This is a genomic window from Arthrobacter mobilis (assembly GCF_012395835.1).
GTDB classification, from domain to species: domain Bacteria; phylum Actinomycetota; class Actinomycetes; order Actinomycetales; family Micrococcaceae; genus Crystallibacter; species Crystallibacter mobilis.
The window spans coordinates 58,827-101,172 of sequence record NZ_JAAZSQ010000015.1 but is presented as its reverse complement, the minus strand read 5'-3'; the positions used below and the strand labels follow the sequence as shown (position 1 = coordinate 101,172).

38 protein-coding genes (1 of these 38 running past the window's edge) are annotated in these 42,346 nt (G+C 69.9%); 17 read left to right on the top strand and 21 right to left on the bottom strand.

What is annotated here, in order from left to right; translation table 11 throughout:
* Positions 1-54: 54 nt before the first annotated feature.
* The 6 genes from HGG74_RS14780 to HGG74_RS14755 form a co-directional block, all read right to left on the bottom strand.
* Positions 55-1,080 carry an ATP-dependent 6-phosphofructokinase gene (locus HGG74_RS14780; protein WP_168487521.1) on the bottom strand — a complete coding sequence of 342 codons (1,026 nt, stop codon included), beginning with the start codon at positions 1,078-1,080 and terminating at the stop codon, positions 55-57.
* Between the two features lie 18 nt (positions 1,081-1,098).
* Positions 1,099-2,241: an ABC transporter ATP-binding protein gene (locus HGG74_RS14775; protein WP_168487519.1), complete on the bottom strand. Its 1,143-nt coding sequence runs from the start codon at positions 2,239-2,241 to the stop codon at positions 1,099-1,101.
* A 90-nt stretch (positions 2,242-2,331) separates the two neighbouring features.
* On the bottom strand, positions 2,332-3,981 hold the full coding sequence (locus HGG74_RS14770) for a glycoside hydrolase family 13 protein (protein WP_168487517.1): 1,650 nt from the start codon (positions 3,979-3,981) through the stop codon (positions 2,332-2,334).
* Between the two features lie 46 nt (positions 3,982-4,027).
* Positions 4,028-4,849: a carbohydrate ABC transporter permease gene (locus tag HGG74_RS14765; RefSeq protein WP_168487515.1), complete on the bottom strand. Its 822-nt coding sequence runs from the start codon at positions 4,847-4,849 to the stop codon at positions 4,028-4,030.
* A gap of 1 nt (position 4,850) precedes the next feature.
* Positions 4,851-5,798 (bottom strand): carbohydrate ABC transporter permease, encoded by a 948-nt coding sequence (locus HGG74_RS14760; RefSeq protein WP_312856863.1) that lies wholly within the window; start codon positions 5,796-5,798, stop codon positions 4,851-4,853.
* A 20-nt stretch (positions 5,799-5,818) separates the two neighbouring features.
* Positions 5,819-7,183: an ABC transporter substrate-binding protein gene (locus HGG74_RS14755; RefSeq protein ID WP_205761973.1), complete on the bottom strand. Its 1,365-nt coding sequence runs from the start codon at positions 7,181-7,183 to the stop codon at positions 5,819-5,821.
* Positions 7,184-7,415: 232 nt separating this feature from the next.
* Here HGG74_RS14755 and HGG74_RS14750 point away from each other — a divergent pair, with 232 nt between their 5' ends.
* Positions 7,416-8,435, top strand: coding sequence for a LacI family DNA-binding transcriptional regulator (locus tag HGG74_RS14750; RefSeq protein ID WP_312856862.1), 1,020 nt, complete (start codon positions 7,416-7,418; stop codon positions 8,433-8,435).
* A 33-nt stretch (positions 8,436-8,468) separates the two neighbouring features.
* Here the strand turns inward: HGG74_RS14750 and HGG74_RS14745 are convergent, their stop codons facing one another.
* Genes HGG74_RS14745 through HGG74_RS14735 form a run of 3 tightly spaced genes read right to left on the bottom strand, consistent with a single transcriptional unit; the run spans position 8,469 to position 10,095 of the window.
* Positions 8,469-9,443 carry an NAD(P)-dependent alcohol dehydrogenase gene (locus HGG74_RS14745; RefSeq protein WP_168487512.1) on the bottom strand — a complete coding sequence of 325 codons (975 nt, stop codon included), beginning with the start codon at positions 9,441-9,443 and terminating at the stop codon, positions 8,469-8,471.
* The gene (locus tag HGG74_RS14740) at positions 9,440-9,673 is read right to left on the bottom strand and encodes a helix-turn-helix transcriptional regulator (RefSeq protein WP_168487510.1); all 234 of its coding nucleotides are present in this window, start codon (positions 9,671-9,673) and stop codon (positions 9,440-9,442) included. The genes HGG74_RS14745 and HGG74_RS14740 overlap by 4 nt, the downstream gene beginning before the upstream one ends.
* The gene (locus HGG74_RS14735) at positions 9,667-10,095 is read right to left on the bottom strand and encodes a hypothetical protein (RefSeq protein ID WP_168487508.1); all 429 of its coding nucleotides are present in this window, start codon (positions 10,093-10,095) and stop codon (positions 9,667-9,669) included. The genes HGG74_RS14740 and HGG74_RS14735 overlap by 7 nt, the downstream gene beginning before the upstream one ends.
* Positions 10,096-10,347: 252 nt before the next feature.
* On the opposite strand from HGG74_RS14735, the gene HGG74_RS14730 reads away from it, so the two are divergent.
* The 4 genes from HGG74_RS14730 to surE all read left to right on the top strand — a co-directional run bounded on the left by HGG74_RS14730 (position 10,348) and on the right by surE (position 14,440).
* Positions 10,348-11,976, top strand: a complete 1,629-nt coding sequence (locus HGG74_RS14730; protein ID WP_168487507.1) for a serine hydrolase — start codon at positions 10,348-10,350, stop codon at positions 11,974-11,976.
* A 125-nt stretch (positions 11,977-12,101) separates the two neighbouring features.
* Positions 12,102-12,344 (top strand): hypothetical protein, encoded by a 243-nt coding sequence (locus HGG74_RS14725; RefSeq protein ID WP_246262920.1) that lies wholly within the window; start codon positions 12,102-12,104, stop codon positions 12,342-12,344.
* Positions 12,345-12,656: 312 nt separating this feature from the next.
* Entirely contained in the window at positions 12,657-13,640 is a 984-nt protein-coding gene (locus HGG74_RS14720; protein ID WP_168487506.1) for a PfkB family carbohydrate kinase, read from the top strand.
* 11 nt (positions 13,641-13,651) lie between these two features.
* Positions 13,652-14,440, top strand: a complete 789-nt coding sequence (surE, locus tag HGG74_RS14715; RefSeq protein WP_246262919.1) for a 5'/3'-nucleotidase SurE — start codon at positions 13,652-13,654, stop codon at positions 14,438-14,440.
* 84 nt (positions 14,441-14,524) lie between these two features.
* On the opposite strand, the gene HGG74_RS14710 is transcribed toward surE, so the two are convergent.
* A complete protein-coding gene (locus HGG74_RS14710; RefSeq protein WP_168487503.1) occupies positions 14,525-15,067 on the bottom strand; it encodes a YceI family protein in 543 nt (180 codons plus the stop codon).
* Between the two features lie 172 nt (positions 15,068-15,239).
* Between HGG74_RS14710 and HGG74_RS14705 the strand changes: the two genes are divergently transcribed.
* Positions 15,240-15,875 (top strand): DUF7255 family protein, encoded by a 636-nt coding sequence (locus HGG74_RS14705; protein WP_205761971.1) that lies wholly within the window; start codon positions 15,240-15,242, stop codon positions 15,873-15,875.
* 392 nt (positions 15,876-16,267) lie between these two features.
* Here the strand turns inward: HGG74_RS14705 and HGG74_RS14700 are convergent, their stop codons facing one another.
* The 5 genes from HGG74_RS14700 to HGG74_RS14680 form a co-directional block, all read right to left on the bottom strand.
* On the bottom strand, positions 16,268-17,632 hold the full coding sequence (locus HGG74_RS14700) for an MFS transporter (RefSeq protein WP_168487502.1): 1,365 nt from the start codon (positions 17,630-17,632) through the stop codon (positions 16,268-16,270).
* A gap of 172 nt (positions 17,633-17,804) precedes the next feature.
* A complete protein-coding gene (locus HGG74_RS14695; RefSeq protein ID WP_168487501.1) occupies positions 17,805-18,368 on the bottom strand; it encodes a hypothetical protein in 564 nt (187 codons plus the stop codon).
* Positions 18,365-19,471 carry a serine/threonine-protein kinase gene (locus tag HGG74_RS14690; RefSeq protein WP_168487500.1) on the bottom strand — a complete coding sequence of 369 codons (1,107 nt, stop codon included), beginning with the start codon at positions 19,469-19,471 and terminating at the stop codon, positions 18,365-18,367. Before HGG74_RS14690 ends, HGG74_RS14695 begins: the two co-directional genes overlap by 4 nt.
* A 131-nt stretch (positions 19,472-19,602) precedes the next feature.
* The gene (locus HGG74_RS14685; RefSeq protein ID WP_205761969.1) at positions 19,603-22,029 is read right to left on the bottom strand and encodes a hypothetical protein; all 2,427 of its coding nucleotides are present in this window, start codon (positions 22,027-22,029) and stop codon (positions 19,603-19,605) included.
* A gap of 7 nt (positions 22,030-22,036) precedes the next feature.
* Positions 22,037-22,741, bottom strand: coding sequence for a peptidoglycan-binding protein (locus tag HGG74_RS14680; protein ID WP_312856861.1), 705 nt, complete (start codon positions 22,739-22,741; stop codon positions 22,037-22,039).
* Positions 22,742-23,013: 272 nt separating this feature from the next.
* On the opposite strand from HGG74_RS14680, the gene HGG74_RS14675 reads away from it, so the two are divergent.
* Together HGG74_RS14675 and trhA are read left to right on the top strand one after the other, a co-directional pair.
* The gene (locus HGG74_RS14675; RefSeq protein ID WP_168487498.1) at positions 23,014-23,820 is read left to right on the top strand and encodes an SRPBCC family protein; all 807 of its coding nucleotides are present in this window, start codon (positions 23,014-23,016) and stop codon (positions 23,818-23,820) included.
* A gap of 254 nt (positions 23,821-24,074) precedes the next feature.
* The gene (trhA, locus tag HGG74_RS14670; RefSeq protein WP_168487497.1) at positions 24,075-24,779 is read left to right on the top strand and encodes a PAQR family membrane homeostasis protein TrhA; all 705 of its coding nucleotides are present in this window, start codon (positions 24,075-24,077) and stop codon (positions 24,777-24,779) included.
* Between the two features lie 13 nt (positions 24,780-24,792).
* Here the strand turns inward: trhA and HGG74_RS14665 are convergent, their stop codons facing one another.
* The 5 genes from HGG74_RS14665 to HGG74_RS14645 form a co-directional block, all read right to left on the bottom strand.
* Positions 24,793-25,644, bottom strand: coding sequence for a pyruvate, water dikinase regulatory protein (locus tag HGG74_RS14665; RefSeq protein WP_312856860.1), 852 nt, complete (start codon positions 25,642-25,644; stop codon positions 24,793-24,795).
* Positions 25,645-28,053 carry a phosphoenolpyruvate synthase gene (gene ppsA / locus HGG74_RS14660; protein WP_168487495.1) on the bottom strand — a complete coding sequence of 803 codons (2,409 nt, stop codon included), beginning with the start codon at positions 28,051-28,053 and terminating at the stop codon, positions 25,645-25,647.
* Positions 28,054-28,661: 608 nt separating this feature from the next.
* Positions 28,662-29,939, bottom strand: coding sequence for an MFS transporter (locus HGG74_RS14655; RefSeq protein WP_312856859.1), 1,278 nt, complete (start codon positions 29,937-29,939; stop codon positions 28,662-28,664).
* A 6-nt stretch (positions 29,940-29,945) separates the two neighbouring features.
* Positions 29,946-30,872 carry an MBL fold metallo-hydrolase gene (locus HGG74_RS14650; RefSeq protein WP_312856858.1) on the bottom strand — a complete coding sequence of 309 codons (927 nt, stop codon included), beginning with the start codon at positions 30,870-30,872 and terminating at the stop codon, positions 29,946-29,948.
* Between the two features lie 30 nt (positions 30,873-30,902).
* A complete protein-coding gene (locus tag HGG74_RS14645; protein ID WP_168487493.1) occupies positions 30,903-32,282 on the bottom strand; it encodes an aldehyde dehydrogenase family protein in 1,380 nt (459 codons plus the stop codon).
* Between the two features lie 158 nt (positions 32,283-32,440).
* On the opposite strand from HGG74_RS14645, the gene HGG74_RS14640 reads away from it, so the two are divergent.
* From HGG74_RS14640 to HGG74_RS14620, 5 genes are all read left to right on the top strand, one after another.
* On the top strand, positions 32,441-33,241 hold the full coding sequence (locus HGG74_RS14640) for an SDR family oxidoreductase (protein WP_168487491.1): 801 nt from the start codon (positions 32,441-32,443) through the stop codon (positions 33,239-33,241).
* A 170-nt stretch (positions 33,242-33,411) separates the two neighbouring features.
* The gene (locus tag HGG74_RS14635) at positions 33,412-34,245 is read left to right on the top strand and encodes an IclR family transcriptional regulator (RefSeq protein WP_168487489.1); all 834 of its coding nucleotides are present in this window, start codon (positions 33,412-33,414) and stop codon (positions 34,243-34,245) included.
* Positions 34,246-34,366: 121 nt separating this feature from the next.
* Positions 34,367-35,734, top strand: coding sequence for an MFS transporter (locus HGG74_RS14630; RefSeq protein WP_168487487.1), 1,368 nt, complete (start codon positions 34,367-34,369; stop codon positions 35,732-35,734).
* A gap of 37 nt (positions 35,735-35,771) precedes the next feature.
* A complete protein-coding gene (locus tag HGG74_RS14625; protein ID WP_168487485.1) occupies positions 35,772-36,758 on the top strand; it encodes a PDR/VanB family oxidoreductase in 987 nt (328 codons plus the stop codon).
* 35 nt (positions 36,759-36,793) lie between these two features.
* Positions 36,794-37,993 (top strand): cytochrome P450, encoded by a 1,200-nt coding sequence (locus tag HGG74_RS14620; protein WP_168487483.1) that lies wholly within the window; start codon positions 36,794-36,796, stop codon positions 37,991-37,993.
* On the opposite strand, the gene HGG74_RS14615 is transcribed toward HGG74_RS14620, so the two are convergent.
* Positions 37,980-38,906, bottom strand: a complete 927-nt coding sequence (locus HGG74_RS14615; protein WP_168487481.1) for a LysR family transcriptional regulator — start codon at positions 38,904-38,906, stop codon at positions 37,980-37,982. The two genes, HGG74_RS14620 and HGG74_RS14615, sit on opposite strands and share 14 nt — an antisense overlap.
* Positions 38,907-39,008: 102 nt before the next feature.
* Here HGG74_RS14615 and HGG74_RS14610 point away from each other — a divergent pair, with 102 nt between their 5' ends.
* The 4 genes from HGG74_RS14610 to HGG74_RS14595 all read left to right on the top strand — a co-directional run.
* Complete coding sequence (locus HGG74_RS14610) at positions 39,009-40,058, top strand: MBL fold metallo-hydrolase (protein WP_168487479.1); 1,050 nt, start codon at positions 39,009-39,011, stop codon at positions 40,056-40,058.
* 17 nt (positions 40,059-40,075) lie between these two features.
* Positions 40,076-41,488: an MFS transporter gene (locus tag HGG74_RS14605; RefSeq protein WP_168487477.1), complete on the top strand. Its 1,413-nt coding sequence runs from the start codon at positions 40,076-40,078 to the stop codon at positions 41,486-41,488.
* 126 nt (positions 41,489-41,614) lie between these two features.
* Entirely contained in the window at positions 41,615-42,061 is a 447-nt protein-coding gene (locus HGG74_RS14600) for a hypothetical protein (RefSeq protein WP_168487475.1), read from the top strand.
* A gap of 98 nt (positions 42,062-42,159) precedes the next feature.
* Positions 42,160-42,346 carry the start of a YybH family protein gene (locus HGG74_RS14595; RefSeq protein ID WP_168487473.1) on the top strand. The gene runs 236 nt beyond the window's last position, so the window shows 187 of its 423 coding nt (coding positions 1-187); the start codon lies at positions 42,160-42,162; its stop codon lies off the right edge, out of view.

Sequence of the window (42,346 nt, the reverse complement as noted above, 5' to 3'; positions counted from 1 at the left end):
ACCGCCGGCCCGAACGTCGCCACAATCTTCGCACGCCTCATGGTTCCTCCAGTCCTATCCGAAAAGGGTCAGTGCTTCGTCGTAGCGGTGCTGGGGAACGGTCTTGAGCCTGCCCAGCGCGCGTTGGAAGTCCACGTGGACAACGTCGGTGCCCCGAAGCGAGACCATGGTCCCCCAGCTCCCGGCAGCCACGGAGTCGGCAGCGGCCATCCCAAGGCGTGTTGCCAGCACCCGGTCGAACGCGGAGGGGACACCGCCGCGCTGGATGTGGCCCAGGACTGTGGCGCGGGTTTCAAAACCGGTTCTGGCTTCCAGCTCCGGGGCCAACTGTTCGGCGATGCCGCCCAGGCGGGGTCGTCCGAAGGCATCGAGGCCGAGCGCGGAATGCGGCGCGTCCTGACCTTCGGGAATGAACCCTTCGGCGACCACCACCAGGGGCGCGCGGCCGCGCTTGTGCGCATCGGTGACCCACTCGGTGACCTGGTCCAGGGAGACCTGCTGTTCCGGGATCAGGATGGCATGGGCGCCGGCGGCCATGCCCGCATGCAGGGCGATCCAGCCGGCGTGGCGGCCCATGACCTCGGCGACCATCACCCGGTGGTGGGACTCCCCGGTAGTGCGCAGCCGGTCGATGGCCTCGGTGGCGATCTGGACCGCGGTATCGAAGCCGAAGGTGTAGTCGGTGGCGTCCAGGTCGTTGTCCACGGTCTTGGGCACGCCCACGATCTTCAGCCCGGCCCCGCTCAGCCGGTGGGCGGCGGCGAGGGTTCCTTCGCCGCCGATCGCGATGATCCCGTCGATGCCCCGGCGTTCCAGCTGGCTCCGGATGGCCTCCGCCCCGCCGTTGCCCCCGAAGGGGTTGGTCCGGGAGGTGCCCAGGATGGTGCCGCCCTGCTTGGAGATGCCGCGGACGCTGGTGCGGGGAAGGTCGACGACGTCGCCTTCAACCACCCCGCGCCAGCCGTCGCGGAAGCCGGCGAACTCCAGCCCGTGGACCGTGATCCCTTTCAGCACCGCCCCGCGGATCACCGCGTTCAGCCCGGGGCAGTCGCCCCCGCTGGTCAAAATACCGATCCTCATAATGTCGTTCTTTCGTTGCTAGTCAGCCGCAGCGACCAAAACCGGCTGTTCGCCGGGGACACGACTGGAGCCGGATGCGCCGGGACCGAGCCGCCTGCCGGTGGCGGTATCGAAGAGGTGGACGTGGCCGGGGACGGGGCGGACGTGGATCGTGTCGCCCTTCAGCGGCGGGCGCCGGCCGTCAACGCGGGCCACGATCTCGTGGTTCCTGCCGTTCAGGGCGGTGTGCCCGTAGACATAGGCGTCGGCACCGAGTTCCTCGACGACGTCCACCGCCACGACCAGGCCCTGGCCTGCGGGGGCGGGTTCGAGGTCCTCCGGCCGCACGCCCAGGGTGACGGTGGCCCCGCGGGCTTCGGCCAGCACCTCGCGCGGCACCGGGTGGACGGTGCTGCCGAACCGGACGCCGCCGTCGGCTGCGGGCAGTTCGAGCAGGTTCATGGCCGGGGAGCCGATGAATCCGGCGACGAACACGTTCGCGGGGCGGTCATAGAGGTTCCGGGGGGTGTCGACCTGCTGCAGGATCCCGTCCCTGAGCACCGCGACCCGGTCGCCCATGGTCATGGCCTCGACCTGGTCGTGGGTCACGTACACGGTGGTGACCCCGAGCCGGCGGGTCAGGGAGGCGATCTGGGTGCGGGTCTGCACGCGCAGCTTCGCGTCCAGGTTCGACAGCGGCTCGTCCATCAAAAAGACCTGCGGGCTGCGCACGATGGCCCGGCCCATGGCCACGCGCTGGCGCTGGCCGCCGGAGAGGGCCTTGGGCTTGCGGTCCAGGTACTGTTCCAGGTCCAGCAGCTTCGCGGCCTCCCGGACACGGCGGATGCGCTCCTCCTTCGGCACACCGGCGATTTTCAGCGCAAAGCCCATGTTGTCGGCCACCGTCATGTGCGGGTAGAGGGCGTAGTTCTGGAACACCATCGCGATGTCGCGGTCCTTGGGCGCCACGTCGGTGACGTCCCGGTCACCGATCAGGATCCTCCCCCCGGTGACCTCCTCCAGCCCGGCGAGCATGCGCAGGGTGGTGGACTTCCCGCACCCGGAGGGCCCGACCAGGACCAGGAACTCACCGTCGGCGATCTCCAGGTCCAGGCCGTCCACCGACGGCTTCCCGGTGCCCGGGTACAGGCGGGTGGTCTGGTCAAAGGTAACCGTTGCCATGATTCTTTTTCCCTTCACGGGCAGGTACGTGCCCGACGATCCGTAGTGGCTGCGGAGGTTTTAGGTGCCTGCCAGGCGGTGGCCGCCGGCCTACTCGAGGACCCAGGCCGTGGTGTCCGCGGGCAGGGTCCCGTCGCCGGCGGGTCCGCTGGCCAGGACCAGGTTTCCCGGGGGCAGCTGGACGGGGCCGGTGCTGAAGTTGGTGATGCTGTGCCAGCCGCCTGGGCGGGCGAAGTGCAGCACCGAGGGATCCGGATGGTCGATCCACTCCAGTTTTTCCCCGGTCTGCAGTTCGCGGCGCAGCCGCAGGGCGGCCCGGTACAGTTCGAGCGTGGACGCGGGGTCCCCGTGCTGCCGGTCGGCCGCATGGTCGGCGAACCATTCGGGCTGGGGCAGGTGGGGGACGGCGTCGCCGAAGCCGAAGAACGGCAGGCCGGCGTTCCAAGGAAGCGGCACGCGGCAGCCGTCCCTGCCCTTTTCGCGGTTTCCGGTGCGTCTCCAGATGGGGTCCTGGAGTACGCCGGAGGGCAGGTCGGCGACTTCGAACAAGCCGAGTTCCTCGCCCTGGTACAGGTAGGCGGACCCGGGCAGGGCGAGCATGAGCAGGGCTGCAGCCCGGGCGCGGCCCTGCCCGGTGGCGCGGTCCTCGACGGGGTCCTGTCCGCCGGTCAGCAGCCACTCCCGCAGGTCCCGGCCCTGCGGGAGGCCGTACCGGGAGGCGTGGCGGACGACGTCGTGGTTGGACAGGACCCAGGTCGAGGAGGCCCCGGACAGCTCGGCCTCGGCCAGGTTGGCGCCGATGACGGCGCGGAACGCGGCCGCGTCCCAGCCGGCTTCAAGCAAGTCGAAGTTGAAGGCCTGCCCGAGTTCGGTCGGGCGGGCGTACAGGGCTCGCCGCGCCACCGTCGGTGCCCAGGCCTCCGCCACTGCAGCACGCGGCGGGTTGTATTCATTGAGCACGGCCCGCCACTGGCTGAAGATCTCGTGCACTTCGTCGCGGTCGAAGAGCGGGTCGTTGCCATCGTGCTGGGTCAGCGGCACCGAGGTGGTGGGTTTGCTGCGCAGGGGCTCGCTCAGGTCCTTGGCCAGGCCGTGGGCGACGTCGACGCGGAAACCGTCCACGCCGCGGTCGGACCAGAACCGCAGGGTCCGCAGGAAGTCCTCGCGCACCTCGGGATTGTCCCAGTTGAAATCAGGCTGTTCGCGGGCGAAGAGGTGCAGATACCACTGGCCGTCCGGCACCCGGGTCCAGGCAGCACCGCCGAAATGGGAAACCCAGTCGGAGGGCGGCAGGGACCCGCCGGGCCCGGTGCCGTCCCTGAAGATGTAGCGGTCCCGTTCCGGCGAGCCCGGTGCTGCGGCCAGCGCCTCGCGGAACCAGGCGTGCCGGTCCGAGGAGTGGTTGGGCACGATGTCCACGATGAGCCGGATGCCGGCGGCATGCAGTCCGGCAACCATCTCATCGAAGTCGTCCAGCGTGCCCAGCCGGGGATCGACGGCGCGGTAGTCGTCCACGTCGTAGCCGCCGTCCGCCAGGGCCGAAGGGTAGAAGGGGCTGAGCCAGACGGCGTCGATGCCCAGGGACGCCAGGTAGGGGATGCGCGAGGTGACGCCTTTGAGGTCCCCCAGGCCGTCATTGTCCGCGTCGGCGAAGCTGCGCGGGTAGACCTGGTAGACGGAGGCCTGGCGCCACCAGTCGGGATCGCAGGCGAGGGCGGACTGGGTGGGGGTCTTGTTCATGGGGAGTGGATCCTTCACATTGGGGATGGCTAAAGCGGCCGGGTGTTCAGCCCTTGACGGAGCCGGCGAGCAGGGCCTTGATGAAGTGGCGCTGGAGGATGAGGAAGACGATGACGGTCGGGGCCATGATCAGCAGCGCCCCGGCGTTGAGCAGGACCAGGTCCGAGCCGTGTTCGCCCACGAAGTTCTGCAGGGCGCCGGCCATGGTGCGTTTGTCCGGGTCCTGGATGAGGATGATGGCCAGCAGGAACTGGTTCCAGGTGGAGAGGAACATCAGCAGCGCCAGGGACGCGATGGCGGGAACGGCCAGCGGAAGGTGGATCCTGCGGAACGACGTCCAGCTGCCGGCCCCGTCCATGCTGGCCGCTTCGGAGAGTTCGGCCGGGACGGAGCTGAAGTGTGCGCGCATCCAGAAGATGGCGAACGGCATGTTCAGGCCGATCAGCGGCAGGATCAGGCCCGGCTGGGTGTTGAGCAGCCCCATGTCCCGGATCTGGTAGTAGAGCGGAATGATCGTCACCTCAAAGGGCAGCGTCAGCCCGACCAGCAGCAGGACGTAGAAGATCTTGCCGCCGGGGAGGTGCAGCTGGGCCAGGGCGTAGGCGGCCATGGTGGAAATCAGCACGGAGACCGGCACGACGCCGAGCACCAGGACGGCGCTCGAGCGCAGGAGCACGGAAATGTTCGCAACGTTCCAGGCGTCGGCGAAGTTGCCCCATTGCGGATTGCTCGGCCAGCTGATGCCCATCGGCACCGTTCCCTGCGGCTGCAGGGCGGCGGAGAGCATGCTCAGGATCGGAAGGATGCAGAAGAGCATCACCAGTACCAGCATGGCGGTGCCGGCATAGTTCCGGGTTGCGGTGCGCATCTTATTTCTCCTTGAACAGCCGCTGGAGCGGGCCGACGACGAGCAGGACCAGCAGGACCAGCACGATGGCCATGGCCGAGGCCAGCCCGATGTTGTTTTCCACGAAGGCGAGCCGGTAGATGGCGACTCCGGGAACCATGGTGGAGTGACCCGGCCCGCCCTGGGTGGACATAAAGACTGCATCGAAGCTGGCCAGGGCGGCGATGGTCGTGATCGTGATGCACACGCCGATTTCCGACCGCAGCCCGGGCAGCGTGACGGCGCGGAATTCCTGGAACCAGCCCGCCCCGTCCAGGCGCGCCGCCTCGTAGAGGGAACTGTCGATTTTCCCGATCCCGGCGATCAGCAGGATCGTGCACAGGCCGATGCCGAGCCAGGTCCCGATGATCCCCACGGCCGGAAGCGCCCAGTCGAAGTCGCCGAGCCAGGCCCGCGCCATCCCGCCGAGGCCTGCGCCGCGCAGCAGCTGGTTGACCACGCCGTCGGAGGAATACATCCACACCCAGGCCACGGCGGCGGCCGCCGCGGGGATGATCTGCGGAATGAACAGCAGGATCCGGGCCGCGGTGCCGAAGGCCTTGGATTTCAGGTCCTTGATGATCGAGGCGATCACCAGCCCGCCGCAGACGGGAATGATGCTGAAGAAGATGATGAAGATGAACGCGTGGAGGATCGGTTCCACCAGCCGGGGATCGGTCAGGACCTGGACGTAGTTCGCCAGGCCGACCCATTTGGCGGCGGTGATGCCGTCCCAGTCATACAGCGAGTACTGCAGGCTTGAGCACAGCGGGAGGAGGACGAAGACCCCGTACATCACCAGGGCCGGCAGCGCGAACAGCCAGCCGGTCCAGGCCCTGGCCTTCCGGCGCCGCCGGGTGCGGGGCGTGTCCTGCCCCCGGCGGCCGGCGGCCGGCGCCGCGGCTTGGGCGGCCATGTTCCCGGCGGGCACTCGCAGATCCGTCCCGGCGGTCACTTGCCCAGTTCCGATTCGTAGACGCGCTGGACGGCGGTGACGAATTCCTGCGGGGACGCCTGGCCGCCGAACAGGCGCTGGCTCTCGGGGTTCCAGGCATTGACCTGGATTCCCGCCGTGGCGTTCTGGACGAAGTCGACCAGGCCGTTGTCCGCGGACAACTGCCGGAAGCCCTGCTGGACGGCCTCCTCGACGGTGCCGGCCTTGACCGGCGGCAGTTCCTGGTCGGCGGTGCCGACCGGGGCCAGGCCGTTGTCGACGGCGATCCGGCGGGCCTCGTCGCTGCGGAGCCAGTCCAGGAAGGCCGCCGCGGCATCGGGGTGCTCCGATTGCGCGGAAATGGCGAACGGCGAGGCGGGCCCCGACATGGCGGCCACGGGGCCTCCTTCTTCGACCGGCGGGAAGAGGGCGAAGCCCAGGTTGTCCTTCATGCCGGGCGCGAGGATCGGTACCGCCCAGTTCCCCTGGAACATGAACAAGGCTTCCCCGTCGGCAAAACGGCTGTAGGACGCGTCCTGGGACGTGCCGTTGGCATCGTCGTTGAAGTAGCCGGCGTCCACCCACTTCTTCAGCGTCTGCGCGGCACGGACCCCGTCCGCATTGTCGATGGTGGAGCCCGGGACGCGGTAGATCCATTCGTTGACCTTCTGCGGTCCCAGTTCGTTGTTCAGCAGGTCCTGGTACGCAGTGGTCCCGAGACCGAGCTGGCCTGCGGTCATGATGGGGGTGATGCCGGCGTCCTTCGCCTTGGCGAGCAATGCCTCGAGTTCGGCCACGCTCGCCGGCGGCTTGTCCATCCCGAGCTTCGCGGCCAGCTGCTTGTTGTAGAACATGCCGGTGAGTGTGAAGCCGTCCGGCATGGCGTACAGCGATCCCTGTCCCTGGATGCCCTCGGCGGACACCCTCGCCGAGGCCAGCTGGGAGGAGGGTAGTGCGTCCCAGCCGTAGGCCTCGGCATACGGCTCCAGGTTCACCAGCAGGCCCTTCCTGACGTTGTCCACCACCGCGCCGGTGGACAGCGCGAGGTCGGGGGAGTCCGGCGAGGACAGCAGCCGCGGCAGGTTCTGGCTGACCACATTGTCCGGATCGTACCGAGCGGTGATGTCGATGTTCGGGTGTTCGGCTTCGAAACCCTTGATCAGGGCTTCGGTCTTGGCCTTGCTGCCCTGCGAGTTGTACAGGGAGAGCTCGATCTGTTCGGTCCCGATCTCCGTGCTCACCGCCGCCCGGGGGGTGGCGGCCGGCGCCGATCCGCCCGGGGCGCAGGCAGTGAGCGCCAGTCCGGCAGCGGTAGCGAGCACCGCTGCAGCCGTCCTGGTTTTCCTTCCGCCGGCGGCAGCGCGGGCACCACTTCGTGACATGTTTTCTCCAGAAGCTCGAGGGTCTGCGACCGCCGCAGCATGTGTCCGCTGCGGCTCCGTCCCCATTAGGCAGCATGTGTGGCCTGTGTTTTGGAAACGTTTCCAACAAGTATTGGGGCATGATGTGACGCAGGTCAAGCTTTTTCCATGGATTGCCGTGAAACCGCGGAATTTACGGGTGTTCCGGGCTCTTTCCGTTCCAGAAACGTTTCCAACGTGCTACGTTTCTGGTGTGACTGGAACCGCGTCGAAGGTCAATATGGCCGATGTTGCCCGCCTTGCCGGCGTGGGCATGGGTACGGTGTCCCGGGCCCTGAACAACTCCCCGGGAGTGGCCGAGGCCACCAGGAAGCGTGTGCTGGAGGTCGCCGAGCAGCTGGCCTACGTGGTCTCTCCCGAAGCGTCCAAGCTCCGCCCGGGCACCACCGGGCGGGTGGCGGTGGTGGTTCCCCACATTGCCCGCTGGTTTTTCGCCGAAATGCTCGAGGGGGTCGAAGCCGCCCTGCGCGAAGCGGGCCTCGATGTCCTGCTCTACCATGTGGGCGGAGCCGAGGACCGGCGTGAATTCTTCCAGCGGCTGCCGGCGCGCCGGAAGGTGGACGCGGTGGTGGCCGTCGCCTTTCCGGTTACCGCGGCCGAGCAGCAGCGCCTGGAGCTCATGGGCGTGCACATCGTCGCCTCCGGAGGCCAGATGGCCTCCTACCCTTATGTGTGCATCGACGACGCCGAGGCAGCCCGCAAGGCCGTCGGCCATCTCATCTTCCTCGGCCACCGCCGTATCGGCATGATCGCCGCCGTTGATCCCGATGAACCCGGATGGCCGGCCACGCTGGGCCGTTCCGAAGGCTACTATCAGGCGCTGGCATCGGCCGGCCTGGTCCCCGAGCCCGAGCTGGTCCGGACGGTCAACTGGGGCGGAAACGAAGGCGCTGAGGCAATGTCCCAGCTCCTGGCCCTGCCCGCGCCCCCGACCGCCGTCTATGCGCATTCGGACGAGGTCGCCCTGGGGGCCATCAGGACCATCCGCAGGGCCGGCCTGCGCGTGCCCGAAGATATCTCCGTGATCGGAATCGACGACCATCCGCTGGCGGAGCTGACGGACCTGACGACCGTCCACCAGTCGGTGCGCGACCAGGGGCTCAGGGCGGGCCGCATGGTGGTGGCGCTCATTAACGGCCGGGAGGCGGAGTTGTCCTTCACCGCCCCCACCGAGCTGGTCATCCGCAGGACCACAGCTCCTCCCTCGAGGTAGCGCCGGCAGGAGCGGGGCCCGGTTGTCCTGCTGTTACAGCGTGACGACGAGCTTTCCCCGGGCCTGCCCGGCGTGCAGGCGCCGGATGGCCTCGGGCGCCTCGACGAGCGGATAGGCTTGGTCGACCACCGGGGTGAGCTTGCCGGCTTCGATCAGTTCCCGCAGGTCGCGGAGGTCTTCGGGGCGCTCGGCGGACATGAGCCCGAGCATTCTCTGCCGGGTGAACATCGACAGCAGGGACGCGCGCAGCTGGCGGTCCACGCCGCCGAGGATGCGGCCGCCGCCTTCGCCGCCGGCGATGACGAGGGTTCCTTCCGGAGCCAGGGCCCGCCGCAGGCGCTTGAGCGGGTTGTTGCCGGCGATGTCGAGGATCAGGTCGTAGCGGTGCCCGCCGTGGGCGAAGTCCTCGCGGGTGTAGTCGATGACGTGGTCCGCGCCGGTCGAGCGCACCAGCTCCGCCTTCGCGGTGCTGCACACCCCGGTGACGATTGCCCCGAACGCCTTCGCCAGCTGGACGGCGAAGGTGCCGACCCCGCCGCCGGCGCCGATGATGAGCACGTGCTGGCCCTGCCGCAGCCGGCCGGCGTCGCGCAGGCCGTGCAGGGCCGCGCACGCGGATACCGGCACGGCCGCGGCCTGCCCGAAGGTCAGGTTCGCCGGCTTGGGCTCGAGCCGGTCCTCACCGGTGCGGGTGTACTCGGCGTAGCTGCCCTCGAGGGAGGTGCCGAACACCTCGTCGCCGGGCCGGAACCGGGTGACGTTGCGGCCGACGGCGGCGACGGTGCCGGCGAGGTCCCGTCCCCGGATGCGCACCTTGGGTGCGCGCAGGCCGAACCCGAACAGGCGCAGCAGGTAGGGCTTGCCGGCCATCAGGTGCCAGACGCCGGCGTCGACCCCCGCAGCCTGCACCCGGACCAGCACGTCGTCGTCGCGCACCTCCGGCTTGTCGACGTCGTCCAGGCGCAGCGCGTCGGGGGATCCGTAGGTGTCCTGCAGGATGGCTTTCATTCGGTTTCTCCTTCTCCGGCCGGGTAGTGGAAGACCTCGTCCAGCGGCACGCCGAACACCCGGGCTATCTGGAAGGCCATTTCGAGCGAGGGCGAGTAGCGGCCCTGCTCGATGGCTATGACGGTCTGGCGGGTCACGCCGAGGCGCTCCGCCAGTTCGGCCTGGGTCATCTCGCCGTGCTCGAACCGCAGCCGCCGGATCCGGTTGGTGACCCTGGTCGGCTTCACCATGCCGGCAGGCCCCGGCGGTAGGCGGTGAGCTTGGCGATGGAGGCCAGTACTGCGGAGAGGACGAACGCCAAATAAACCGCGTTGGCGATCCAGAAATGCGGCAGTTCGGCCATCGCCATGACCAGCGCCGCGACGCCGCCCAGGACCAGGAAGGACTGGCCGGCATACTCGCCGAACCGGTAGATCTCCCGGTCCCGCTGGTCCTTCCGGCCGGCCCCGTCGCGCAGGGCGACGGCGGCCAGGATGTTCAGCACGATCGAGGCCGCGATGGCCCCGCCGATCGAGAACAGCATGGCCGGCACGTAGGGCACCTCGGCGAGCGGGAGGCCGCCCGCCTGCCCGAGCACGGCCACGAGGTAGGCCGCATAGGCGCCGACCGTGGCCAGCAGCATGATCCAGGCGCTTCGTTCCTCCGGGGCCATCTGATTCCTCCAAGGCGGGTTGGCGGGACGTGATGTAAACAATATTGGACACAAGGTCAAAAAACAATGACTTCTTGCCAGAGGCTTCCGCAGCTGCCCAGGACGGCGATTGCCGCGGTGATGTGCCCCGCCGCGCGGAACTCATTGTCGGCGCCGGCCGCAGGGTCCACCATGGAGGAAAGGCTTCAGCCTGGTGGTCCTGGGGCAGCGCGGACCGGAGCATCATCATTGTCCATGCTGAAGGGGATTCCCATGGCCGGAACCAGCTTCCCGGACCGCCGGACCTTGCTCAAAACCATCGGGGCCGGGGCGGCGGGGATCACCGTCCTGCCGCCCGCGGCCGCCCACGCCGCCGTAAAAACCGACGCCGGCACGGCGCCGCCGCTGCTTCCCGCGCCGCCGCCGCAGGTTCCGCCGCTGCTGGACCGCCGCAAGGTGGACCACGCCCTGTCCCGGCTGGACGGCTCGGTCCACCACGCCATGGCGGAGACCGGCGTGCCCGGCATCGCCGCGGCCGTGGTCTACCGGGACCAGGTGCTGTACGCGCAGGGCTTCGGGGTGCGGGAGGCCGGCAAGCCGGCCCGGGTGGATGGCCACACAGTGTTCCAGCTCGCCTCGGTCTCCAAGCCGCTGGCCTCCACCGTGGTGGCCGGAGTGGTTGGCCGCGGGAAGGCCGACTGGACCGACCCGGTGGTCCGGCACAATCCGGACTTCGCGCTCAAGGATCCGTACGTGACCGGCCACGCCACGTTCGTGGACCTGCTCTCCCACCGGAGCGGCCTGCACACCGGGGCCGGAGACCTGCTCGAGGACCTCGGCTTCGACCGGGAGTACATCCTCGCCCACCTGGACCAGCAGCCGCTGGACCCGTTCCGGGCCACGTACAACTACAGCAACTTCGGCTTCACCGAGGCCGGCCAGGCGGCCGCCGTCGCGATGGGCATGCCGTGGGAGGACCTGGCCGAGGAAGTCCTGTTCCGGCCCCTGGGCATGGCCTCCACGAGCTATCGCCACGCGCATTACGAGCAGACTGCCAACAAGGCCCTGATCCACGTGCCGGTGGGCAACCGGAAGTGGGAAGCCAGGTACGTCCGCGACGCCGATGCGGAGGCGCCGGCCGGCGGGGCCAGTTCCTCGGTGCGCGACCTGGCCGCATGGATCCGCCTGCAACTGGCCAACGGCCGCTACGCGGGCCGGCAGATCATCGACGAGCAGGCTCTTCTGGTGACCCGCGAGCCGCACTCGATCAGCGGGCCGCCGGCCACCCCGGCGGCCCGCGCGCATTTCTACGGCCTGGGTTGGAACGTCAGCTATGACGACCAGGCCCGGCTGCAGCTGGGACACTCCGGGGCCTTCAACCTCGGCGCCGCGACCTCCGTGCTGATGCTGCCGGGGGAACAGTTGGGCATTGTGGTGCTGACCAACGGGCGGCCGCAGGGCATCCCCGAGGCGATCGGCGCGGAGTTCTTCGATATAGCCCAGCACGGGGAGCCGACCGTGGACTGGCTGGCGTTCACCGCCGAGGTGTTCCGGCACATTGATGAGGCGGACAAGCCGGAGACCGACTATTCCAAGCGTCCCGCCCGCCCCGTGCAGCCGCGGGCGAACAGCTTCTACACGGGCACCTACGCCAATTCCTACTACGGGCCGCTGACCGTCGCCGAGGACGACGGCGGGCTGGCCATGACCATGGGGCCGGCGGAACGGCCCACCACGTTCCGGCTGAGCCATTTCGACGGCGACACCTTCAGCTTCGAGACCATTGGAGAGAACGCCAACGGCCTGGCCGGGGCAATCTTCGCCCCCGGCGGAGGCCGGGCCGACAGCGTGAGGCTGGACTACTACGACCGGACCGGGCTGGGCAGCTTCACCCGAGCCTGAGGCCCCGTGAAGCCGCCGCGTTTTGTGAAGGAGCACCCGATGCAGACGCTGGACCACGATGAGCTGCGCATTCACGTCGATGCGGCGCCCGAGACTGTCTATGCGGTCGTTGCGATGTGACCCGGATGCCCGAGTACAGCCCGGAGGTGCAGTGGCGCTACCGCTTCGAGCCGGAGGACGGCGGCACCCGCGTGACCAAGTCCTACCTGATGGTGCGTCCGATCACCCGGCCAGGATGGATCATTGTCAGCGGCTTCGGCAAGGACCGGAACCGCGCCAAGACCCTGCACGAGGGCATGGAGCAGAGCCTGCAGCGGCTGCGGGCCGTAGCGGAGGCGGAACATGCAGGCCGGTCCCGCAGCCGGTAGAGGTCTGCGGGGATGATCCGGAGCGATGTTACGCACTAAGCGGCAGTTCGTGCGTAACCGGCGAGCGGCACAAGAGGGTTCGCGGCCTACGGCTGCGGCGCTCAACCTTGAGCAACCCACCCGGCCGGATGCCGCCGTCGCACCCGGGCCGGACGCCGGGACCCGTAGACAGCGCCGCCGCCGGATGGAAACATCGTCGGCAGCGGATGCCTTGGCATCCGGGCGGGCACGGCAACAACCGCACGAAAAGGAGGCGGCCATGGCCGACATTCCTGAACAAGAGACCGCCGGCCGGGAGGAGGCGGGCCCCTCATGGGCACAGTAGTGATTTTCGCGCCGTCCCCGGTGCTGACCGTGACGGTGGAGGATATCGACGGGACCGCCGACATCCATGTGCATGCCGGCGGCCAGGGGGTGTGGCAGGCCCGGATGCTCCTGGCGCTGGGCACCTCCGTCACCATGTGCGGGGTGTTCTCCGGTGAAACCGGGCGCGTGGCGCGCCACCTGATCTCCGACGAAGGGGTGCGGGTGCTCTCCGTGGAGGGCCAGGGCAACAGCGGGGCCTATATCCACGACCGCCGGGGCGGCGAGCGCCGGGTTGTGGCCGAGTCGCCGGGGGACCAGCTGACCCGCCACGAGCTGGACCAACTCTACGGGCTGACGCTGCAGGCGGGCATGGACGCCGGCACCGTGATCCTCAGCGGCGCCGTCCGCGAAGACGCCGTGCCGGTCGATGTCTACCGCCGGCTGGCGGCTGACCTGGGCACCGCCGGGTGCACGGTGGTCACCGACCTGGCCGGGGAACGGCTGGCCGCGGCGCTGGCCGGGGGACTGGCCGTGGTCAAGATTGCCGACAACGAGCTCGTGGACAGCGGCCGCGCCGCCGGCCCGGAGCCGCACCAGCTGGTCGAGGCCATGCGGACCCTGGCCGACGAAGGTGCGCGCTCGGTGATAGTCACCCGCGCCCACCATCCCTCCCTGCTGCTGGACGAAGGCGAGGTCAGCGAGGTCCACATGCCGGAGCTGCAAAGCGTGGATCCCCACGGAGCCGGCGACTCGCTCACCGCCGGGGTGGCGGCCGTGCTGGCCGACGGCGGTTCGCTGCACGAGGCGGTGGTGCTGGGCACCGCGGCCGGGGCCCAGAACGTCACCCGCCACGGACTGGGAAGCGGGGAGGCCGAAGCCATCCGCCGGCTGGCCGGCCTGGTGCGGATCGTTCCCTTGGAAGCCGGCGAAGCCGAACCGGCACAGCAGCTGAGCCCGGACGAACTGGCACGGAAGATACGCGAACAATGAACCAGCCCAGAATGGTGTTGATTACCAACGACGACGGCATTGCCTCCCCGGGGCTGCACACCCTGGCCGCAGGGGTCGTGGCGGCCGGCCTCAAGGTCACCGTGGCCGCCCCCGTGACCGAGGCCAGCGGCAGCAGCGCGTCGATTACCGCCGTCGAGAACGAGGGCCGGATCCGCATCGAGCAGCGCGAACTGGAAGGCCTGGACGGGGTGGAGGCGTACGCCGTGCACGGGGCGCCGGGCTTCATCTCGATGATCGCCACCCACGGAGCCTTCGGGGACCCGCCGGACCTGGTGCTCTCCGGGATCAACCGCGGGGCCAACGTCGGCCAGGCCATCCTGCACTCGGGCACGGTGGGGGCGGCCCTGACCGCCGGGGTGAACGGCGGCCGCGGGATGGCGGTGTCCCTGGACACCGGCATGGACCCGGCGCATTTCCACTGGGACATGGCTGCCCGGCTGGCCACCGGGCTGATTCCCTTCCTGATGGAGCAGGCCCCCGGCACCGTGCTGAACCTGAACGTGCCCAACACCGGCGGGCCGGCCCTGCCCGAATACCGGCCGGCCACGCTGGCCCGGTTCGGCATCGTGCAGACCACGCTGGCCGAACGCGGCCAGCAGCACGTACGCCTGTCCATCGCGGACACCAAGGAGACACCGGACCCGGACAGCGATTTCGCGCTGCTGGCGGCAGGCTTCGCGCCGGTCACCGCCCTGCAGGCGGTCACCGGGGCACCGCTGCCGGCCCTGCACCACTCGCTGCCGCAGCCGCCCGGAGTGCCCGAGGCGCCCGGGGTCTGACCGGTCCCGCACGCAGAAAGGACGACGTCGGCACCCGGGCAGGTGCCGACGTCGTCCTTCTGCGGGGAAAGGGAGACGGAACGATCAGCTGGCCGGCAGGACGAAGGCTGCGTCCACGGCGATGGTGACCTTGTCCCCGACCAGCACGCCACCGGCCTCGAGGGCGGCGTTCCAGGTGATGCCGAAGGCCTTGCGGGAGATCTGGGTGGTGGCGGAGAACCCGGCGCGGGTGGTGCCGAACGGATCCACGGCCACGCCGCCGAACTCGACGTCGAAGACCACCGGCAGGGTGGTGTCCTTGATGGTCAGGTCGCCGGCGAGCTCGAACTGCTCCGGGCTGCCCTGGACGCCGGTGGCCTTGAAGGTCATGTGCGGGAACTGCTCGACGTCGAAGAAGTCGGCACCCTTGACGTGGGCGTCGCGGTTGGCGTCCTTGGAGTCGAAGGAGGCGGTCTTGACGCTGGCCTGCACGGAGGAGTCCGCCAGGGATTCGCCGACCACCAGGGTGGCGTCGGCCTCGGTGAACTGGCCGCGGACCTTGCTGATGCCGGCGTGGCGGACGCTGAAGCCGATTTCGCTGTGCGAGGTGTCCAGCTGCCAGGTGCCGGGGGTGAGTTCGAGGGCCATGGGATTCTCCTTTGCTGGGCGGGCGGGGAGCCCGGTTAGATGCTTATGCATCTAATATGGACCATCTTTGTTGAAGTGTCAACATTTTGGTTTCCGGCTGTTCCGGGAGACTGCCCTGGATTTGCGGGGCCGGGGCTTTAGCTGTTTTTGGCGGCGCGGCTAGGGTGTACCCATGGCGAGCGATGCGGAGGGATTGCAGCGGATACTCGGGCCCGGACTGACGGAGCCCGAACCCGGGCGGCTGAGGGCGGGCACGGAGCAGCTTCCGGCCAACATCCGGCGCTCCCTCGAGGCCGTCTACATGGGCTTCGGCGGCCGGCACCCCGGGAAGCAGCTCACGGCAGGCCCGTGGGACTTTGTGCTCGACGGGCAGCTGTATCTCCAGCTGGACGGCCCGCTGCACTTCAACCGGTACCGGGCCGTCACGCTGGAAACCGAGTGGGCCAGGCAGCTGCCGTGGGCGGCGGCCTACCGCGACTACTGCCGGCAGCATGAGGACGGCTGCCTGGAGAACGGCGGCGGGGAGGGCGGGCAGTGGACCTCGCCCGAGGCCGAGGCGATGTTCGGCCCGCCGGGCGAGCCGGGCACCCTGACCGGGCGCGGCTCGCCCTGCTGGAAGCAGCGGGCGCTGTACGATGCGGTCCGCGATGCCTGCGGACTGCATGCCGACGGCGTCCGGCTGGCGCGGATTTCGATCTACGACACGGTCGCCGGGGTCAGTCTGGCTGATGCGCTCTCCGGCAACTCGGAACTGGACCGGGACGGCCTGCTGGACTTTATTGAACGGCGCGCGGTGGGGCGGTCCTGAGATCCCTGCGGCGGAGCCTGGGGTATTTGCCGGCATCGTCCCGGCCGCGTGCCTGCCGTCCGAGCCGATGTCCGGAGGACATCAAGGGATGCGAAATCGGGCTTGGACGCACGGGCAGGCCGGGCCCTAGCCTCGAAACAGGACATCCGTGCCACCGGGCGGCGCCCGGGACCACTCTGCGTACCTTACGGGGGAGAAAACCATGACCGACCAGCTTGATTATGACCTTGCGCTCCAGCGGCAGGACGCCCAGACCGGGGCCGACTGCGGGCCCCTGTGCCCCTTCTGCGCCGGCCCGGAAACCGACTGAGGGCCGCTCCTGCCAACAGCACAAAGGGCCTGGAACCGGATATCCGGTTCCAGGCCCTTTGTGCTGTGGGTACTAAATTGCCCTAGGCGTGGCTCTCCCGGAGGACGCCGGCCGGAGCCTTGGCCTCGGCGTCGGCCGCGGTGCCCGCCGCAGTGCCGGAACGGCGCTCGCGGAGGAAGTAGACCAGTACGGCGGCGAGGACCGAGACCGCTGCCAGCGCGAACAGGCCCGGGATCACGCTGCCGGTCTGCTCCTTGATGATGCCGAAGCCGAACGGGGCGACGAAGCCGCCGAGGTTGCCGATGGAGTTGATGATCGCGATCGCCGGCGCCAGCACCAGCGGGTGCAGCCCGGACTGCGGAATCGTCCAGAAGAGCGGGGAGGCGCTCTTGAAGCCCATGGCGGCGATGGCCAGGAACACCAGGGCCAGCACCGGGGAGGCGATGGCGGCCGAATAGGTGCCGGCCGCGGCGACGAGCAGGGCCACCACCAGCAGCGGCCGCTTGGACCGGGCCTTGTCCTGCAGCTTCCCGGCGAAGTACATGGCGACCACGGCGCAGATCCACGGAATGGAGGAGAGGAAACCAACAGTCAGGTCCGTCGTGCCGGGGATCTGCTTGACGATCGACGGCAGCCAGAAGGTGTTGGCGTAAATGGAGAGCTGGATCGAGAAGTAGATCAGGCACAGCAGCAGGATCTGCGGGTTGAGCAGCATCTTCCAGCGGTTGAGCTTGCTGCCGTCCGCGGCCTTGGTGTGGGCGGCGTCCTCGGCCTCGATGGTGGCGCTCAGGGCGGTCTTTTCCGCGGCGGTGAGCCAGCGCGCGTCCTGGATCCTGGCATCCAGCAGGAAGTACACGATAATGCCGACGACGACGGAGAGCAGGCCCTCGACGCCGAACAGCCACTGCCAGCCGTGCAGGCCGAGGGTGTCATCCAGCGTCAGCAGGCCGCCGGCGATCGGGCCGGAGAGCGCGGCGGCGATGGAGGACCCGGCGATGAACAGCGCCGTCGCCCGGCCGCGCTGGCCGGCGGGCACCCAGCGGGCGAAGTAGAAGATGACCGCCGGGAAGAACCCGGCCTCCGCGGCGCCGAGCAGGAAGCGCAGCACGTAGAACATGGTTTCGTTCTGGACGAAGGCCATGAGGAAGGCCACGATGCCCCAGCTGACCATGATCCGCGCCAGCCAGACCTTGGCTCCGAACTTCTCCATCATCACGTTGCTGGGCAGTTCGAACAGCGCGTACGCGATGAAGAACAGCCCGGCGCCGAAGCCGTAGGCGGCGGCGCCGATGCCCACGTCGGCCTGCAGGTGGTCCTGGGCGTAGCCGATGTTCGAGCGGTTCAGCTGGTTGCAGACCAGCATGACCAGCATGATGGGCAGGACTCTGGAGAAGAACTTCTTGGTGGCCGAGGCCACGTCCGTGACGCCAAGGTCTACAGACTGCATGAGCGTTGATCCTTCGGATAGATGAAGCAGGTGAACTGCGGCACGCACTCCTGTGCCTGGCGCCACAGCACACCCGAAACATTATCCGGCCTGATTGATGCTCGTCCAAGATACTTTGGGCATCGATTGATACCCTCCGGTCACCCGGGGGTGCTCGGCTGCCGTCTGCTGCTCACTTGTTCGGTGGCCCGCCGTTGCCCTTGCCGCCCTCGGGCTTGCGCGCGTTCCCGTTGCCTGCCCCGCCTTTGTTGCCGTTGGCCTTGCCCCTTTCCGGCTCGTCGGCTGCGGGAACGTCCACGGCGGGGGCAGGGGCGGGAACGGCCGGCTCGTCCGGCACGACGGCTGACTGCCGGTCCTGGTCCGCCGGGGCGCTCGAGGCGGAAGGTTTGGGGCTGGCGGAGGACGGTGCAGGGCGTGGTGCCGCTGCCTTCAGCCGCGCATTCAGGTCCGCGCGCAGCTGGCTGACGGCGGCCTCGATGCTTTGGTAGCGCGGGAAGGAAACGTCCCCCTGCCCGGCGGCGCGCTTGAGTTCTTCGGTGAGCCCGGCCAGGGCCTTGAGCGCATCCTGGTACTCGCCGTCAGCAGCGGCCGCCCGGACGACGGCGGCGCGGGACTGCAGTTTCTCCGCGGCGGCGTCGCTCAGCTGGGGCTGCGGCTGCGAACAGGCCGCACCGGTGCTCAGCACGAGCACGGCCACGGCAGCAGAAATGCGGTGCCGGCGGGTCCTCCTGCTCATGGGGTGAGGGTCCGTTCGAGCTCGCGCATGTGCTCTTCCAGGTTCCCGGTCAGCGCCGGTGACGGTTCGGGTACGGGAGGGCCGGGCTGCCCGGCGTCCGCGATGACCGAGGGGGCGAGCACCGCTGCGGCGGCGAGCAGCAGCGCCGCGGGCACCAGCCACGCGGCATGCCTGCGCAGCCGGCGCGGGTGGCGGGCCGGTGCCGCGGAGAGGGCCGCGGTGTGCCGGTGCTCGCCCGGCGCTGCCGCGGCGGCCGGCAGGACTGTCTCCGCCAGGCCGGCCAAGGCCTCGGCCGCCTGACCGGCGCCGGGCCGGCCGGCCGGATCCATGGCGGTCATGGCGCGGAGCAGTTTTACCCATCCCGGCCCGAGTTCCGCCGGGACCTGCGGGCGCCGCTGCAGCCGGGCCACGGCCGACTCGACGGCGCTGCCGGGGTACTCGACCTTCCCGGTCAGGCATTCCAGGAGCACCAGGCCGAGGGAGTAGATATCGCTGGCCGTCCCCAGGGCTTCACCCTTGGCCTGCTCCGGGCTGAGGTAGTTAGCGGTCCCGACGGTTTTGCCCGTGGCGGTCAGCCGGGTTCCTTCGATGGCCCGGGCGATACCGAAGTCCATCAGCTTGGCCCGCGGCTCGCCGTCGCCGGCCGACAGGGCGATGTTCCCGGGCTTGATGTCGCGGTGGATCACCCCGCGGCGGTGGACGTACTCGAGGGCCTGGCCCAGCTGCGCTCCGATCCGCGCCACATCGGCGGGCGGGAGCGCTCCCATCCGCAGCTGGCGGCGCAGGTCCGTGCCCCCGGCCAGTTCCATCACCACGAAGGTGCGGGATTCACCCGCCGGGGAGGTATCCGTTCCGGCGTCGTAGACGGTGACCAGGCCCGGGTGATTGAAGGTGGCCAGCAGTTCGATCTCGCCCTGCTGCCGCCGCAGCTCGTCGGCGTCGGTGACCTGCGGATGGAAGATCTTGACGGCGACGTCCCGGCCCAGGACGTCATCCTGTCCCTTGTAGACGGCAGCCGAACTGCCGCGGCCAATCAGCTCCTGGAGCTTGTAGCGGCCCCCGATGACGCCGGGCAGCGTCTGCCCGGCAAAGCCCTCTCCCACAGTTGTCCTGTTTCCTTCCTCGGAAGGAGCGAGTCCTTCGGCCGTCGCGGCATAAATCAGCACCCTTACGGATAGATATACAGCAGTTCCACCGCTGCCTTGCCCTCCTTCGTGATTTCGAGTCCGGTTCGTTAGCTTGATTGTGTCGTGGCTGCCGGGGTCCCGGCCGGAGCCGTGGGCGGCGGCACGGCCGGGGCGGGAGCCGGTTCCGCAGTCTCCGGGGCCGGTTCCCCGGGCGCCGTGCCGGGGGCCGGCGCGGCGGGCTGCGGTGCGGGTTCTTCCGTCACACCCTGCGTGGTTGCGGGTTCCTCGGGCGGTTCCGGTGCCGGGCCGGTTTCCCGGGTGGCTGTCTCCTCCGGGCCGGGCGCCGTGGTGGGTTCCGGGCTTGTCCCGAAGCCGGTGCTGCCGCCGGTGTCGCGCTCGATGATGTCCAGGATCTGCGCCTTGAACCCTTCGAGCCGTGCCTGGATGTCCGAGAGCGGATAGTCGCGCAGGGACCGCCCGAATTCCGCGATCTGCTCCCAGAGGGCGGCCAGTTCGGCTGCGCCGGCCTCGCTCAGGGGTCCGTCCACCGTGGTGACGAGCTGGCTGGCCAGGGCGTAGCTGAGGCAGTCAAGGCAGTTGTAGTTCACCGCCGCCGAGAGGTTCCCGGGCACGACGACGTCGGCCTGTCCGAGGACCAGCACCACCTGGAAGCCGACGGCGACGGCCGTGCAGCCGGTGCAGCTGGCGAAGGCATAGGCCTCGTTGGTGGCATCAACCGGCCCGTCCCCGGCCCAGACCAGGGCGAAGGCGACGGTGTAGACCACCGAGCCGTCCCCGGTGTTGACCGCCAGGGCCTGGTTCCCGTCCCCGTCCGGGGCCGGGGGCTGGTCAAAGGGGAAGACCCAGGCGGGAGCCGGTGCCGCGGCGGATGGGCCTGTGGCCGGTCCGCCGCCGGCGGCGGTTCCGGCCGGCTCGGGTACCAGGACCATGGCCAGCTGGGGATCATCCCTGGTGGGCAGTTCGGAACCCTTGGGCCAGAGCGTGGCCAGTTCGCCGGTCCGGCCCTCGGCAAGGCCCTCCGCAGGACCGGCGGCGGTGGCAGGTGCGAAGGCTGCGGCGGCGTCGGGCAGGGTGCCGCGCTCGTAACGCTGGACCGGCCGGTAGTTGTCCCCGCCGGGCCACCACGCCCAGGCCAGGCCGGCGGCCACCGCGGCCGCGGCGGCTACGGCGGTGGCGCGCCGGAGCGGCCTGCCCCTGGTCTTCTTCCACAGACCGGCGGCGGAGCGGCGGACGAGGCGGACCAGGAGGTAGATGATGCCGGCGACCGGCAGGACGACGGCGAGCAGGGCCAGCACGCGCACGGCGGCACCGGGGACGTCCCCGGCGGACAGGGCGGCAGCGAGCATGGCCTGCTGGTCGAGGACGCTGTGCCAGGCGGTGCCCAGCAGCCTGGGCAGGGCGATGACCAGCATGGCCAGGCTGAACAGCAGCAGCGGAACCGTGACCAGGACCCAGATGCTGACCAGTGCCCGGGCCCAGGGCTTGAGAACCTTGGACTCCGGGTCGTTCCAGTGCCACGGAAGCAGGCCCAGCAGCGTGGGCCTGATCCGCTGGAACAGGTCGGGCACGCCGGCGGCGTCGGCCAGGATGTGGTAACCGTCGAAGCGGAGCAAGGGCAGCAGCTGGCGGACCATCTGCAACAGCTGGGTCACCACCACCAGCAGCAGCGCGTCGTAGCGTGTGAGCCACCAGAGGCCCATGACACCCACGGCCACGATGGCATTGAAATAGAGCCCGCCCAGGTCCGTCCGGAGCCGCCCGCCGCGCCCGAGCCGGTAGGAGTCGGTGACGTCGGTGTAGAAAGCGGGCCAGACCAGGTACAGGCCCACGCCCATCGCCCCGGGGGTGGCACCGCCGCGCCGGGCAGCGGCGGCGTGGCCGAACTCGTGGAACCCGGCCGACAGTACCGTTACCGCAAAGACCAGCAGCAGCAGTCCGGGGTTGGCGAACGCATCATGGGTGGCCGACGCCAGGCCCTTGACCATCAGCACCCACCAGGACGCGGCCAGGAAGACCGCGGTGACGGCCAGGACGATCAGCGGGTTGAACAGCACGGCGAACGGGGCGGTGATCCTGCGGGTACGTTCCGGCTCGGTGACCGTGTAGCGCAGGCGCATCCCCAGCAGCGGGTCGGCCTTCTTCACTGCCGGCTGCGAACCGTCGGCCAGCCGGAGCAGGCCCAGCGGCAGCAGGTGCGAGGCGATCAGGGTGCGCACGTTCTCCGGGGTGACCAGGCGTCCGGTGCCGTTGCTGGCCTGTGCCGCAACCTGCTCCACCGTGCGGCGGCCGTCAATGGCCCCCAGCACCGCGTACAGCAGGCCGGTCAGCTGCAGCATCTGCCCGTCGCCGCGCCGCACCAGCGCAGGCGGTTCCCGGTACCCGGAACCCCGGGACGGGCCGATCAGCTCGATGCCATCGGCCGGAACCGGAATGTCGGGCAGGGCCGGCGTGGCAAAGCCGGCCGGCCCTGCCGGGCCCCGGACCGGGGACGGCCCACCGGAGATGTCGCTCATCCAGGCGTTACTGTTCGAGGTCGGACTGCTGGTCGGCGGAGGCGGACGCTTCGCCGTCGATCTGCTGGTTGATGATCGCATCCTGCTGCGCGACTGCGGTCGCATCGCTGGCGATGGAGCCGATGTTCGCGGCGACGGCGGCGTCGATGGGCGCTGCGACGTTGGCATTGGCCGCGACCGCACCGTTGATCGGGGCCGCCAGATCTGCATCGGCCGCGACATCCACGTCGACGTTGAGCAGGTCGCCGTCAAGGGTCGAGCCGGGATCACCGGCAACGGTGCCGGTGTCCGGCAGTGTGCCGTCGGGCAGCAGTGCAGGATCGGCGGAGCCCCCGGTGCCGGTGCCGGCCTCCGGAGCGGTTTCGGTACCGCCGACGGCGTCGTCGGCCTGGTCAATGGTGCTGTCCTGGGCCGACTCGGCAGTGGCGTCCGCGGTGATGCCCTGGTTGATGATGACGCCCTGGTCGGCCAGCGCCTGCGCGCTGGAGCCGGCCGACAGGACGTTCGCCGAGGCTGCCGCGTCAATCGGCGCGGCAACGTTCGCATTGGCTGCGACCGCGAGATCGATCGGGGCGGCCGCGTCAATGGCCAGGTCCAGGTCCGCATTCAGATCCAGGATGGAGGCAACCTCTTTGTCGGGCAGTGCGGTTCCGCCCTGTGCTGCCAGCTCGTCATCGCCCAGCGGCGCCAGGTTCCGGTCTTCGCTCATCATCAGTCTCCCCTCCGCAACAAACGTTTAACAGGTGCGGCTCAATAGTAAGCATGATGATTGTTTTTCTTCGTCCCCGGGCGCCGGCTTCGGGCCCTCCACGGGACGTTTTGGCCCGGAAATCCGGCGGTTTGGCGCCTGGTCCGGCAGCCGGGGGTCTGGGAAAACCGCAGTGTGCCGGCGGTCCGGGCTCTGGCCGGGTGCGGGGGCCGCGGGTATCGTGGGCAGCCCACGGGTCCTTTCGCCCGTCCTCCATTCCAATCGAAGGAGACGTCATGAGCACGAAGGTCGAAAAGCAGATCATGGTGAACGTGCCGGTGAGCACCGCCTACAACCAGTGGACCCAGTTCGAGGACTTCCCGCAGTTCATGGGCGGCATCAAGAGCGTGAAGCAGCTCGGCGATGACCGGCTCGAGTGGGTGGCCGAGATCGCCGGTGTCCGCCGGCGGTGGGAAGCGCGGATCCTCGAGCAGGTGCCGGACCGCAAGGTGGCCTGGGCGGCGACCGAGGGCGCGACGAACGCCGGCGCGGTGACGTTCGAGGACGTCGGCGGCGGCCAGACGTCCGTGCGCCTGTCCCTCGAGTACGAGCCCGAAGGCCTGGTGGAGAAGGTCGGGGACAAGCTCAACGTAGTGGAGAAGCAGGCCGAGGCCGACCTGAAAAGGTTCAAGGAGTTCATCGAGTCCGAGGGCTATGCCACCGGTGCCTGGCGCGGATCGATCAATGAAGGCGCTGCGGGGACGCCCGGCGTCGAGGATGCCGCCGCTTCGCGCGGGGACAGCGGCAAGGCCGGCGTCTCCGGCACGGTGGCTGCCGCCGGCGTAGCCGCGGCAGCGGCCGCTACGGCCGCCGGCGTGGCTGCGGCCGGCAGGAAGGACTCCGGCGACGAGGCAACGCAGGTTGCCCCGGTGGAAGCCGTGCCTGTGGTGGAGACGGCACCGGTGGTGGAAACACCTCCGGCCGGCATGACCGAAGAGGTCTTCCCGCCGGACGATGCTGTCGTTCGCGAAGACCTGCTGCCGGAGGACCTGCCCGGCGAGGACCTGCCCGGTGAGGACCGGCCGCGGGGGACCGGAATCTAGGACCGGCACGCGGAAGCGCCGGGCCCCTGACCGGACCGGGGACCCGGCGCTCCGCCATGTCCGGAAAACCCGGACCCCCAACCCGTTCCCGTGAAGCGGACTGCATTGGATAAGATGCAGTTCAGTTTGCAGGGACAGTGGTTATCTCGGGGAGGCGTCCGGCATGACCGCCAGCATCACCACGTCCGTGTCCGTCGCCGGCGGCAACGGACACGCCGGATCCGGCGCCTGTTCCGAAGGCCCGGTGCCGCCACGTGACTGAAGAGCCTCCGGACCCGAACATACCGATCCTTGAGGATTCGATCGCCTTTTCGGGACCGGCGACGCCGACCTGGCGGGGCTGGATCCACGCCGGCACCTTTCCGGTGGCGACCGTCCTCGGGGCAGTGCTGGTCGCCGCCGCCGACGGATCCGCGGCCAAGGCCAGCACCGCCGTCTTCTTCGCGACCTCGCTGCTGCTGTTCGGCACGAGCGCCCTCTACCACCGCATCGGCTGGAGTCCGCGGCTCAAGGCGGTCTTCCGGCGCATCGACCACGCGAACATTTTCCTGCTGATCGCCGGAACGTACACGCCCCTGGCGGTCCTGTGCCTGGCGCCCGCGCAGGCGGCCTGGCTGCTCTCGTTCGCCTGGGGCGGAGCCCTGCTGGGGATCGGCTTCCGGGTGTTCTGGCTTGGTGCGCCGCGCTGGTTGTACGTGCCGCTCTACCTGCTGCTCGGCTGGGCCGCCGTCATGTACCTCGGCGAGTTCTTCGCAGCCAACAGCGCCGCCATGGCGCTGATCGTGGCCGGCGGGCTCTGCTACACCGCGGGGGCGCTCTGCTACGCGCTGAAGCGGCCCAACCCCTTCCCCGGAGTCTTCGGCTTCCACGAGGTCTTCCACCTGCTGACGCTGCTGGCCTTCCTCTGCCACTGGACGGGCATCCTGCTGGTGGCCGCGGATCCGCCTGCAGGCCTCTGAGGCTGCTGTCCGGTCAGTGGTGCAGCTGCATGCGCTGGAGGATGGTGGCGGAGATTTCCTCGACCGACATGGAAGCCGAATTCACGTACGGCACCTGGTTGGACTCGTACATCTCCTCGGCGTTGCGCAGTTCGTAGCTGCACTGGGCCAGCGAGGCGTAGGTGGTGTCCGGCCGGCGCTCCTGGCGGATCTGGCTGAGCCGGACCGGCAGGGAGGTGAGTCCGAAGCACTTGTGGATGAAGGGCCGCAGGGGATCCGGCAGGGAGCGGCGGGCAAAGTCCTCCTCGATCAGGGGGAAGTTGGCGGCCAGGATGCCGTGCTGCAGGGCCAGGTACATCGCCGTCGGGGTCTTGCCGCAGCGCGAGGGGGCGATGAGGATCAGTTCCGCGCGCTCGAGCGCGCGGATCGACTGGCCGTCGTCGTGCTCGATGGCGTATTCGACGGCGGTCATGCGCAGCTGGTAGCGGATGGCGTCGCCGACGCCATGGGCCTTGCCCGGCTCCCCGCTGGCCGGTGCCTGCAGGGCATCCTCGAGCTCGGCGATGTGGGCGCCGAACAGGTCCATGAAGTGCCCGCTGCTCTGCGAGAGGATCGCGCGGATATCCCGGTTGACGGCGGTGGAGAAGACGATCGGCCGCGGGCCTGCCGCGGCGACGGCGTCGATGGCCTGCACGACCCGGGCCGCTTCCTCCACCGTGGTGATGAAGGGGATGGTGCGGCGTTCGAACCGGTGGCCGGGAAACTGGGTCAGCAGGGTGTTGCCCAGGGTCTCGGCGGTGATGCCGGTGCTGTCCGAGAGGAAGAACACCACGGGGGCGGGCCGCTGCCCGGCCCCCGCGGTGTCCTTCTGCTGTGTGTCGGCCACTCAGACCGCGGAGCGGTTGCCGGTCTTGGCCAGGCGCAGCCAGGTGTCGGTCACGGCGTCGGGGTTGAGCGAGATCGAGCTGATGCCCTGTTCCAGCAGCCATTCGGCGAAGTCCGCGTGGTCGCTGGGGCCCTGGCCGCAGATCCCCACGTACTTGCCGCGGGCGCGGCAGGCGGTGATGGCCATTTCCAGCAGCTTCTTGACCGCCGGGTTGCGCTCGTCGAACGAGCCGGCCACCAGCGCCGAATCCCGGTCCAGGCCCAGGGTGAGCTGGGTCAGGTCGTTGGAGCCGATGGAGAAGCCGTCGAAGTACTCCAGGAACTCATCGGCCAGCAGGGCGTTGGCCGGCAGTTCGCACATCATCACGATCTCCAGGCCGTCCTCGCCGCGGCGCAGACCGTTGGCGGCGAGCAGTTCGGTCACCCCGCGGGCTTCGTCCACGGTGCGCACGAACGGGACCATCAGCTTGATGTTGGACAGGCCCATCTCGTTGCGCACGAACTTCAGCGCCTCGCACTCGAGCTCGAAGGCCTGGCGGAAGGCGTCCGAGAGGTACCGGGAGGCGCCGCGGTAGCCGATCATCGGGTTCTCTTCGGCCGGCTCGAAGGCCGGGCCGCCGAGCAGGTTGGCGTACTCGTTGGACTTGAAGTCCGAGAGCCGGATGATCACCGGTTCCGGCGCGAAGGCTGCGGCGATGGTGGCGATGCCCTCGGCCAGCCGGCGGACGTAGTAGTCCCGCGGCCCGTCGTAGGCGGCGATCCTGTCCTGGATCTGCTGCACCGTGTAGTCCGAGAGCGCGGCCGGGCGCTCGACGGTACCTTCCAGGGCCAGCAGGGCGTTGGGGTGGATGCCGATCTGGCGGTTGATGATGAACTCCAGGCGGGCCAACCCGACGCCGTGGTGCGGCAGGCGGGCGAAGCTGAAGGCCTGCTCGGGGGTGCCGACGTTCATCATGATCTTCACCGGTGCGGCCGGCATGGTGTCCAGGGCGGTCTCGTGCAGGCTGTAGTCCAGCAGCCCCTCGTAGACGAACCCGGCCTCGCCCTCGGCGCAGGAGACGGTCACCGGGGCGCCGTCGGCGAGCACCTTCGAGGCGTTCCCGGTGCCGACCACCGCGGGGATGCCCAGTTCGCGGGCAATGATGGCCGCGTGGCAGGTGCGCCCGCCGCGGTCGGTAACGATGGCGGCGGCCTTCTTCATGATCGGTTCCCAGTCCGGGTCGGTCATGTTCGCCACCAGGACATCGCCTTCCTGGAACGAGGCCATCTGGTCGATGGAGGCCAGCACACGCACCTGGCCGGCGCCGATGCGCTGGCCGATGGCCCGGCCCTCGGCCAGGACGGCGGAACGTTCGTTGAGCGTGTAGCGGGAGATGGTGCCGCTGGCCTTGCGGGACTCGACGGTCTCCGGGCGGGCCTGCAGGATGTAGAGTTCCCCGTCCACCCCGTCCTTGCCCCATTCGATGTCCATCGGGCGGCCGTAGTGGGCCTCGATGGCCACCGCGTGCCGGGCCAGCTGCTCGACCTCGGCGTCGGAGAGGCTGAACCGGCGGCGCTGCTCGCCCGGAACGGGCACGAAGTCCACGGTCCGGCCGACCTCGCGGGAGTCGGTGTAGGTCATCTGCACGGCCTTTTCGCCCAGGCCACGCTTGAGGATGGCCGGCCGGTTCGCGGCCAGGGCGGGCTTGTGCACGTAGAACTCGTCCGGGTTCACCGCTCCCTGGACCACTGCCTCGCCGAGGCCGTAGGAGGAGGTGATAAAGACGGCGTCGGTGAAGCCGGATTCGGTGTCCATCGTGAACATCACCCCGGACGCGCCGATGTCGGAGCGGACCATGCGCTGGATGCCGGCCGAGAGGGCGACCTCGGAGTGGGTGAAGCCGTGGTGGACGCGGTAGGCAATGGCCCGGTCGTTGTAGAGCGAGGCAAAGACGTCCTTGATGGCCCGCAGGATGTTCTCGATGCCGCGGATGTTCAGGAAGGTTTCCTGCTGGCCGGCGAAGGAGGCGTCCGGCAGGTCCTCGGCAGTGGCGCTGGAGCGGACCGCCCAGGAGACCTCGGTGTCCCCGCCGTGGCTCTCGGCCAGCGTGGCGTAGGCGGCGCGGATTTCCTCCTCGAAGCCGGCCGGGAACGGGGTCTGGCGGATCAGGTCCCGGATCTGCGTGCCGGCCGCGGCCAGGGCGGTGACGTCATCGCTGTCCAGGTCCTCCAGGATCGCATTGATCCGCGCATCCAGGCCGGACTCGGACAGGAAGCGCCGGTAGGCGTCCGCCGTCGTGGCAAAGCCGTCCGGGACCCTGACCCCGGCCTTGGTCAGGCTGCGGATCATTTCCCCGAGAGAGGCGTTCTTGCCACCGACCCGGTCAAGGTCGGCCAGGCCAAGTTCGGAAAACCAAAGAACGTCGGTCATATGATGGTGCTCCTTTTGGGGCACGCGCACAAAAGCGCTGTGGACAAAATGTGCTGATGCCCAAGGCTGGCTGGTCGGACCTCACGGAGGCAAGCAATTGTGATGCACGCAACATTCACCGAAGGTCATTGAAGGTCACCGAAGGTCATCGGACGGAGGGCACGCCGGACCCGGTGCCGGGACCCTTCCAGGTCCCGGCACCGGGTCCGGCGTGCGGACTCAGGAGGCCGCTACGACTCGTCCTCCCTGTCGTCGTTCAAGCCGTGCCACCAGCCCCACCAGCCTTCCTGGCCGTCATGCCGGTTGCTGCAGGAACCGGGCGGGGGGCTGCCCTGCCGGCCGCGGGAGCGGCGGCTGTTCTGCCCCGGGCTGCGGACCTGCGCCGGGGATGCGGCGGCCGGTCCGCCAGCTGCCGGCAGTGGTTCGGCCCGAAGCGGCGTTGTCCTGTGCATTGCAGACCTCTTCATGGGGTTCATGGGGGGCAGCGGGTGCTCCGGGCGGTGGGGGCCCGGCAGCAGAGCTAGTCAAAGGTTTCAGTAACCAATCCGGACAGCGGCCGCCGTCCGGATGTGTGCATACCTCGAGGCTGGCAGGCGGTCCGGGATGGGTCAACCCTCCGGTGCGGTTTCGCGGCGCGCAGGGGCGGATCCGTCCGCGCGCCGCACCCGCCGCAGCGCGGACAGGAGCAGCAGGCCCACCGCGCTGAGGCCGCAGGTCATCCACCACGTGGTGCTCCAGCCGCCGGAAGCGGCGGCCAAGGCGGCGACAGCCATCGGTCCGGCGAAATTGCCGACATTGAAGATGTGCTGGGACAGGCCGAGCACCGCGGGGACGGACCCGCCGGGCGGGGCAATGCCGACCGAATACCGCGTCAGGGCGGCCGGGACCAGGCCGGCCACCGCGGAGAACAGCGCGATGAGCAGGAGCTGAAGGAGGAATCCGTCCGCCTGGCCTGTCCAGTCGATGGCAAAGGTCGCCCACGAGGTCGCCGCCATGGCCAGGAACGCGCAGCAAACGATCCGCCGCTCGGAAATTCCGCGCTGCAGCAGCGGGCCGGCCGCCAGCGCGCCGACGGCATTGACCCCGCCGATGGCAGCGCCCAGCAGTCCGGCCCAGAGGCCGGCCAGGCCGAGGGACTGGTAGATCGAGGGCAGGAAGCCCAGCAGGGCCATCCACTGGGCGGTGCAGCAGGCGAAGACAAGTCCGGTGATCCAGGGGCGCGCCGTCGACACCGTGCGCCGGACCTTGGCGGCGGAGTCGCGCCAGGCGGCGGCGCGGGCAGGGGCGTCCGGCGGCACGCGGGCCAGGATGAACGGGACCGGCAGCAGCGTCACCACGGCCATGGCCAGCCACCACGGGCGCCAGCCGGCTGCCTCCAGGAAGAGCGCGCCGGCGGAGAGGCCGATCAGCGAGGCCAGGCCGTGGAAGGTGGCCCAGCCGGCCAGGGCCAGGTCGAGACGCCGGGGCGGGGCCACCCGCTGGATCAGGGCGGGCGCCCCCACGACGGCCAGGAGGAACCCGACGCCTTCGAGGATCCGCGAGGCCATGAGCAGTCCGGCGCCGGGAGAGGCGGCACCGGCCAGCGAGCCGGCACTGAGCAGCAGCAGGCCCGCCACCAGCATGCGGCGCAGTCCGATGACCTCCCCGCCGAGGGCAACCGGCAGGCCGCCGGCGATGCTGGCGGCCTGGATGATGCCCACGAGCAGTCCCGCCTGGACGAGGCTCAGCGACAGCTCGCCCTGCACCTCCGCCAGGGCGCCGGGAAGCTTCCAGATATGCATCGCGGCGGCGATGCCGGCTGCCAGCACGGCCAGCCAGGCGCCGTCACCTCGCCAGGTCGCTGTGCTCTCGTTCCCCGCTGCCCGGGCGGCGGCCGGCGCGTCCACGCTCGGTCAGACGGCGGAGGCCACGGGTGCGCCCACGGCAAAGCGCTGCCCGCTGGCTGCCACGTCGACCGGGCCGTCGAAGAAGGCGGCGGCGCGGCTGCTCCACCATTCCGGTTCGGCACGGCCGGCCAGGTGGGAGAGCACCAGGCGTCCGACGCCGGCGGCGGCGGCCACCCGGCCGGCGCCTTCGGGCGTCGTGTGGGAAAGCCGCTGGTGGTTCAGGAAGGCGGGGGCGAAGCCCTTGTCCGCATAGAAGTCCAGGTTCACCGCCTCGTGCACCAGCACGTCCGCGCCTTGGGCCAGCACCGCCAGGCCGGCGCACTCGGCAGTGTCGCCGGAGAACACCACGGAGCCGGCGTCGGTATCGAAGCGGAAGGCCAGGGCCGGGCGCACCGGCGGGTGCTCCACCAGGATGCCGGTGACCTTGACCCGGCTGTCCTCATACACCTCGAACGGGCGGGCGGCCTCGGCCGAGCCGTGCGCCGGGGTGGCCAGGTCCACGGTGCGCAGCAGCGCGGCCAGGTCCGGGCGGGCCTCGTCGTGGACCCGGATGTCAATGTCATACGAGTACGCCCTGAGCGCGTGCGCGACCAGGTCGCGGGTGCCGGCCAAGGTCCCGCCGGCCGGGTGGGTTTCGTCGCGGCCCGGACCGAGGACCGACACGGGCCCGGTGAAGCCCTCCACCGGGTCGCCCCAGTTCCACAGCAGGAAGCCGGGCAGCTCCACCACGTGGTCCGAGTGCAGGTGGGTGACGAAACCGGCGGCGAAGTCCTTGCCGCGCAGTCCGGCCTCGTGCGCGGCCCGGGTGCAGCCCAGTCCGAAGTCCACCATATAGAAGGCATCGCCGACCACCAGCGCGCTGGAAATGCCGTTCTCCGGGCCGCGGATGGCCGGGCCGGCGGCGGTGCCGAGGGTGATCAGGTCGACGCTCACGTAGTGTCCTTCGGAAAGAGTGCGGGTGGGTCAGGCGTGCGGGCGGGCGTTGATGACGCGGGTCTCGAGGTACTCCTCCAAGCCCCAGCGGCCGCGCTCGCGGCCGATGCCGGAGGCCTTCCAGCCGCCGAACGGGGCGTCGGGTTCGACCAGGGTGTGCTGGTTGACCCAGACGGTGCCGGCCTCCAGTTGCGAGGCGACGCCGTAGGCGCGTTCCGGGTCGGGGCTCCAGACCGAGGCCCCGAGCCCGAACTCGCCCGCATTGAGCCCGGCGATGGTGGCATCGAGGTCGTCGTAGGCGACGATCGGCAGAGCCGCGCCGAACTGCTCCTGTTCGACCAGGTCCATGCCGGGCTCGGCGTCGATGACCACGGTGGGGGAGAGGAAGTAGCCGGGGAGGTCGCAGCCCGGACCGCCGCCGGTAATGACGCGGGCGCCGCCGCCGACGGCGGAGTCGACCAGGCCGCGGACCAGCTGCAGCTGGGAGGCGGTGTGCATCGGGCCCATCGTGGTGCCGGCGGCGATGCCGTGGCCGACCACGTGCCGGGCGGCTTCGGCGGCGATCGCCTCGGCCAGCTCGTTGCGGCGGCTGCGCGGCACGTACACGCGCTTGACCGCCATGCACACCTGGCCGGCGTTGCGGAAGGCGCTGCCGACGATGCCGCGGGCGGTGACCTCCATGTCGGCGTCGTCGAGCACGACCGCCGGGTCGTTGCCGCCCAGTTCCAAGGTGACGCGCTTGACCGTGGGCGCTGCCTGCTGGGCGATCGAGATGCCGACCTCGGTGGAGCCGGTGAAGGAGATCTTCCGGACCCCCGGCAGCGTGCTCAGCGCGACGTTGACGGTGCGCCGGGAGCTGGTGCGCACCTGCAGCACGCCGGCCGGCAACACCTCGTTGAGCAGCTCCACCAGCGCGATGGTGGACAGCGGCGTCGACGGAGAGGGCTTGGACACCACGGTGCAGCCGGATACCAGGGCGGGGGCCAGTTTGACGCACAGCAGCGAAATCGGGAAGTTCCACGGGGTGATGGTGCCGACGACGCCGACCGGGCGGTAGTGCACCTCCAGGCTGCGGTCGGCGCGCGGGGCCAGCGGCTCGACCTCGTCCCAGGCCAGATCCGCGTAGTACTCGAAGAGCCCGGCGGCCACGGAGAACTCGCCGGCGGCGTCGGCCTTCGGCTTGCCCTGCTCGCGGGAGAGCAGATCGGCCAGCCGGTCCAGATCGCGCCGGATCAGTGCCGCGCAGGCACGCAGGGCGCCGCGGCGGCCCTCACGGTCCGCGGCCCAAGCGCCGGCGGCGGCACAGGCGGCGGCGACGGCTTCGGCAACGTCCTGTTCGGTGTTCTCGGGGGCCTGGCCCACGACCTGGAGGGTCGCCGGGTCCAGCACGTCGTAGCGGGCTGCCGTCATGGGAAGGTCCTTTCGGCACGGGGAAGGATTCCCTCCAGTGTTCATGCTCCCGGGCACCGGATGCACGGAGCTTTCCGTCCAATGGAAACCCGGCGGCCGCGTGTCCCGCAGGCTTGCCACGATGGGTGAAGCAAGCATGCAGATCCAAAGGAGTGCCCATGACCACCGACCAGCTTCCCATCGTTGTCACCGGGGTCTCCTCCGGCATCGGCGCCCGCACCGCCGAGGTCCTGGCCGGACGCGGCGTGCCGCTGATCGGCATCGACCGCAACGCCCCGGAATCCTTCGACGGCACCTTCGTGCAGGCCGACCTCTCCACCGCCGCGGGCGTCGCAGCGGCCGCGGCCGTCGTCGCCGCGGCCGCCCCGCAGGGGATTGCCGGGCTGGCCAACATCGCCGGCGTGCCCGGTACCGCCCCGTGGCGCACCGTGCTGTCCGTGAACGTCTTCGGCGTGCGCGGGCTGGTCCGCGCCCTCGCTCCGCTCATGGCCGAGGGGGCCGCCGTCGTCAACCTGGCGTCCAATGTCGCCGTCCAGTGGCGCGCGGCCAAGGACCGCTGCGCCCAATTCGCGCTCGCCGAGGACCAGGACGCGGCCCTCGACGCCGTGGCCGGCGACGCGGAGATCACCGCCGAGTCCTACCTGTTCTCCAAGCAGTGCGTCCGCTTCCTCACCGAGCACCTGGCCGCCGAGCTGCTGCCGCGCCGGATCCGCGTCAACAGCGTGAGCCCGGGCCCCGTGGCCACGCCGATCCTGGAGGACTTCAAGCAGGACCACGGCCGCGACAAGGTTGAGGGCGCCGGCAAGCTGCTGGGCCGCTTCGGCGAGCCCGAGGACATTGCCCGGGTGGTCGACTTCCTGCTGCGCCCGGAGGCGGCCTGGGTCAACGGCTCGGACATCCGCGTCGACGGCGGCCTGGCCGCCTACCGCGGCTCGGTCTTCGCGGCCCAGCCGGCCTGACCCGCGCACAGAGCACCCCGCGCCAGCGGCGTGCCGGGCACGGCGCCGGAACTGCCCCCAGCACGGGGGACAGGTCCGGCGCCACGCATTTAACGCGCCTCTAAACTGGAGGAAAGCGGTCCGGTCCGGGTCCCGGGCCCGGGCGCCCGGTGCGGAAAGGACGGTGCGGCATGGCAAACGCTGCCCCACGCGGCCGCGCTGGACGCGGGCCGGCTCCGGCCCGTCAGGCCGCCGGCGCCGTTGAGCCCGCCGCTGTGCAGCCGGCCGCCAGCGTGACCTCCCGGGCGCTGGCCCTGCTGGGCACCTTCGACGCCCAGCACTCCGCCCAGACCTTGAGCGAAATGGCCCGCCGCGCCGGGTTGCCGGTGGCCACCGCGCACCGGCTGGCCGGGGAACTCGTGGCCTGGGGCGGGCTGGAGAAGCGCCGGGGCGAGTACCGGGTCGGCCAGCGGATCTGGCGCCTGGGCCTGCTGGCCCCGGCGCAGCAGAACATCGCCGAGGTGGCCGCGCCGTTCATGCAGGACGTCCTCTTCGTGACACAGAACGTGGTCAACCTCTTCATCCTGGACGGGGACGAGGTGCTGCTGGTCGAACGGATGTCCGGCACCGGCGCCGGCGCCCCGTTCAAGCGCGTGGGCGCGCGGCTGTCGCTGCACGGCAGCGCGGCCGGCAAGATCATGCTGGCCTTCGGCCCCGAGGGCCTGTTCGAGGCCGCCGCTGCCAAGCTCGAGCCGCATACGCCGCGCACCATCACCAGTCCGCAGGCGCTCGCCGCGGAAGTGGAGCGGGTGCGGGCGCAGGGGTATGCGACCACCGAGGAGGAGGCAGGGCCGGGCAACTACGGCCTCGCGGTGCCGGTGTTCCTGCCGCAGCAGCAGTTGGCCGCGGCGCTCGGCGTCGTCACCCGGGGCCGGCCGGCCTCCCTGGGGGCGGTGGTCCCGGTGCTCAAGATCGCCGCCCGCGGCATCGCCCGGCGGCTGGGCACCGAGCACTGGCCGCAGTGAACCAAGATCCTTTCCATTGGATGAAAAGCGGTACGGGGGCTGTGGAGTGCGCCACCTAGCATCGAACAAACGTATTTCACGTCACACCCGGCGGTTACCGCCGCGTCAGACAGGATTTCCCATGGCTCTCCATACTCCCCACCGTGCCCCGGAAGCCGTTGCCGACCCCGCCAACCCGGCAGCCTGGGATGCCAGGCGCCGTTCCCGGCGCGGCTGGACCATCACCGTCTTCCTGCTGGTCCTGATGATGATCAGCTGGGCGGACAAGGCCATCCTCGGCATTGTCGCCGTGCCGATCATGCGGGACCTGGGCATTACGCCCCAGCAGTTCGGCCTGCTCGGCAGCGCCGTCTTCATCCTCTTCGGCGTCGCCCAGTTGGCCGCCGCACCCATCGCCAACAAGGTCAGCTCCAAGTGGATCCTGCTGGTGCTGTGCCTGGTCTGGTCCGTGGCGCAGGTGCCGATCTTTGTCTTCGCCTCGCTGCCGGCCCTCTGGTTCAGCCGGCTGCTGCTGGGTGCCGGCGAGGGTCCGCTGGCGCCGATCACCATGCATGCGGTGTACAAGTGGTTCCCCAGTCGGAAGCAGGCGACCCCGGCCGCCCTGGCCTCCTCCGGCGTGACCCTGGGCATCGTCGTCTTCGCCCCGGTGCTGGCCTGGATCACCGCCGAGTTCGGCTGGAAGTCCACCTTCATCTTCCTGGCGCTCATCGGCGTCGTCTGGGCCGCGTTCTGGGTCTTCGTTGGCAAGGAGGGCCCGTACACCTCCATGCGTGCCGAGCGCGAGATCGAAGGCACCGCCGCCGCTGCCGACGTTGACGAGCAGGCCCTGGCCGCCGCGGACCAGCAGGTTTCCTACTGGCGTTCCTTCGCCACCCCCAGCTGGCTGCTGTCCGTGCTCGCCGCGTTCCTGGCCTACTGGACCTTCACGGTCGCGATGACCTGGCTGCCTGCCTACTTCGAGAAGGTCATGGGCATGAGCACCCAGCAGGCCGGCTCGCTGATTGCCCTGCCGGCGATCTGGGGAGCGCTGGCCACCGTCGGGCTGAGCTGGCTGACCGAACTGCTCGCCGCCCGCGGCATCCGCTCCCGCTACTCGCGGGGCCTGGTGCTCGGGGGCACGGCGCTCTTCTCCGGCGTGATGGTCCTTGCCGGCACCATGGCCGACCAGCCGTGGCTGGCGATCGTGTGCTTCATGTTCGGCTTCGGCACCGCCCCGTCGATCTTCGCCCTGACCTACCTGGTGGTGGCCGAAACCACCTCCATCGGCCAGCGCGGCGCCATCCTGCAGATCAGCAATGCGATCCTCACCAGCGGCGGCCTGCTGGCCCCGGCCATCGTCGGCTTCCTGGTCGGCGCCGCCGCCAGCCCCGCGGCCGGCTATGAAAGCGCGTTCCTGCTGACCGGCGCGATGATGCTTGGCATCGGCGTGCTGTCCGTCCTCTTCATCAACCAGCAGCGCGACCGCAAGCGCCTGGGCCTGGACGTCTGAGCACGGAAACGCGGAAGTTTTGAGGAAGGAAGAACTAATGACCGAAACGGCAACGGAGACCGTCGCCACGGCAGCGGCCACCATCGACGTCGTCATTGACCGCGTGGAGACCGCCGCGGACCAGGTCGTCTCCCTGGTCCTGCGGCGCCTGGACGGCGAGCCGTTCCAGCCGTGGCAACCCGGGGCGCACATCGACGTCCACCTCGGCGAGGGCCTGGTCCGGCAGTACTCGCTGTGCTCCCCGCTGGAGGAACTGGACCACCTGCGGATCGGCGTCCTGCGCGTGCCCGACTCCCGGGGCGGATCCCGGGCCGTGCACGAACTGGAAGCCGGGAGCCCGCTGACCATTTCGGAACCGCGCAACAACTTCCCGATGCTCGACTCCCGCCGCTACCTGTTCGTCGCCGGCGGCATCGGCATCACGCCGCTGATCCCCATGATCGAGGCCGCCGAGAAGGCCGGCAAGGACTGGCAGCTGGTCTACGGCGGGCGCAGCCGGGGCACCATGGCCTTCGCGGACCGGCTCCTGGAGCGCTATGGGCCGGACCGGATCCAGATCATCGCCGAGGACGAGGCCGGGCGCATGGACCTCGACGCCATCCTGGGACTGCCCCGCGCCCACATGCTCGTCTACGCCTGCGGACCTTCCGGGCTGCTCGGCGCCATCGAGGAGCGCTGCATGGGCTGGCCTCCCGGCGCCCTGCACACCGAGCGTTTCGTCGCCTCGGCCCTGGGGGCCGGCGCGGCCAGCGAACCGTTCGAGGTCGAACTCGCCCGCACCGGCACCACCGTGACGGTCCCGACGGACAAGAGCATCCTCGACGCCGTCGAGGAAGTCGGCGTGCGCGTGCTCTCCTCCTGCCGGGGCGGACTGTGCGGCACCTGCGAAACGCAGATTATCTCCGGCGAGCCCGAGCACCGCGATGCGGTCCTGAGCGAGGAGGACCGCGAGGCCGGCGAGGTCATGCTGGTCTGCGTCTCCCGGGCCGCCGCCGGGTGTCCGCGGCTTGTCCTCGACCTCTAGCCGCCTATTCCCTTCCCTTGCGTTTCAGGAGCACCATGACTGCCATGACCCACGAACCAGCCGTTCTGGCCGACGATCCCTTCGATACGGCGAACATCCTGGACCCGTATCCCTTCCTCGCCCGGCTGCGCGATGCCGGCCCGGTCTCCTACCTTGAGAGCACCGGCAGCTACGCTGTGGCCGGCTACCAGGAGGTCTACGAGGTCCTGACCGACTTCGAGACCTACATCTCCTCCGGCGGTCTCGGCCCGCGGGACATCCGCAAGGATTCGGGCTGGCGCCCGCCCAGCATCCTGGAATCGGACCCGCCCATCCACACCGTGATGCGCCGGGCCCTGACCGGCGTGATCAACCCGGGCACGGTCCGGGCACTCCGGGGCCCCTTCACGCCGCCCGCCGTCGAGCTGACGGAGGAGCTGGCCCGCCGGGACCGCTTCGACGCCGTCACCGACCTGGCGGAGAAGTACCCGCTGCGGGTTTTCCCGGACGCCGTCGGGATCCCCGACGAAGGCCGCGAGCACCTGCTGCCCTACGGCAACATGGTCTTCAATGCCTTCGGGCCGGAAAACTACATCTTCCAGCAGGCCTTCGCGCACGGCGACGAACACGCGGCGGCCGTGATGCGCAACTGCGAACGGGAGAACCTCAGCGACACCGGCTTCGGCGCCCGCATCTGGGACCGGGTCCAGGAGGGCCTGATCACCGGGCAGCAGGCCACCCTGCTGGTCCGCGCGCTGCTCTCGGCCGGGGTGGACACCACGGTCTTCGGCATCGGCAACACACTTTCGGTGCTGGCCCGCTACCCCGAGGCCTGGGCGCGACTGCGGGCGAACCCGAAGATGGCCCGGTTCGCCGTCGACGAGGCCCTGCGCGTGGAATCCCCGTTCCAGAAATTCCACCGCACGGTTGCGGTGGACACCGAGCTGGGCGGGGTGAAGATCCCCGCCGGCGCCAAGGTGCTGGTCTTCATTGGCGCCGCCAACCGCGACCCGCGCAGGTGGGGTGACAGCGCCGACGAATTCGACCTCGACCGCAGCGCCTCCGGGCACGTGGCCTTCGGCATGGGCCTGCACCAGTGCGTGGGCCAGCCGATCGCGCGGCTGGAGATGGAGATCGTGCTGCAGCAGCTGCTCGAGCGCGTGGCAACCATCGAGCCCGACGGGGAGCCGGTGCCGATCCTGCACAATGTGCTCCGCGGCTTCGAATCACTGCCGGTGCGCATTACGGCCGCGTAGCCGGGAGACCGCCGCCCGGACTTCCGTCCCAAAAGGCCCGCAGCGCCGCCAGGGCTTCCTCGACCAGGGTACTGCGGGCCACCCCGGCGGGCAGGGCGGCCATCACCGAGTTCCGCGGAACGTCGCCGGCCAGCGGCCTGAACACCAGCGGCCGGCCCTCCGGACTGCAGGGAACCGGCTGCATCAGCAGCGAGTAGGCCAGATTCCGGCCCACCACATTCTGGATGGCCTGCACGCTCGCCGAGCGCCAGCGCACCGTGGGCTCCACGCCGGCGCGGGCGAACTCGGCCAAGGTCCGCTGCAGCGCCGGTTCCTCGTCCATGAGCATGGCGGGGTAGGAGGCAAGCTCGGCCAGGCTCACCGTCTCCCGGGCCGCGAGCGGGTGCTCGGGGCTGAACACCACCTGGCGTTTCATCTCCCGGAATACTTCGGTAGTGCAGTCGGACAGCACCTGCGCCTCGTACACCACGCACAGCTGGAGCCGTCCGGCCAGCATTGCCTCCTGGATTTCGGTCCCGTCGCCTTCCAGGAAGTCCAGCTCGACCTGCGGGTGCCGGCGGGTAAACCAGTCCACCAGCGGCGGGATGGCATGCATGGCCAGCGTCCGGAACACCCCCACGACCAGGCGCCCGGACAGCTGGCCGTGCACCTGGCCCACCGCAGCGGCCAGGTCCGCGACCTGGTCGGCCATCAGGCGGGCCCGGGTCGCCACGACCTGGCCCTCCGGCGTCAGCGCCACGCCCCTGCCCCGCCGCCGGATGGCCAGGGTCGCCCCGACCGCCGCCTCCAGCTGGGCCAGGGCCAGGCTCACCGCTGCCTGCGAGACGTTGCAGCGCTGGGCGGCCTCGGTGACCGACTGCGTCTCGGCGACGGCGGCAAAATACTCGAGCTGGCGCAGGGTGATTTCACTCATAAGCTCTCCTTGTTGGTCTTGCCAGTTATTATAGTTAGACAAATGTGACGAGCACCACGATCCTTGAAGCAGCAACCTGAACCGCTGAAAGGAACGGCCCCGATGCGCCCCCATGTGATTACCCTTGGCACCGCCGGCGGACCCCGCTGGTGGAAGGACCAGGACGGCACGCCGCGCTTTGGCATCGCCACCGCCGTCGTCGTCAACGGCACCTGGTACCTCGTGGACTGCGGCCAGGGCGCCGGTCGGCAGGCCAATGCCGCTGGCCTGGACATGGCAGACCTGGGCGGTATCTTCATCACCCACATGCACTCGGACCACACCGTGGACCTGCCCTCGCTGCTGCTCTTCGGGGCCTTCGAGCTGAAGAATTCCCCGCGCGGCCCGATCCCCATCGTGGGTCCGGGCGACCGCGGCAAGCTGCCGCCGCTCTCGCCCCGTGCCACTTCCGTCCCCGTGCCGGTGGCCCCGCAGCGGCCCACCCCGGGCGTGGCCGGACTGGTCGAGGGCCTGCTTGCCGCGTATGCCACGGACTGCAACGACCGGATTTTCGATTCGCTGGCCAAGAGCCCCTTCGAGCAGTTCGACCCGCGGGAGATCGTCCTGCCGGCCGGCACCGGGTTCGACCCGGATACCAATGTCGCCCCGGACATGGAACCGTTCGAGGTCTTCCGCGACGGGAACGTCACGGTCAGCGCCATCCTGGTCTCGCACCACCCGACGGCGCCGGCCTACGCATTCCGCTTCGACACCGAGGCCGGTTCGGTCACCATCTCCGGCGATACCGCCCCCTGCGCCAACATGGTGCGCCTGGCCCGCGGCACCGACCTGCTGCTGCACGAGGCGATCAACCTGGACATCCTGGCCCGCCAGTACTCGGACGCGCAGATGCTCCAGGCCACCATGGACCACCACCGCCGCGCCCACACCACGGCCGCCGAGGCGGGAAAAATCGCCGACGACGCCGGTGCGCGCCACCTGGCGCTGCACCACCTGGTCCCGAGCTACTCGCCGCCCGAGGCCTGGGCCGAGGCCCGCACCACCTTCGGCGGGCCGCTGAGCATTCCGGAGGACCTGGACGTCATCCCCTTCGGCCGGACTGCCGGGCCCGTTTCCCTGACCACCCCCGGCACCGCAGCCGCCGCACGCTAAGACACCGAGGACACGCCATGACCACACAGCCGCAGACCCCGGCCACGCCCGCCGGCAGCTACCACGCCGGCCCGGGCGAGATGCGCCGGATCCTGTTCTCCAGCTTCCTGGGCACCGCCGTCGAATACTACGACTTCATCCTCTACGCCACCGCCGCCGGCATCGTGTTCAACCAGGTCTTCTTCGCCGGCATGGACCCGAGCCTGGCCATCTTCATCTCCTTCGGCACCCTGGCCGTCGGCTACATCGCCCGCCCGCTGGGCGGCTTCATCTTCGGCCACCTCGGGGACAAGCTGGGCCGCAAGGCGATCCTGGTCGGCACCGTGCTGATGATGGGCATCGCCTCGACGCTGATCGGCCTGCTGCCCACCACCGACCAGATCGGCGTCTGGGCCCCGATCCTGCTGGTGGCGCTGCGGCTGCTCCAGGGCATCGCCGTCGGCGGTGAATGGGGCGGGGCCATGCTGCTGGCCTTCGAGAACGCGAAGAAGGAATCCCGCGGCTTCGCCTCGGCCTTCGCCTACATGGGCGCTCCCGCCGGCACCATCCTCGGCACCCTGATGCTCTCGGCCATGGCGACGCTGCCGGACGGACAGTTCCTGGCCTGGGGCTGGCGCGTTCCGTTCGTGCTCTCCGCCGTGCTGATGGTGCTGGCCATCTTCATCCGCATGCGCGTCTCCGAGTCCCGCGTCTTCAAGGAGCTCTCCGCCAGGGCTGAGACAAAGAAGCGCCGTGTCCCGGCAGCCGAACTGGTCCGCGAGCACCCCAAGTCGCTGCTGATCGCTGTCGTCTCCGGCCTGTCCGGGCAGATGGCGCAGGGCCTGATGGGCGCGTGGGCCATTGCCTATGCCGTGCAGCAGGCCGTCCTGGTCCCGACCGAGGTCCTCAACCTCAAGGCACTCGGCGGCGTGAGCACCATCATCATGATCATCATTGCCTCCAAGCTCTCGGACCGCCTGGGCCGCCGCAAGGTCCTAATCTGGGGCAACATCGGCGCCATGCTGCTGGCCTTCCCGGTCATGTCGCTGCTGGACCTGGGCTCCACGGCTGCGTTCATGCTCGCGATCTTCCTGGGCCTGTCCGTCGTGCAGGGCTTCACCGCCGGTCCGTACGGCGCCTTCGCCGGCGAACTGTTCCCCACCTCCGTGCGCTACTCCGGCACCTCCATCGGCTACCAGCTGGCCTCCACGCTGGGCGCCGGCTTCACCCCGATGATCGCCACCGCGCTGGTGGTCGCCGGCGGCGGATCGCTCTGGATGGTCGCCTGCCTCTGGATCGCCTTCTCCGGCATGAGCCTGGTGGCCCTGCTGGCCGCCAAGGACCGTTCCGGCGAGGACATCCAGCAGCTCGATACTCCGTCCAGCCGCGCAGCCTCGGGCACCGGCGCCCCGGCCGCCGCGCCGGATGGGACCGAAGCAGTCCGGGCCTAGCTTCCCCGGCCCCGCACGACGGCGGCACGCACTCACGAGGTGCGTGCCGCCGTCGCCATTCCCCGGATCCGGCAGAATGGCACCGGCAGATGGGAAGCATGCTTATTAATGTGGCATGCTGGTGGGATGGGTTACGACGTCAAGCTCATGGGAACGGCAGGCGGGTCCGGCGAGGCGGACGCAGGCCAGGCGCAGTTCAGCGAATCGCTGGCCGAGGCCCTGGAGCAGGCCGAACGGATGGCGGCACAGGCGGACCGCGGTGAGGCGGTCATCTACGACAGGGCGCACGGCAGCGGCGCGGGGACGGAGATCGCCCGCTACTCCGCAAGCGGTGGCTGGAGTTCGGAGGCAATCACCCCGGTGTCCTGGTGGTCCAGGCTCTCCATGCCCACCAAGGAGAAACTGAAGACCGACCCGTACGGTGATGTCGGCTCCGAAATGTGGCGAGAGATTGCGGAGGCCGGCGGGCCGGTCATCGGTATCCCGCGGCCCGGCAGCGGCGGCGGGGGCTCGGCTTTCCGCCTGCCCCGGGAGATTGCCGACTTTGTCGAGTCGGAGCGGCCCAAACTCTGACCGAAAAGTTCCTCGACATGCTGCGGCAGGTGCCTTAGGGTAAGGAAAGTTCCCTCAGGGATAACATTCGTTGCTCATTACGCACCCTTGGAGTCATTATGAATTCCAGTCCGGGCCAGCAGCTGTCCGAGTCCGAAGTGCTCGCCGCCGCTGACGCCATCATCAGTGCCTTCGCGGCCACGGATACCGAGGCCTACTTCGCCGGCTTCGCGCCCGAGGCGACGTTCCTCTTCCACACCGAGCCGGCCCGCCTCGATTCGCGGAATGAGTACCGGCAGCTGTGGG

What these genes read in the sequence shown, in the direction of transcription:
- HGG74_RS14780 (WP_168487521.1), bottom strand. Translation starts at nt 1,080, where the DNA reads ATGAGGATCGGTATTTTGACCAGCGGGGGCGACTGCCCCGGGCTGAAC.
- HGG74_RS14775 (WP_168487519.1), bottom strand. Translation starts at nt 2,241, where the DNA reads ATGGCAACGGTTACCTTTGACCAGACCACCCGCCTGTACCCGGGCACC.
- HGG74_RS14770 (WP_168487517.1), bottom strand. Translation starts at nt 3,981, where the DNA reads ATGAACAAGACCCCCACCCAGTCCGCCCTCGCCTGCGATCCCGACTGG.
- HGG74_RS14765 (WP_168487515.1), bottom strand. Translation starts at nt 4,849, where the DNA reads ATGCGCACCGCAACCCGGAACTATGCCGGCACCGCCATGCTGGTACTG.
- HGG74_RS14755 (WP_205761973.1), bottom strand. Translation starts at nt 7,183, where the DNA reads ATGTCACGAAGTGGTGCCCGCGCTGCCGCCGGCGGAAGGAAAACCAGG.
- HGG74_RS14745 (WP_168487512.1), bottom strand. Translation starts at nt 9,443, where the DNA reads ATGAAAGCCATCCTGCAGGACACCTACGGATCCCCCGACGCGCTGCGC.
- HGG74_RS14740 (WP_168487510.1), bottom strand. Translation starts at nt 9,673, where the DNA reads ATGGTGAAGCCGACCAGGGTCACCAACCGGATCCGGCGGCTGCGGTTC.
- HGG74_RS14735 (WP_168487508.1), bottom strand. Translation starts at nt 10,095, where the DNA reads ATGGCCCCGGAGGAACGAAGCGCCTGGATCATGCTGCTGGCCACGGTC.
- HGG74_RS14730 (WP_168487507.1), top strand. Translation starts at nt 10,348, where the DNA reads ATGGCCGGAACCAGCTTCCCGGACCGCCGGACCTTGCTCAAAACCATC.
- HGG74_RS14725 (WP_246262920.1), top strand. Translation starts at nt 12,102, where the DNA reads ATGCCCGAGTACAGCCCGGAGGTGCAGTGGCGCTACCGCTTCGAGCCG.
- HGG74_RS14720 (WP_168487506.1), top strand. Translation starts at nt 12,657, where the DNA reads ATGGGCACAGTAGTGATTTTCGCGCCGTCCCCGGTGCTGACCGTGACG.
- surE (WP_246262919.1), top strand. Translation starts at nt 13,652, where the DNA reads ATGGTGTTGATTACCAACGACGACGGCATTGCCTCCCCGGGGCTGCAC.
- HGG74_RS14710 (WP_168487503.1), bottom strand. Translation starts at nt 15,067, where the DNA reads ATGGCCCTCGAACTCACCCCCGGCACCTGGCAGCTGGACACCTCGCAC.
- HGG74_RS14705 (WP_205761971.1), top strand. Translation starts at nt 15,240, where the DNA reads ATGGCGAGCGATGCGGAGGGATTGCAGCGGATACTCGGGCCCGGACTG.
- HGG74_RS14700 (WP_168487502.1), bottom strand. Translation starts at nt 17,632, where the DNA reads ATGCAGTCTGTAGACCTTGGCGTCACGGACGTGGCCTCGGCCACCAAG.
- HGG74_RS14695 (WP_168487501.1), bottom strand. Translation starts at nt 18,368, where the DNA reads ATGAGCAGGAGGACCCGCCGGCACCGCATTTCTGCTGCCGTGGCCGTG.
- HGG74_RS14685 (WP_205761969.1), bottom strand. Translation starts at nt 22,029, where the DNA reads ATGAGCGACATCTCCGGTGGGCCGTCCCCGGTCCGGGGCCCGGCAGGG.
- HGG74_RS14680 (WP_312856861.1), bottom strand. Translation starts at nt 22,741, where the DNA reads ATGATGAGCGAAGACCGGAACCTGGCGCCGCTGGGCGATGACGAGCTG.
- HGG74_RS14675 (WP_168487498.1), top strand. Translation starts at nt 23,014, where the DNA reads ATGAGCACGAAGGTCGAAAAGCAGATCATGGTGAACGTGCCGGTGAGC.
- ppsA (WP_168487495.1), bottom strand. Translation starts at nt 28,053, where the DNA reads ATGACCGACGTTCTTTGGTTTTCCGAACTTGGCCTGGCCGACCTTGAC.
- HGG74_RS14645 (WP_168487493.1), bottom strand. Translation starts at nt 32,282, where the DNA reads ATGACGGCAGCCCGCTACGACGTGCTGGACCCGGCGACCCTCCAGGTC.
- HGG74_RS14640 (WP_168487491.1), top strand. Translation starts at nt 32,441, where the DNA reads ATGACCACCGACCAGCTTCCCATCGTTGTCACCGGGGTCTCCTCCGGC.
- HGG74_RS14635 (WP_168487489.1), top strand. Translation starts at nt 33,412, where the DNA reads ATGGCAAACGCTGCCCCACGCGGCCGCGCTGGACGCGGGCCGGCTCCG.
- HGG74_RS14630 (WP_168487487.1), top strand. Translation starts at nt 34,367, where the DNA reads ATGGCTCTCCATACTCCCCACCGTGCCCCGGAAGCCGTTGCCGACCCC.
- HGG74_RS14625 (WP_168487485.1), top strand. Translation starts at nt 35,772, where the DNA reads ATGACCGAAACGGCAACGGAGACCGTCGCCACGGCAGCGGCCACCATC.
- HGG74_RS14620 (WP_168487483.1), top strand. Translation starts at nt 36,794, where the DNA reads ATGACTGCCATGACCCACGAACCAGCCGTTCTGGCCGACGATCCCTTC.
- HGG74_RS14615 (WP_168487481.1), bottom strand. Translation starts at nt 38,906, where the DNA reads ATGAGTGAAATCACCCTGCGCCAGCTCGAGTATTTTGCCGCCGTCGCC.
- HGG74_RS14610 (WP_168487479.1), top strand. Translation starts at nt 39,009, where the DNA reads ATGCGCCCCCATGTGATTACCCTTGGCACCGCCGGCGGACCCCGCTGG.
- HGG74_RS14605 (WP_168487477.1), top strand. Translation starts at nt 40,076, where the DNA reads ATGACCACACAGCCGCAGACCCCGGCCACGCCCGCCGGCAGCTACCAC.
- HGG74_RS14600 (WP_168487475.1), top strand. Translation starts at nt 41,615, where the DNA reads ATGGGTTACGACGTCAAGCTCATGGGAACGGCAGGCGGGTCCGGCGAG.